General features: G+C 38.5%; 44 protein-coding genes, 1 tRNA gene and 4 pseudogenes. 8 read left to right on the plus strand and 41 right to left on the minus strand.

Annotation, left to right across the window (positions count from 1 at the left end):
- Positions 1-34 precede the first annotated feature (34 nt).
- A complete protein-coding gene (locus tag BHECKSOX2_RS09310; RefSeq protein WP_139683339.1) occupies positions 35-391 on the minus strand; it encodes an NADH-quinone oxidoreductase subunit A in 357 nt (118 codons plus the stop codon).
- A gap of 210 nt (positions 392-601) precedes the next feature.
- Between BHECKSOX2_RS09310 and BHECKSOX2_RS09315 the strand changes: the two genes are divergently transcribed.
- Together BHECKSOX2_RS09315 and BHECKSOX2_RS09320 are read left to right on the plus strand one after the other, a co-directional pair.
- Positions 602-961, plus strand: a complete 360-nt coding sequence (locus tag BHECKSOX2_RS09315) for a hypothetical protein (RefSeq protein ID WP_180323744.1) — start codon at positions 602-604, stop codon at positions 959-961.
- A 142-nt stretch (positions 962-1103) separates the two neighbouring features.
- Positions 1104-2306, plus strand: a complete 1203-nt coding sequence (locus tag BHECKSOX2_RS09320; RefSeq protein ID WP_342589277.1) for a trypsin-like serine protease — start codon at positions 1104-1106, stop codon at positions 2304-2306.
- A 227-nt stretch (positions 2307-2533) separates the two neighbouring features.
- On the opposite strand, the pseudogene BHECKSOX2_RS10655 reads toward BHECKSOX2_RS09320, so the two are convergent.
- Positions 2534-2635, minus strand: a pseudogene (locus BHECKSOX2_RS10655) (IS30 family transposase); the annotation flags it as partial.
- A gap of 477 nt (positions 2636-3112) precedes the next feature.
- On the opposite strand from BHECKSOX2_RS10655, the gene BHECKSOX2_RS09330 reads away from it, so the two are divergent.
- Positions 3113-4024 carry a hypothetical protein gene (locus BHECKSOX2_RS09330; protein ID WP_139683343.1) on the plus strand — a complete coding sequence of 304 codons (912 nt, stop codon included), beginning with the start codon at positions 3113-3115 and terminating at the stop codon, positions 4022-4024.
- Between the two features lie 274 nt (positions 4025-4298).
- On the opposite strand, the gene BHECKSOX2_RS09335 is transcribed toward BHECKSOX2_RS09330, so the two are convergent.
- From BHECKSOX2_RS09335 to BHECKSOX2_RS09350, 4 genes are all read right to left on the minus strand, one after another.
- Positions 4299-5846 (minus strand): RNA-directed DNA polymerase, encoded by a 1548-nt coding sequence (locus BHECKSOX2_RS09335; RefSeq protein ID WP_139683344.1) that lies wholly within the window; start codon positions 5844-5846, stop codon positions 4299-4301.
- A gap of 65 nt (positions 5847-5911) precedes the next feature.
- Positions 5912-7330 carry a metalloprotease TldD gene (gene tldD, locus BHECKSOX2_RS09340; protein ID WP_139683345.1) on the minus strand — a complete coding sequence of 473 codons (1419 nt, stop codon included), beginning with the start codon at positions 7328-7330 and terminating at the stop codon, positions 5912-5914.
- Positions 7327-9840 (minus strand): YhdP family protein, encoded by a 2514-nt coding sequence (locus BHECKSOX2_RS09345; protein ID WP_139683346.1) that lies wholly within the window; start codon positions 9838-9840, stop codon positions 7327-7329. The genes tldD and BHECKSOX2_RS09345 overlap by 4 nt, the downstream gene beginning before the upstream one ends.
- Before the next feature lie 19 nt (positions 9841-9859).
- Positions 9860-10345, minus strand: a complete 486-nt coding sequence (locus BHECKSOX2_RS09350) for an asparaginase domain-containing protein (RefSeq protein ID WP_139683347.1) — start codon at positions 10343-10345, stop codon at positions 9860-9862.
- Positions 10346-10472: 127 nt separating this feature from the next.
- Between BHECKSOX2_RS09350 and BHECKSOX2_RS09355 the strand changes: the two genes are divergently transcribed.
- Together BHECKSOX2_RS09355 and BHECKSOX2_RS09360 are read left to right on the plus strand one after the other, a co-directional pair.
- Complete coding sequence (locus BHECKSOX2_RS09355; protein WP_139683348.1) at positions 10473-10685, plus strand: TA system antitoxin ParD family protein; 213 nt, start codon at positions 10473-10475, stop codon at positions 10683-10685.
- The gene (locus BHECKSOX2_RS09360; protein WP_139683349.1) at positions 10682-10948 is read left to right on the plus strand and encodes a type II toxin-antitoxin system RelE/ParE family toxin; all 267 of its coding nucleotides are present in this window, start codon (positions 10682-10684) and stop codon (positions 10946-10948) included. Before BHECKSOX2_RS09355 ends, BHECKSOX2_RS09360 begins: the two co-directional genes overlap by 4 nt.
- On the opposite strand, the pseudogene BHECKSOX2_RS09365 reads toward BHECKSOX2_RS09360, so the two are convergent.
- From BHECKSOX2_RS09365 to rdgB, 15 genes and pseudogenes are all read right to left on the minus strand, one after another.
- Positions 10945-11061, minus strand: a pseudogene (locus BHECKSOX2_RS09365) (YggS family pyridoxal phosphate-dependent enzyme); the annotation flags it as partial. The gene BHECKSOX2_RS09360 and the pseudogene BHECKSOX2_RS09365 sit on opposite strands and share 4 nt — an antisense overlap.
- A 131-nt stretch (positions 11062-11192) precedes the next feature.
- A complete protein-coding gene (locus BHECKSOX2_RS09370; protein WP_139683351.1) occupies positions 11193-11741 on the minus strand; it encodes a hypothetical protein in 549 nt (182 codons plus the stop codon).
- 37 nt (positions 11742-11778) lie between these two features.
- A complete protein-coding gene (locus BHECKSOX2_RS09375; RefSeq protein WP_245391370.1) occupies positions 11779-12117 on the minus strand; it encodes a hypothetical protein in 339 nt (112 codons plus the stop codon).
- A 38-nt stretch (positions 12118-12155) separates the two neighbouring features.
- On the minus strand, positions 12156-12794 hold the full coding sequence (locus BHECKSOX2_RS09380; protein WP_139683352.1) for a YggS family pyridoxal phosphate-dependent enzyme: 639 nt from the start codon (positions 12792-12794) through the stop codon (positions 12156-12158).
- Entirely contained in the window at positions 12791-13648 is an 858-nt protein-coding gene (locus BHECKSOX2_RS09385) for a dihydroorotate dehydrogenase electron transfer subunit (protein ID WP_139683353.1), read from the minus strand. Before BHECKSOX2_RS09385 ends, BHECKSOX2_RS09380 begins: the two co-directional genes overlap by 4 nt.
- The gene (argB, locus tag BHECKSOX2_RS09390) at positions 13648-14493 is read right to left on the minus strand and encodes an acetylglutamate kinase (protein ID WP_139683354.1); all 846 of its coding nucleotides are present in this window, start codon (positions 14491-14493) and stop codon (positions 13648-13650) included. The genes BHECKSOX2_RS09385 and argB overlap by 1 nt, the downstream gene beginning before the upstream one ends.
- A 62-nt stretch (positions 14494-14555) precedes the next feature.
- Complete coding sequence (locus BHECKSOX2_RS09395; RefSeq protein WP_139683355.1) at positions 14556-17039, minus strand: heavy metal translocating P-type ATPase; 2484 nt, start codon at positions 17037-17039, stop codon at positions 14556-14558.
- Positions 17040-17047: 8 nt separating this feature from the next.
- A complete protein-coding gene (locus tag BHECKSOX2_RS09400) occupies positions 17048-18517 on the minus strand; it encodes a multicopper oxidase family protein (protein ID WP_180323745.1) in 1470 nt (489 codons plus the stop codon).
- A complete protein-coding gene (locus BHECKSOX2_RS09405) occupies positions 18514-18921 on the minus strand; it encodes a c-type cytochrome (RefSeq protein WP_139683357.1) in 408 nt (135 codons plus the stop codon). Before BHECKSOX2_RS09405 ends, BHECKSOX2_RS09400 begins: the two co-directional genes overlap by 4 nt.
- A gap of 24 nt (positions 18922-18945) precedes the next feature.
- A complete protein-coding gene (locus tag BHECKSOX2_RS09410; RefSeq protein WP_090715011.1) occupies positions 18946-19527 on the minus strand; it encodes a c-type cytochrome in 582 nt (193 codons plus the stop codon).
- A gap of 36 nt (positions 19528-19563) precedes the next feature.
- Positions 19564-20268, minus strand: a complete 705-nt coding sequence (locus BHECKSOX2_RS09415) for a copper resistance protein B (protein WP_139683358.1) — start codon at positions 20266-20268, stop codon at positions 19564-19566.
- A gap of 15 nt (positions 20269-20283) precedes the next feature.
- Positions 20284-22110 carry a copper resistance system multicopper oxidase gene (locus BHECKSOX2_RS09420; RefSeq protein ID WP_139683359.1) on the minus strand — a complete coding sequence of 609 codons (1827 nt, stop codon included), beginning with the start codon at positions 22108-22110 and terminating at the stop codon, positions 20284-20286.
- 140 nt (positions 22111-22250) lie between these two features.
- On the minus strand, positions 22251-22547 hold the full coding sequence (locus tag BHECKSOX2_RS09425) for a hypothetical protein (RefSeq protein ID WP_139683360.1): 297 nt from the start codon (positions 22545-22547) through the stop codon (positions 22251-22253).
- A gap of 12 nt (positions 22548-22559) precedes the next feature.
- Complete coding sequence (hemW, locus tag BHECKSOX2_RS09430) at positions 22560-23666, minus strand: radical SAM family heme chaperone HemW (RefSeq protein ID WP_139683361.1); 1107 nt, start codon at positions 23664-23666, stop codon at positions 22560-22562.
- Entirely contained in the window at positions 23660-24250 is a 591-nt protein-coding gene (rdgB, locus tag BHECKSOX2_RS09435; protein WP_139683362.1) for an RdgB/HAM1 family non-canonical purine NTP pyrophosphatase, read from the minus strand. The genes hemW and rdgB overlap by 7 nt, the downstream gene beginning before the upstream one ends.
- Positions 24251-24292: 42 nt before the next feature.
- Here rdgB and rpiA point away from each other — a divergent pair, with 42 nt between their 5' ends.
- The gene (gene rpiA / locus BHECKSOX2_RS09440; protein WP_139683363.1) at positions 24293-24952 is read left to right on the plus strand and encodes a ribose-5-phosphate isomerase RpiA; all 660 of its coding nucleotides are present in this window, start codon (positions 24293-24295) and stop codon (positions 24950-24952) included.
- Positions 24953-25049: 97 nt separating this feature from the next.
- Here the strand turns inward: rpiA and BHECKSOX2_RS10720 are convergent, their stop codons facing one another.
- The 7 genes and pseudogenes from BHECKSOX2_RS10720 to rsmI form a co-directional block, all read right to left on the minus strand.
- Positions 25050-25553 (minus strand): transposase, encoded by a 504-nt coding sequence (locus BHECKSOX2_RS10720; protein ID WP_483444640.1) that lies wholly within the window; start codon positions 25551-25553, stop codon positions 25050-25052.
- A 90-nt stretch (positions 25554-25643) separates the two neighbouring features.
- Positions 25644-26078 carry a hypothetical protein gene (locus BHECKSOX2_RS10660; RefSeq protein WP_425356621.1) on the minus strand — a complete coding sequence of 145 codons (435 nt, stop codon included), beginning with the start codon at positions 26076-26078 and terminating at the stop codon, positions 25644-25646.
- 33 nt (positions 26079-26111) lie between these two features.
- Positions 26112-26459, minus strand: a pseudogene (locus tag BHECKSOX2_RS10665) (integrin alpha); the annotation flags it as partial.
- A gap of 165 nt (positions 26460-26624) precedes the next feature.
- The gene (locus BHECKSOX2_RS09455; protein ID WP_139683364.1) at positions 26625-26972 is read right to left on the minus strand and encodes a transposase; all 348 of its coding nucleotides are present in this window, start codon (positions 26970-26972) and stop codon (positions 26625-26627) included.
- 157 nt (positions 26973-27129) lie between these two features.
- Positions 27130-27993 (minus strand): annotated as a pseudogene (locus BHECKSOX2_RS10670) (integrin alpha); the annotation flags it as partial.
- A 997-nt stretch (positions 27994-28990) separates the two neighbouring features.
- Positions 28991-29302, minus strand: coding sequence for a (2Fe-2S) ferredoxin domain-containing protein (locus BHECKSOX2_RS09465; protein ID WP_139683366.1), 312 nt, complete (start codon positions 29300-29302; stop codon positions 28991-28993).
- Positions 29299-30123, minus strand: coding sequence for a 16S rRNA (cytidine(1402)-2'-O)-methyltransferase (rsmI, locus tag BHECKSOX2_RS09470; protein ID WP_139683367.1), 825 nt, complete (start codon positions 30121-30123; stop codon positions 29299-29301). Before rsmI ends, BHECKSOX2_RS09465 begins: the two co-directional genes overlap by 4 nt.
- A 3-nt stretch (positions 30124-30126) precedes the next feature.
- Between rsmI and BHECKSOX2_RS09475 the strand changes: the two genes are divergently transcribed.
- Positions 30127-30501 (plus strand): YraN family protein, encoded by a 375-nt coding sequence (locus BHECKSOX2_RS09475; protein ID WP_090717986.1) that lies wholly within the window; start codon positions 30127-30129, stop codon positions 30499-30501.
- A gap of 4 nt (positions 30502-30505) precedes the next feature.
- Entirely contained in the window at positions 30506-31270 is a 765-nt protein-coding gene (locus tag BHECKSOX2_RS09480; RefSeq protein ID WP_139683368.1) for a BON domain-containing protein, read from the plus strand.
- Here BHECKSOX2_RS09480 and rnhB read toward each other — a convergent pair.
- The 13 genes from rnhB to BHECKSOX2_RS09545 all read right to left on the minus strand — a co-directional run.
- Entirely contained in the window at positions 31215-31775 is a 561-nt protein-coding gene (rnhB, locus tag BHECKSOX2_RS09485; RefSeq protein ID WP_139683369.1) for a ribonuclease HII, read from the minus strand. The genes BHECKSOX2_RS09480 and rnhB overlap by 56 nt on opposite strands.
- Positions 31772-33091: a Fic family protein gene (locus tag BHECKSOX2_RS09490; RefSeq protein ID WP_139683370.1), complete on the minus strand. Its 1320-nt coding sequence runs from the start codon at positions 33089-33091 to the stop codon at positions 31772-31774. The genes rnhB and BHECKSOX2_RS09490 overlap by 4 nt, the downstream gene beginning before the upstream one ends.
- Before the next feature lie 196 nt (positions 33092-33287).
- Entirely contained in the window at positions 33288-34553 is a 1266-nt protein-coding gene (purD, locus tag BHECKSOX2_RS09495) for a phosphoribosylamine--glycine ligase (RefSeq protein ID WP_139683371.1), read from the minus strand.
- Complete coding sequence (locus BHECKSOX2_RS09500; RefSeq protein ID WP_139683372.1) at positions 34550-35176, minus strand: hypothetical protein; 627 nt, start codon at positions 35174-35176, stop codon at positions 34550-34552. Before BHECKSOX2_RS09500 ends, purD begins: the two co-directional genes overlap by 4 nt.
- Positions 35173-36075, minus strand: a complete 903-nt coding sequence (gene truB, locus BHECKSOX2_RS09505) for a tRNA pseudouridine(55) synthase TruB (protein ID WP_139683373.1) — start codon at positions 36073-36075, stop codon at positions 35173-35175. Before truB ends, BHECKSOX2_RS09500 begins: the two co-directional genes overlap by 4 nt.
- Positions 36062-36850, minus strand: a complete 789-nt coding sequence (locus BHECKSOX2_RS09510; RefSeq protein WP_139683374.1) for a hypothetical protein — start codon at positions 36848-36850, stop codon at positions 36062-36064. Before BHECKSOX2_RS09510 ends, truB begins: the two co-directional genes overlap by 14 nt.
- A 4-nt stretch (positions 36851-36854) precedes the next feature.
- A complete protein-coding gene (locus BHECKSOX2_RS09515) occupies positions 36855-37106 on the minus strand; it encodes a hypothetical protein (protein ID WP_180323746.1) in 252 nt (83 codons plus the stop codon).
- A gap of 57 nt (positions 37107-37163) precedes the next feature.
- Positions 37164-37502 carry a 30S ribosome-binding factor RbfA gene (gene rbfA / locus BHECKSOX2_RS09520; RefSeq protein ID WP_139683376.1) on the minus strand — a complete coding sequence of 113 codons (339 nt, stop codon included), beginning with the start codon at positions 37500-37502 and terminating at the stop codon, positions 37164-37166.
- Between the two features lie 15 nt (positions 37503-37517).
- Entirely contained in the window at positions 37518-39932 is a 2415-nt protein-coding gene (gene infB, locus BHECKSOX2_RS09525; RefSeq protein ID WP_139683377.1) for a translation initiation factor IF-2, read from the minus strand.
- 50 nt (positions 39933-39982) lie between these two features.
- The gene (nusA, locus tag BHECKSOX2_RS09530; RefSeq protein ID WP_090717286.1) at positions 39983-41458 is read right to left on the minus strand and encodes a transcription termination factor NusA; all 1476 of its coding nucleotides are present in this window, start codon (positions 41456-41458) and stop codon (positions 39983-39985) included.
- Between the two features lie 21 nt (positions 41459-41479).
- A complete protein-coding gene (gene rimP / locus BHECKSOX2_RS09535; protein WP_139683378.1) occupies positions 41480-41941 on the minus strand; it encodes a ribosome maturation factor RimP in 462 nt (153 codons plus the stop codon).
- Between the two features lie 54 nt (positions 41942-41995).
- Positions 41996-42072: transfer RNA gene (locus BHECKSOX2_RS09540), tRNA-Met, on the minus strand.
- Between the two features lie 599 nt (positions 42073-42671).
- Positions 42672-44692 (minus strand): inverse autotransporter beta domain-containing protein (locus BHECKSOX2_RS09545; protein WP_180323747.1); only part of this gene is annotated, 2021 nt, incomplete at its 5' end.

The following is a 44692-nucleotide window of genomic DNA, read 5'->3' on the forward strand; positions in this document are numbered from 1 at the left end:
TTAAACTGAGTGCGTGACAAGCTTAACACAAATCTTATTCCCATTCTAGCGCCCCCTTCTTCCATTCGAAAATGAAACCTACGACCAATAAAGATAAAAACATACTCATTCCAATAAAGCCAAACCAGCCCAGTTGAGATTGAACCACTGCCCATGGAAACACGAAAGCAACTTCCAAATCAAATAAAATAAACAAAATTGCAACCAAATAATAACGCACATTGAAATACATACGCGAGTCGTCAAAAGGAGGAAAACCACACTCAAACTGAGAGTTCTTCTCTTCGTCTGGTTTGCTTGGACCTAGTACATAGCCAATTAACATTGGAACAACACCAAAGGCAATTCCTAACAAAATAAAAACTACAATGGGTAGATAGTTTTCTAACACTCAATTATCTCTCGTTATATGACATATCAAGCATTATAGACAATTTATTGTCACCTCGGTGGTCAAATATGACACAAATATATTTCTAACAAAACACACTAGAGATGTACATCATTATGAATTCTAGTGGTTGAATGTTTTATTTTTTAATATTTTTTTTGGACTAGTTTGGTACATCAGGATGATTCATTTCAATTAATGCTTATTTTAATGCAGTTTTGTTTGCGAAGTTGTGGCGACTTCCACACCTCAATTAATCCAGCACCTGACACCGCTTCACTGATTTGTGCGATCAGTGATGGGATTTTAGGGATATTGTGTAGGATGGACAACAGAACAGCAATTTATGGACACATCTACACCGTGCCAATAAGAAACGAACATACCAATGGCTTGCTTAGACAGCACCTGCTCAAGCAAAGGGTGTTTGATAATTTATCACAAAAACAAGTCAACAAGGCTCTCGCCTTGTTGAATAATCGACCAAGAAAAAGTCTAGATTGTCAAACATCGAAAGTGGCGTTTGAATTAGGTACAATACAACCAAAAAAAGTTGCATTTAGAATTTAAGTTTAAAAATTGGAAGAGTAGTTTGATCAAAAAAATACCGTAAAAAAAATTATATAAATTAACATTAATTGGTCTGATTGCTGCCTTAGCAAACCCCGCATTTTCCTTTGACAAAACTCATCATAAATCTAGCGATTCTGGTATTAATTTTCAAGTTCGTATTCAACATGACAAGGGACTGTGTTCAGACTCCCTCCTTTCTAAAAAAATAGTAATAACTTCAAAATATTGTCTGGGCTCTAATACAACGGTTTATTACAACAACACACCCTACAAAGTAAAGGCGACTCACCAGTTTGGAACATTAGTAACAGATCAAAAACTTAGAACAAACAAAGCAGCCTATGAAGATTTAGCTATCTTAGAATTGCAAAATGCAGTTGCTGGAGACAACATTAACTTCGTAAAAATACCAACAATAGCCCAAGAACGAGCGGCATTTGCTAACAAAACTGCTTTAACTCTATTTGGATTTTGGGGAGATCCACATCAGTCTATTTTTGGTTACGCTAACGAATTACATACCAATTGGCACCATGATGATTCCAAAAAGCTTGAGCCAGCCCCAAGTTGCCGCGAGGGGCCCAATGACGGAAGTTATTTTTGCTTACAAGCCCCAAGCGAGCCATACAAACCCCTTGCCAGAGTTGGAGATAGTGGCGGTTCTGTTACCTTTAAAGAGGATAACGAGTATTATATTCTTGGTGTTATTAGTACGCCAAATTACTATCCTCGATTAGGGTTTTTAAATACCAGAAGATGGTTGAATAAATTTTATATTGAGTTACATTCTGAAAAACAGTGGGATAATTATAACTACGACTACAAGGCACACATTGGTGATATGTATGTTTACGACGACCCATATAATAATTCAACTGAATATTTTGGACTTATGCAACTTTATGCTCACGGGGTATACAAAAAGGCATACTGGTATTTCCCTACCGATAAAAAGCATAATTTTTACTGGGTTTATTTAGGCGACACAGATCCACAACAATCCCTTAATGAACTTGATATGCTTTTTAGTATGAATCAATGGGGTCAAAACGATCGTAAAGGTAAAGCTGGTGATATCTATGTCTATGTTAATTACTATACCAATAAGATAGAAATGTTTACCTTAAACGCTGCTTGTACTGGTGATCAAAGATATTGGTATTTCCCCACTGATGCAAGTGATAATGACTGCTGGTCATACGACGGGTTATTTTCTGACTATATTAAAAACAAAAAATCCAAGCCTGAACCCAAGCCTAAGTTTAAGCCTTTGTTTAATTCTAAGATTCCCAACCCTTTTAAAACAAATGTTACTAAATCAATACAGACAAGAGTCCCTTGATAATAAAATTCTTGCATAGATTCTTAAATTCAAATTTTAAGCGCAACTTTTCATTGTTAAATAAGGCCTGATTCAAACACCGATCGGGGTGTTTGCTAATCTAGACTCTTTCTTACTTGTTAGCCTTGTCGTAATTGTTTTTTACACTTTTTATGGGTGCGGCGTAGGTGTATTGCCGTTTTCTTTTTTGTCTTGCAAAATGTATTAGTAGCTACATTCGTTCTTAATTTGTAACGATAACTTCGCTTGCCAGTGTTACGAGCAAGCTCTCTGGATATGTTTGATTTATTAACACCGATATTATCAGCAATGAATGACTGCGTCATTCCTAAAATTTAATAAATAACAGGTCTAGGAAATGCTTGGGGCACAAGACCCCATTTCAGGTCTTTACCAAGTTAACTGGCAAAGACTATTTTTTAAACCGAAGTGTTACACTTGTAGAGTTTGCTAAATTCTTAAATAACAATCCTATTGCTCCACTTCTTAATATATCAGACACCACTTAGTCGTTTATCGGTATACTTCTTGGCGTTGAGTCAAACCTTTTGTTTTCTGTTGGGAAAAAGGCGAAAGCGTTTAATGAGACTAACAAGAGATGATTTCTATAGGGCACCCCAGAAACCCTAGTGCGATTTAGGGAATGCAGAAAATAGTGCCTTTTTTATTCAAAAATGAAGAGGATACCCAACTATTTAACGAGTTTTTGGGTGAAAAATCGTTATTTGATGTATTTCATAAATTGTGCTGGGTTTTTTGAGGGCACTCTAAGATGTTAAGTTTATTTAATTTATAATTAGAAAAAAATGAAAATAATAAAATTGCATGTCTTAAGTTTGCTGTTTGTTGGCAGTTTTAATGTGTTAGGCACTGAATGTAAGATTAAAAATAAAGATTTAATATATGAAGTTACATCATCAATTTATTCATATTCAAATGTCACTAAAACTGGAAATTGTAGATGCAAAACAGGATATGAGTTTATGATTAACCCTGCTCTCTCTATAAGAAGATTATCAGCCTCAGGAAAAGATAATTTATTTACAGAGTCACCTGGTTTAGAAAAAGGAAAGAAGCTACAGTGTGTTATAGCAAAATATGACACAGAACTATCGACAGATGATGATGGCATACAAATATCAACAGCTGCTTGGGTAATACCTATTTCCCTGTTATCTATAGCAGTTGGTACTATATCTTATAATGCTATTAAGTCGTATTATGATATTTCTAGAAATACTCATAATTCTACAGATACAATTGAAATGCTTGATCGTCATCTACTTCCAGAAAATCAACTACAAAGTGTTGAGAGAAACATTTACTCTAAACTTGATACAAGTAGGGTGGCTCCTTCTAATGAAAATACTCCTGCTGACTTTGGTAGAAATACTAATGATAACTTTAATATTAGTGAAAATACTAATGATAACTTTAATATTAGTGAGCATACTTTTGTTGACTCTAATGTTATTGAAGGTACCGATGTTAACTCTAACCTTATTGAAAATACTGGCGCTAGTAATGAAACTATTTACACTAGTATTGATGGTGATGGTGATAGCGTACATACACCACTTAATGGTGGGGCAACTGGTGGACCGGGGGACTTACCAAGTACTACCGCCGATGCTGGAATAAGGGCTGCTCCCCCTGTTCCAGAAAGGGGATATCGTGAAATATCATCTAATGTGCGCGGCAAATGCAATATATTATAAAAAATAAGGTTGTCTTTTGCGCGCACTCACAATTTCCTTTTAACTGCCTCGGACAAGCTTACCCTCAACAATAGCCGGACACTTATTCTAAACTCAGCATATTGCCCTCAATTGCCAATGTCGCTGAATTTGATTTTATTTGCGAAGTTATGGTGACTTCCCTACCTCAATTAATCTAACATCTGATACGGCTTCGCTGATTTGTGCGACCAGTGATAGAATTTTTGGGGTTATTGTGTAGGGTGGTTGATAAGACATTTGTTAAACAATCAATTTAGTAAAAAAAATTATTGACTTCTTTATTTTCAACAACACAAGACAAATTATCTATTTCCCCTGTATCAATAATACTATTATCCTTTATTATTTCATAGAAATCATCATGTAGCCAATCTTTTGAATTCCATATGGGGTGCCCGTCACTGTGTTTCATTCTTACTAATTCAAATAATTTTCCTATATATTCTCTTTCAATATTAGCAACAATAGCTATTCTCTGCAACCATAAAAACAAATACTCAGAATTAGATTTATTTTTAAACTTTTTCAAGATTAGTTCGATTACTTTTGTCTTGTTTTCATCACTTATATCGCAAATAATCTTACTTAGAATTGATACAAAGACTGGGTAGATTCTCGGGTTTTTCAGTGCGATATCAACTAAAATACTTACCAATGTAGAGTAATTTTCTTTAAATTCTTTTTTTATTTTTGACTCCTGTATAATAAAAAATGCATGCTTCGCAAACCGTTTATTTTTTATTTTTTTTCCTAAGTCTTTATCAAGTTTTTTTAGTGCCTTTTCCAAACTCCCTGAGTTGGGATAGTTATCTGACAAATTTTTAATGACCAACAATTGTTTTTTAAGATCTTTCTGCTGCTGGTAGTTGTTAATAATTTGATGTAATTTATCTTCTTTTATTGACGAATTAATAATGTCATTAGAATGATAAGTTTTTTCACCATTCAAACGCATACCCATCTCACTTAAAATCTTAGAAAGCTCTCTAATAATAGTATCGCCATCTTGTTTGCTATTGGTGAAAATACGATAATCATCTCTATATCTAATAATGTGATACTCCATACTTTCATCAAGACAATTGCTTAAATATTTATCAATATAACCCAACACCATTTCAGCAATAAAATCCATTAAAACACTGCCTTGCGGTATGCCATTAGTTTGACCGTAATTCATACCTTTTAAGGCAGTGTCAATAGCATTCCCTATGCACTTATCGTTTCGCTCTTTCTTTGCAACTTCTCTAGTGTGAATTGCCCAAGGAATAGAATGTGTATAAATTGCACCATAACAATCAACAATATCAGTGTGAAAAATATAATCATATTCCAACCCTAGTTCAATTGATTTTTGCTCTACTTGCTTTGACCATTCTAATATTTGTTCTTTTGTACCACTCTCCTTTGGTGGCACAATAGGCATACTTGCACAAACAATATTTGTGTTAAACCTATCAAATGCTGATTTAATATCACTCCAGTTGTCTTTTTCAGTGATCTTGTGTACCAAATCTACATACAAAACTGGGTGAATAAGTTGAAACAAACGCCATGCATATTGACCGTCTTTATTAGTAAATAGTTTGTAATTTACATTTTCATAACTGCTGGGATAAATATTTTTATTTCCCGCGTTTTTTTTATAAATTTGTGAATTATTATTCAATTCAGCAGATATTTTTTCTATTAATGAGTCAAATTTTATATAGGGTGGAAATTTAACACTATTATAACTTTCTTCACGCAAAAGAAACTCTCTTGCTTTTTCGTGTTCTAGATCTAATATAGTTTTAGCCATATTTATTATATAACCCTATAAACTTCTTGTTAATACTGCATTTTTAATTGTTACCCATTGCGTTATCATACTTGCGTACCACCAACAGTAAGCTCGTCAATTTTAAGGCTAGGTTGTCCAACGCCTACTGGCACGCTTTGTCCGTCTTTGCCACAAACACCAACACCACTATCAAGTTTTAAATCGTTTGCTACCATAGATATTTTCTTCAGTGCTTCATCGCCAGAGCCGATGAGGGTTGCGCCTTTGACGGGTGTGGTGATTTTGCCATTCTTAATAAGATAGGCTTCATTTGCTGAGAAAACAAACTTACCTGAGGTGATGTCAACTTGACCGCCATCAAAATTCACAGCGTAGAGTCCATCATCAACGGAGGCAATCATATCCTCTAATGTGTCTTCACCATTGAGCATATAGGTATTGGTCATTCTTGGCATCGGGATATGCGCATAAGATTCGCGTCGCCCATTACCCGTTGGCTCAACGCCCATCAATTTTGCGTTCATCTTATCAAACATATAACCTTTCAAAATGCCATTTTCAATCAAAGTGGTATTTTGCGTCTGTGTGCCTTCATCATCAACGGTTAAAGAACCACGGCGATTGGCCAAAGTGCCGTTATCAACAATGTTGCATTTTTCACTGGCAACTTGTTCGCCAATTTTCCCCGTAAAAACAGAGGTGCCTTTGCGATTAAAATCCCCCTCTAAGCCGTGTCCAATAGCCTCGTGCAACAACACCCCTGGCCAACCTGGCCCTAAGATTACGGGTAGTTTGCCAGCAGGAGCGTCTTGCGCCTCAAGTGCGACTAACGCTTGACGAATGGCTTCTTGGGCATAGACTTCAGCAAAATTATGATCGACAAAATACCGATAATCATAACGACCACCACCACCACTTGAAGCTGACTCAATTCTACCCTCATGCTCAACAATCACGCTAACACTGATACGCACCATAGGGCGATAATCTTTTTGATAAACGCCATCGGTTGAAACAATCAACACCTCGGTATAAGCCCCTGATAGTGAGGCACTGACTTGTTTAACTTTTGGCTCTTTTCTGGCAATGTTATCAATGCGTTTTAGCAAATCAACCTTCTCTGCTGAGTTCAGACTGTCTAATGGGCTCAAGCCGTTGTACTTAGCCACATAAGGGATTGACTGCAAAGTCTGAATTTTTTGTGCTACTTGGTTTTTAGAGATACCTTTGGCAAAATCAACGGCTTTTTGAATGGCATCAATGTTTAAATCATCTGAATAAGCAAACCCTGTTTGCTCTGCCTTAACCGAACGCGCACCAACACCATGACTAATATTATAGGTGCCAGATTTGACGATGCCTTCTTCTAAGAACCAAGATTCAGCAATTGAATGTTGGAAATACAAATCTGCATAGTCAATGCCTTTGACAAATAAGTCCGAAAGCAAGCCTTCAATTTTATCTTGGTTTAGATAATTTTCATTAAGTAATTGTTCAATCATTGTTCTTTAATAATAGGTTTATCCCACGCTCCCGTAATTTTATATTTAAACACTGCGGCTTTATTAATTAAATCACCGCCAAACAATGTTTTGTCTATTGCCCACACACCTAAGCCAATCAACCCACCTCCTGCAAGATAGGTGGCAATAGGTACAGCGTTGCTGATGGCAGGTGTTACTTTTGCTATCAAGTCATATTGCTTATCCGTAATATGACTTTGCCCTGTCAGAACAATATTGCCCGATAAAGCTTTTAAGTTAAAATCCTCAATCTTAGCAACTGCATTTTTTAGACGCACCTGCGTTTTTATATGTTCATAAGTAAAGCCTTTGTTGGTAACATCAGAAAAATTTAAGCTTAGGCGTTTAGCAATTGATTTAATATTGAGCAGTGACAAAATTCGTCCAATATGAGGGTCTTGGTCGGTAAATACGCCTTTTTTAACATTCATATCGAGATAACCAGTGATATTTTGATAGCTCATATTCCATGGAGCACATTCGCAAGCAAGACTCACATCAAAATCAAATTCTCCACCCGTGGCTTTTTCTTTAACTTTCAGCCGCTGCAAAAATTCAGACAAACTCTTGCCTTTTGCCTTAGCGCTAAGTTGTGTGTTTTTACCATCCCAAGAGCCTTGAAAATTAAGCACTTTTTTGCTAACGCCAATCCCTTTAAACTGTAAATTATTAATGGAAAGCACGCCATCCTTAGACACCAATTCAGCACCAAAATCTGGGAAAATATTTTCGTTAATGCGAATGTTTGTAGCGTTTAAATGCATACTAGGAAAATCTTTTGGCGTGATCTTCCATTCACCTTTAATCACACCTAAACTTGTAACTTGCAGCTCTAATAATCTAACATTTGGAATACCCGCTTCATTTGGGAAAACTGCCACCTTGCCCTTAACCGATTTGGATTCAATCCTTCCACGCCAAGATTGATCAAGTTGCTTATCAATATAAGCCTTAAGCCCGTTATTCTGATTGGTCAACATCACACTAAAAGTAGTGTCGCTGTTGTCTGTTTTCTTAGGGTTGATACGAATGTCAAACGGCATACCGCGAATATTGCCTGCACCAATAGCGGTAATTTCATTGTTATGAAATGCCAGCTTTGAATCGTAATTCTTAACCACAACGCCATCATCTAGAACGGACAAACGATTGTTTTTCAGGATCAAATCAATATCTAATATTGACTCTCTTTCATCTAGTGGAATCACCAAGCGCATATTGCCAGTTACCTTGCCAGATAAATTAATACTATTTAGCGTCTCATGCACCGATTTATCAAGTGGCGAGCGCTTTAAAAAATCAACCAAACGCTCGCTCTGAGTATTAATTTTGCCCGTGACTTTGACATCTAAATCCTGTTGGCTTATATCGTCAATTTGAACCTTAAGCGTATTGAGTGTCATATTATTAAGTTCGGTATCATGCACCATCACTGTCATTCTTTTGCCATCCGTTTCAAAACTGGCGTTAAGTTTTTTAAGTGGCTCCCAATCCTCACTAAACTCAAGCTCCACCTCTTTTAATTGGCTACTGAATTGCACTTGTGCATCGCTTAATTTTGATAGATTTTTCTTAATTTTAAGTTTTGAATCTTGCAATATGCCAGCAAGAAACCCCTGTTTTATCCAAGTATAAGTATCATCGCCCACTAATTGTGATGGTAAATAATTGACAAGTTTGTTGACTAACATTTGCTCTAGAAAACTCTCAAACTCAACAACATTATCTCCCGCCTGATTGGTAAATTTAACATTCGTTGTTATCAATAAATCTTCATTACTAATTGTGATTGGTAAATTTAACAGCGCATTTTCAGATTGAGCACCAAGAATGGTAGCAATAATATCTACCTTGCTCGTATTTGGCTCTGATGCCTTAAGGCTTAAGCTCTGTCCAGTAATCTTAAGTGTAAGTTGCTTATTGTTAGAAGTAATTGATAGGGGTGCAATTTCAATATTTTGATCACCTTCTTTGATGAGCATTTTATTAATATCTAACGCCTTTAAAAAATCAAATATCTCTGAGTTCGGTAGGGCTGCCAAATACTGAACTTGCTCAACATCAAATTCAATGTTGCTTTGAACGGCATTTAAATCAAGTGTCAGAACACCAATAGAAATCTTATCTGGATTGTAAATATCATTGAATAATAAGTATAAATATAACTCCCATTTTAAATTATCAGCCACCACAACTAGATTTTTCTGCCCTCTCAGAGGGCTACTGTTTGGTGCTGGCTCAATAGCGAATGCTTCCAATTTATCTATTTTCAAAGATATATTGCCATTCTTAAAATCAAAATAGGGTTTAGAAATTTTAACATCTAAATCACTAAGTTCGGATAATTGCGCTTCAAAGGGCTCTTTAATCAATACAGGAAAGGTTATAACAACTATGACAATCAAAACAATAAGTGTTGCTAAAATACCGCCAATCCAAGTACTTAGCTTAAGTATTTTAACGCTGTGCGATAGTAATTTTTTGCTCATTAGACTGGTATTATAACGCCTAGATGTTTTCGAAAATACCTAGCGAGGTGTTTTTTTGCACCTTATCAAAATCAAACACTTTACCATTCATAGCAACATACACACCAGATGGCTGATTTTGCACACTACTAAGTGCAAAACCTAGGTTAAACAAACCGTCCGATTGATTCACTGAATAAGGTATCATCGCGCCAAACAAAACAATGGTTTTATCTTGAATATTCTCACCTAATAATTGAGCGGTTTCTACCATGGTGTCCGTACCATGCGTGATTAAGATAGCATCTTCTCCAGATTCAAGACATTTAGATAAAATCAAAGCTCTGTTGTCATGCGTTATCTCTAATGAATCTTTCAAAAATAACACTTCGGACAAGGTCTCTGCCATTGAGCGCGAACGGTTGAGCATATCAATAATATGTGTTTCTACAAAGGCTAATTCACCTGTTGAAATGTTATAGACTTTATCAATCGTGCCGCCAGTAATCAAAACCTTAATTTTCATGGTGTGAATGATACCTATTTATTAGGAAAATAAGAATAATATGCACTTTGTTGCAATTTACCACAATTGTAGTAAAATAGCATTAAAAGCTTTTTGCATAATATAGAAATAACACTGGAGAAAAGTAATGAGTATATCTATTAGAATAAATGATGATTTTTACAATCAAGCCAAAATTCAAGCAAAGGCAGAACTTAGAACTGTGCCTAATCAAATTGAATATTGGGCTAGAATTGGTCGTGCAGCAATGCACAACCCAGACCTTCCAGTTGATATGGTTGAAAAATTGTTGATTGCCAAAAATGAAGAAAATGAACCATTTGAATTTACGGATCAATGAAGATTGAACAAAAGCCTTCCTTTAAAAAGGTTTATAAAAAACTACAAAAAAATCAACTAGAAAAAGTTAACGAAGCAATTCATGCCATTGTTGATGACCCTTCATTAGGTAGAGAAAAACAAGGCGACTTATCTGGTGTATTTATTTATAAGTTTGATTGCGTTAATCAGCAATTTTTATTGGCTTACCAATGGCGTGAAGAATATCGACTGTTGCTATTGGTTGGTGTGCATGAGAATTTCTACAAAAAACTCAAGCATTAATTTCTCACGCCAAAAATGCCTGTACCAACCCTAACAAAAGTTGCACCGTTTTGAATAGCTGATTCTAAATCATGACTCATACCCATAGATAGCGTATCCACATCAGAGTATCTTTTCAATATTTCTGCCACTGAATGCGAGCGATTAAGCATATCGATAATATGCGTTTCGACAAAAGTCAATTCACCTGTTGAAGTGTTATAGATTTTATCAATCGTACCACCAGTAATTAAAACCTTAATTTTTATGGTGTGAATAATACCCTGTCAAAATATTTAGAATTCAATAAGTCATACGGTGTAACAAAATAACCACCGTCCTTATCAATATCTAAATCATAACCCAAATCTTGGGCAGTTTTCCAATACAAATACCAAATATACTGAGAGCAATAAAACGCGCTATTATCGGTTTTTTCAACTATCTTATATTGCTTGTACTTTGCCTTAGAAATATTTTTCAAAAAAGCAGTTTTAAATTTTTTATTGAATACCTTATACCTTAAGGCTGTAAATTTTTCTTTCTTACTCAACCACAGTATGACATCTGTTTCATAATAACCAGTACAAAATTGTGGATATTCACCAACTTTGTATTTACTAACCATTATTGCGGAATGTCCAAACCATGATAGTGGTCTTGTCCAATCTTTGCTAGTAACAATAATATCTCCAATTTTTAACTTGTTACTCACTTGATAAAGTTGCTGATGAGATTTCCAAGTATTAAATTCTGGTGCATTAGAAACAGAACAACCGCCAAGAAAGGCGGTTGTTATCAATAAAGCAATCAATAGTTTGATACTATTAATCAGTATTCACTAAGCATATTCATTCTTTACATTTGTTTTTTATTTGTGCTGTTTCTATTGCCTCTACAATGCCTTTGTATTTGGCAACATCTGCTTCACTATCGCCTGATAATTTACTAACTGGAACGAGAATTAAGAACACACCCCATGCATCTTCGGTTGCTTTTGAGTTTTGCATTTCTGAGAATTTAGCCAATTCAGCCCTAGCATCTGACATTTTTGTGTTCAAAACTGCACAACTATTATCAATATATCGTTCATGCGATATATAAGATGCCGAAATACTTTCTGGTCTATTAGCGCAGCCTGTCGTAAGAATAGTTGCAGCCAATATCATTAATAAAATATTCTTGTTCAATGCAAACCATAAGATTGTGGGACTAAACACCTAAAGGGTCAATCTCTTTTTCCGAAAATATCAGCACCAATTCTAACAAAAGTCGCACCGTTTTGAATGGCTGATTCTAAATCATGACTCATACCCATAGATAGCGTAGCTAAGTCAGGATATCTTTTTCCTATTTCTGCCATTCTAGCAAAACTTTGCTGTGAATGATCAGGGTTGGGAATACACATAAAACCCTTTAGTGATAGCTTGTCTAAAGATTTAATTTGTGTAACAACTTCATCAATCTCTTCAAGAGAAACTCCTGATTTAGTTGGTTCATTATCAATATTAACTTGCAATAAAACATTGAGTTTTCCCATGTTATCTGGTCGTTGCTCATTAAGTCGTTTGGCAATTTTAAGTCTATCAACACTATGCACCCAATCAAAGTTCTGCGCGATTTGTTTGGTTTTATTGGATTGAATAGGGCCAATAAAATGCCAACACACCTTTGAATTTTTTAATGCTTGAATTTTATCTAAGGCTTCTTGTAGGTAATTTTCACCAAAGTGGCGTTGTCCAGCATCAATCGCTTGTTGTACATCAGATGCGGGCTTTGTTTTGCTAACCGCAATCAAAGTTACAGCTTGAGTGTGATTAACCTTATCAATCCGCGCTTGAACTTTTGCTAAGTTGTCTTTAATCAAAATACTTGGTAAGCATCAAACACAGGTCCATCAACGCAAACGCGTTTCATTGCTGCACCGTTATCAGTTTGCACTTCAACCACACAACCCGCACAACCGCCAACCCCACACGCCATATATTCTTCTAAAGATACTTGACAAGCTAGATTGTACTCCTTAGCAAGTTTTGCCACTGCTTTTAACATTGGATGCGGTCCACAAGAATAGACTTCAACTTGTGCTAACTCTTCAACAGAAAGTGTGTCTAAAAATGCTCGTGCTAGGTCAGTGACAAAACCTTTAAACGCGCCTTTAAACCCATGCAAACTTGCCAAACGACACTCAATACCCCAATCTTCTAACAACGGCATTGTGTGCGTTGCGCCTGCATAATTTTTGGCATTATCTGCTGGCTTTTCATCGAATGGAAATGGTACTTCTGAACCAAGAATAGTAAATGGCTGATAATCCCTATCTTTAATTTGTTGCGCAATGGCAATCATCGGTGGCATACCCACACCGCCGCCAATGAGTAATGGGCGTTTTTTATCAGTGAGTTTAAAACCATTACCGATGGGTCCAATAATAGATAACACATCGCCTATTTTACGCTCAGACAATTGGCGCGTACCCTCGCCCACTATTTTATAGAGTAAGTCAAAAGTACCATTTTCAACATCCACTGACATAATTGAAATCGGTCGCCTCATAGCGAGAGAATCAGAAACCGTGATATGCACAAATTGCCCTGGTTTGGTCGCTTTAGCAATGGTATCTGATGCCAAAGTTAAAATATACTGCCCACCATCAAATTGATAATGTGCCAAAATTGGACAATCAACGACTTGAATACTATTTCTATGAGGTTTGTTCATTATGAGTTTTCTGTAATCAAAGTACCAACACCACCATCAGTAAAGACTTCTAAAAGCACGGCGTGAGAGACACGCCCGTCAATAATATGCGTGGATTTAACGCCATTTCTAACTGCTGACAGAGCACAACCAATCTTTGGCAACATACCACCGTGAATTGTACCATCGGCAATTAATTCATCAACTTTTTTAGCGCTCAAACCCGTTAATAGTTCGCCCTCGCCGTCTAGTAAACCAATAGTGTTGGTTAACAAAATCAGTTTTTCAGCATCAAGCGTTTCAGCGATTGAACCTGCGACTAAATCGGCATTAATATTGTAAAAGCACTCATCTGCACCTATACCAATAGGTGCAATAACAGGAATAGCATTAAGCGATGCATCAATCACCGAAGTGTCAATGTTATCCACTTCGCCCACAAAACCCAAATCAACGCCTTCTGGTGTTGGTAATTTCTTAGCAGAAACCAAACACTTGCCCTTGCCTGTTAAACCAATAGCGTGTCCGCCATGTTGATGAATTAAATCTACAATTTCTTTATTCACTACATCGCCTAACACTTTTTTCACCACAGCCATAGTTTCACTATCCGTCACACGCATACCGCCAATGAATTCACTTTTCTTGCCGATTTTCTCCAGTGTTTTGCCGATTTGTGGTCCGCCACCATGCACCACAATTGGGTTCATGCCGACTGATTTCATCAACACAACATCACGCGCAAAACTAGATTTTAGTTTTTCGTCTATCATTGCATTGCCGCCATATTTAATAACAATGGTTTTGTCTTTAAATTTTTGAATATACGGCAGTGCTTCAATTAAGACGCGTGTGATTTCAGACATGTTGGTGTTTGGGAAAATATTAAAAAAAATTCTATTTTACCTACACAAGCATTCTTTGAGCCTCATAAAGAAATTTTTCTAAGTCTAAGCGCGTTTACAATGACCGACACCGAACTAAAACTCATCGCTGTTGCGGCAATCATTGGGGAGAGCAACACGCCAAATACAGGGAACAATACCCCAGCAGCTATCGGTACCCCTAAAACATTGTAAATAAATGCAAAAAATAAATTTTGCTTGATATTTTTCATCACGGCATAACTTAATTTTTTAGCTTTAACAATTCCATATAAATCCCCTCGCACTAAAGTAATTTCCGCACTTTGAATGGCTACATCAGTGCCTGTACCCATTGCTATTCCCACATCTGCTTGCGCCAAAGCAGGTGAGTCATTCACCCCATCACCTGCCATGGCGACAATTTTCCCCTGTGCTTGAAGTTGTTTGATTTTATTAAGTTTGTCTTCTGGTAGACACTGTGCTTGGAATTCACTTAAATTAAGCTCATCGGCAACTGCTTTGGCAGTATTTTTATTATCGCCTGTCATCATAATGACATCCACCCCTTTTGCCATTAACTCAGTGATGGCTTTTTTGCTGCTTGATTTAATGCTATCGCTAATAGATACATAGCCCAATACCTTGTCATCAATACCGATATAAGAAACAGTTTTACCTTGTTCTTGTGCAAAGATTATTTTTTGCATTAATGTATCATTACCAATGTTAATCTTATTTGTTGTCATTAACGCCAGATTGCCCAATGTTATTTTTTGTTGATCAATTATGCCAACTACACCTTTACCCGTAATCGCTTCAAAATCTGCCACTTCAACAAGACTGATATTTTTTTCTTTAGCAGACGCAACCACAGCCTGCGCCAAAGGGTGTTCACTATATTGATTAAGTGACGCTATTTTTTGCAATAAATCATCAGCGTTGCCTGTTTGGGAAAACACTTCTTCTACTGAGGGCTTGCCTTGGGTGAGCGTGCCAGTTTTATCAGTAATTAACACATCAACCTTATCCATTATTTCTAAAACTTGGGCGTTTTTAATCAGTATGCCTGATTGCGCCCCTTTGCCCACCCCAACCATGACTGACATCGGTGTTGCTAAGCCTAGAGCACAAGGACAAGCAATAATCAAAACTGCTACTGCATTCACAAAGCCATAAACCAGTGCGGGCTCTGGTCCAAGCCAAGTCCAAATCATAAAAGTTAACATTGCGATTAAAACCACGATTGGTACAAAATATTTAGCAATAGTGTCGGCTAATTTTTGGATCGGTGCGCGCGAACGAGATGCGATTTTAACCATTTCAATAATTTGAGAAAGCAAGGTTTCTGCACCTACTTTTTGTGCTCGCATGACAAAAGACTGATTGCCATTAATGCTACCAGCAGTCACTTTATCACCTTCAACTTTATCAACAGGAATAGGCTCACCAGAAATCATTGATTCATCAAGACTACTTTTGCCTTGAGTGATAACACCATCTACGGCAATTTTATCTCCAGGTTTAACCCTTAACAAGTCGTCTTTTTTAATCTTATCAATGGCAATCACGACTTCTACCTTATCCTTAAGTAATATTGCTGTTGCAGGTGCTAATTGTAATAATGCTTTCAATGCACCACTGGTCTGACTGTGTGCCTTTGCTTCTAACAATTGCCCCAATAAAACCAAAGTTAAAATGACCGCTGTGGCTTCAAAATAGAGCAAAACCACGCCACTTTCAGTTTTAAACTCATTGGGAAAAACCTCAGGAAAAAACAACCCTACCACGCTAAAAATAAATGCAACGCCTGTGCCAATGCCCACCAGAGTAAACATATTAAGATTCCAAGTGATAATGGATGTATAAGCCCGCTCAAAAAACATCCAACAAGTCCAAAAAACAATAGGCAAAGTTAAAACAAATTGCACAAAGCCCAAATTTTGTCCGCTCATTAAAACATTGAGTGGGTTATCAGGAATTAAATCAGACATCGAAATAATAAAAACTGGCAAAGCAAACAAAACCGATATTTTCATTTTTTTAAGCAAATTTTGATAGGTTTTTTGCTCGCCATCTTCGACCCCTAGTGTGACCAAATCTATGCCGCAAATAGAGCAACTTCCTGGCATATTTTGAACAATCTCAGCATGCATTGGACAAGTAAATTGGGGAGTTTGCGTCGTACTAGGCTGCTCCACCAAATCCATACCGCAGACTGGGCAACCGCTTTGTGTTAGGTAAGTTTTTTCACCCTCACAAAACATCGGACAATAAAACACACTGTTCCCGTTTTTAATACTTGTTTGTTGTTTTGGATGGTGTGCAAACCCATGCTCTGGCGTAGTAATCGTATAATGCAACCCAGCTGTCAATAAAGCCTGTTGTAAGGTATCAAGCGATATATGACTCTGCATTTCAACCACCACGGCTTTAGTGGCTAAATCAATCTTGACCTTATGAATGTCAGGTAGCGCCAACAATGCCTTTTCTACATTGGTTTTACACCCTCCGCAAGACATGTCTAAAACTTGATAAGTATGTTTCATATTCAAACCTAAACCACGACAAATTGTCCCATCATCCCTCTGTCTTCATGTTCTAAAATATGACAGTGATACATATAAGGTATTTTTGCATCACGAAACTCAGGAAACTTCATAATCACACTTACTCGTTCTCTAGGGTGTACTAACACCACATCTTTAAAGCCCAACTCATGCCCTTTAACCCCGCCTCTACGAGCAATTACTTTAAATTGTACATTGTGGATATGCAAAGGATGCGGCATCATTGAGGTATTTTCTAAATGCCAAATCTCTGTACTGCCAGCCTTAACCACTTCATCAATTCGATTAACATCCATGGTCTTGCCATTAATACTAAAAGCATTGCCACCAAGCATCATTCTTGGCCCCATTTGCATTTGCAAAACTAACCTTCTTTGCTTGCTTACTGCGGATTGCTGTGGGTTGTTGTGCTTGACTAAATTCTTAGGGATGCTGCCCGTGCTTTTAAGTGTATCAGAGGCATCAATCTGAAAAATATCCATATCCTGACGCTCATTATTCATCATGCCACCCATCATCCCCATGCCACCCATGCTTGATGACTCTTGCGCAGCAGCATGTTGTAGAATCGGACGCCCGCCATCGCTCACATCCACCAAAATTTCTACTCGTTCAGCAGGTGCCAAACGCAGCGTATTGGCTTTAATCGAATGCTCTAATAGACCGCCATCACTACCAATAATGGTAAACACACGATTATCATTAAAACTTAAATGATAAGTTCTGGCATTTGAACCATTTAGTAGTCGCAATCGTAATAAAGATTTTTTGGCTTTTAAAACTGGACTAACCACACCATTAACCAGCACTGTATTGCCCTTCATGCCACGCATACTGTCCATCATTGAGCCTAAATAAGAAAAAGAGCCGTTGCGGTTAAAATCCTTATCCTGAATAATCACTGGTAAATCATCCACCCCATATTCAGAAGGCAGGTTCAGTTTTTTAGATGCATCATCGCCAATAATAAATAGCCCCGCTAAGCCTTGGTAAACCTGTTCAGCCGTTTTGTGTAATTGATGCGAATGATACCAAAGTGTCGCAGCATCCTGAATAATGTCAAACTGAGTTTGCCAAATTTGGTTCGGCGCAATTGGCTGATGAGGCCCACCATCGGCTTTGGCGGGTAGCTTCATACCGTGCCAGTGTAGTGTGGTGGTTTTATCAATGGTGTTTTTAACGCTAATATGTACTCTATCGCCTTTATTAGCGCGTAGCGTTACCCCTAGAAAATCTTGATTTATACCTAAGGTTGGTGTGGCCTTGTTGGGGAAAATAGCGCTTCTGCCAGACTGAATGCTTAAATCGAAATAAACATCTTTACCCACTCTTCTACCTAGTTCTAGCTTTGGCACTCTAAAAGTATTGCGAAAAACCTTACCGCTTGCCCATACAATCTGCTTTGGCAACGCCGCCAAAACCAAGCCTGCTTGTATAAAACTTCTTCTACTAATCATTTGAACCTCGCATCGTATTTTTGTTGAATGTCTTTTGGCCATAAGCTATGTAGATAATCTAGGGTTGCCTGCTTTTCTTTATCCGTTAGTTTGTCTTTAAATGCTGGCATCCATCCACCTAACTTTACACCACCATTATTAATAGTGTTTAGTAGCAATTTCGGTGAATGATGCCAAGCATGCGCTGTTCCGTTTAATGGTGGCGCTGGATATTTGCCATTTGGTAAAAGTCTCTTCCAATCTGTCGATGTACCCCTTGCATCTTTACCATGACAAGATACACAATTTTTATCAAAAGTTGCTTTACCTAGTTTTGTCCTATTCTCTTCTTTTGCTTGCGCATCACCACTGTCAAAACAAGCAGTTAAAAATAATGCACTTAATAAAATTATTACTGTTTTCATGTTTTCTCCTTTTTTTATATTAAATTAATGCAGGTGCCCGTTCTCTTGATGGGCGTTGTTACTCTTAGGGACAACTGCTTCTTCTATATGCTCAATATTTTTATGCGTATGCCCGCCATCGCCAACTAATTGTGTATATTTAGCAGCTGACATGTCATTAAGTTTTTCTAAAAAAGCCACCATTTCCCATATTTGTTGATCAGTATGAGAATCCCCCCATGCTGGCATTCCAGTCATCTTAAGTCCATTTTTAATGGTCCAGAATGTATTTCCTGCACCATGACCTGTGTGGTTTTGCTGATAAAACACAGGTGCCTTAGGATAAAGCCCAAGACTTAATTCTGTCGATTCTTTGATAGGGGATAAATGACATTGAGCACACATTGCATCAAAGTTCTTAGCGCCACTCTTAATCATATCGGGTTTTGATAAATCAGGCACCTTAATATCATGTGCACGCACCGTAATAGAGCGTTCTTTTACAAATGCCAATAACTTTGTTGTAATATCCCAATGTTTCTCTGTGGCAGAAATGTTAAACACCCCAAACCAAATCAATAGAAATAATAAACCAATCACAAACCATATTTTTAATAAAATTTTCATTCTTTATACTCCAAAATAAAACCACATATTATCAGATTAAAACCAAAAACGCATACCAACTACAATTTGTGCATCTTCAATATCCTCACCTTCAGCAATAGAAAAATTAGCCGTATTGCCGTATTTTTTTTCCCAGTTAATGCCAATATAAGGTGCAAATTCACGCGTCACTTCATAACGCAGCCTTAGCCCTGCCTCAACACTAGACAAGCCTTTCCCTGTGCCTGTTAATTCATCGTCTTTACTAAATGCATTAATCTCTACTTCTGGTGATAAGATCAATTTTTGACTAAACATATACTCATACTCAGCGTCTAAGCGTACACCTAATCTGCCAGATTCACCCACAAATAACGAAGCATCAACTTCAAGTAAATAAGGCGCTAAGCCCTTGGCAGCAATCACTCCCCAATTGCGTTTTGGTTTGGGTTGTAAGTCTTCTTTCACTCCGAATTGCAAATCCCAAAAAGGCGTTATTGCTTTTGAGTAAAGCAATTGTAATTCAGATTTTTCGGTCTTCCCTGCAACTTTTTCACCCCTAGTTTTAACCCAAAATTTATTTAAATCTTGACCCATCCAAGCCTCAATATCCCAAGCTCTAGGATTAGCACCATCTGTACTTCGCAACTCTATTTCACCCATCACCTTAGTTAAAATAGGGTCGTCTTCTATGCCCATTGCAAATGACGGTGATGTCAGCACAAATAGGCAACTGATTGTTACTGCTTTTAAATATTTCATTATTTTCTCCTTTAATTAAACCACATCCACACGACGAAACATACCCAACATGTGATACAACAAATGACAATGATATGCCCACGAGCCTTTAGCATCAACTTTAACTCGATAACTAATCTTTGCCCCTGGTTGAACAATCACCGTATGCTTGCGTGGGATATACATATTATCTCCTGTCTCTAAATCACTCCACATTCCATGTAGATGCATAGGGTGATTCATCATTGTGTCATTAACAAAAGTGATACGAACAACTTCGCCAAATTTAAACTGCAAAGGCTCAGCATCGGCAAACTTCACACCATTAATAGACCACATATAACGACTCATATTGCCCGTTAAATGCAATTGAATCTCACGATCTGGGTCTGGATAGTTATGCGTCATATGCAAACTACGAAGATCTGCATAAGTTAAGACTTTTCTACCGTTATCACGCAACCCAACACCTGGGTCATCTAAACGATATTGTGGATCAACAGAACGCATATCGATATGTGGTCCAAATTCAGTATCCGCATGAGTTAACATTGAACCCATGGTTGACATTTCTTTGTTGTCACCCATATTCATCTTTGAGTGGTCCATATCTGCCATTGACTTTTGCTTACCCATTGAACTGTGACCCATTTTTGAATGATCCATGCCAGACATTGTCGTTTGCTTCATGTTCATCGAGCCGTGATTCATTTTTGAATGATCCATACCTGCCATATTTGACATATTCATCCCCATATCACTGTGTGTTAGACTAGACGCCTTGTCTAATTCAGGCACCTCGCCTAACACTGAGGTATCGGGAGTTAATGTGCCTCGTGCATAGCCAGAGCGAGAAATATCTTGGGCAAAAATAGTGTAGGCTCTGTCATCTTTTGGTTCAACAATCACATCATAGGTTTCTGCCACGCCAATGCGGAACTCATCAACAGACACAGGTTCAATATTTTGTCCATCAGCAGCCACTACCGTCATTTTTAACCCTGGAATGCGCACATCAAAAAAAGTCATTGCTGAACCGTTAATAAAGCGAACCCTCACTTTATCACCTTTTTCAAACAAGCCAACCCAGCCTTTGTCAGGTGTTACGCCATTGATTAAGTAAGTATAAGTGTATCCTGTTACATCGGACAAATCACGCTGGCTCATGCGCATTTGGTTCCACATTTTTCTATCGCTCCAAGTATTTTCTAGTCCATTTTTCTCGATGTCATCCATTAAATCAGTATGGGTGCGTTCATTAAAATTGTAATAATGTGAGAGTTTTTTAAGTTTGTGGTACACATCAATTGGATTCTCATCGGTCCAATCAGAGAGCATAACAATATAATCTTTATCATAAGTGATTGGGTCTTTTCCAGCTGGGTCTATCACAATCGGGCCATACAAGCCTGTTTGTTCTTGAAAACCAGAATGTGAGTGATACCAATAGGTGCCACTTTGTTTGGCTTTAAAACGATAAGTAAAGGTTTCGCCTGGTTCAATGCCATGAAAATCATTACTAATATCAGGCACTCCATCCATTTCACTTGGCAAAATCAAACCATGCCAGTGAATAGAAGTGTTTTCTTTTAGATGATTAGTAACATTTAGCGTAATCATCTCCCCCTCTTTAAACCTTAATAAAGGTGCTGGCAGTGAGTTATTTACGGTAGTGGCGCTGCGCATGGTACCGGTAAAGTTGACGCTTTGCTCTCCAATACTTAGGTTAAAAGTATTGCCTGTTAGTGTTGTTATGTTATTGCGCATACCCGCAAATAAAGTACTTGGGTTAATCGCTAATGCTACAGCGCCTATTGTTACACCCGTAACAAATTGCCTGCGTGATAATGTTTTGTTATTCATTTTTATTCTCCTTAATCAATAACTATTTGAATTGATAAACAATTCTTAAGTGCTACTAAAAAAACTTAGATTGATTGACGATTGACAATAATAAAATCGCTTTATAAAAACAAATTTACAGAGTCAATACGCTAGAAAATTTAAACGATTGGAGGGGGGAGAATCATCTTCGAGGAAAAAGATGTATAAAAAGTATTAGCAATAGAGGTCACTGAAAGTGATTGAAGAATAACTCTCTCAGAAATTATGGCCTTCTTATCAATAGAAAAATGTTGCGCACAAACTGTATCGCAACATCCTGATAAATGTTCTTCAACGGACATATTCATCGATTTGTTACCTAATGAGCAATGCTCAATACCACTAGATGCAACAATATCATTAGCATTAGCTAACGACATAAATACAAGAAAAAACAATGATAACAAAACTTTCATCTTCTAATTATATCACAAAAAAATAACCTGCAAATCATTCAGAAAATTAAATCCTTTTTCACTAGGCTGAATGCGCTTATCATTTAGCTCAAGTAGTCCTAATGTCTGGGCTTTATTTAATTGTTGCTGAATTGTTGGTATTGATTGCCCTGTTCTTTGCGTAAATAAATCAGACTCAAATCCCGCCTTAAGTCGTAATGCATTCAACATAAATTCAAAACTAAGTTGCTTTACTGCGGTAATTTTGTTTTGGTTGTTCTGAGTAAAATCTTTGGGTGATTTTGATTGTAATGTGCGAAGTATTTTACCTTCTGTGGTTATTTTTCCATGTGCGCCGGCACCAATGCCTAAGTAATCGCCAAATTGCCAATAATTCAGATTGTGTTTTGCAGGTCGCTGTGAAAATGCTGAAACCTCATATTGGATAAATCCTGCTTGTTCTAATAACAGTTGTCCTTGCTCTTGCATTTCCCATGCATTTTCTTGCGAAAGTTTTGGCGGGTGTTTGGCAAAAAAAGTGTTGGGTTCAATGGTGAGCTGATAAAAAGAAATATGCGCTGGACTCAGTGCGATGGCTTGTTTAACATCGTACAAACACTCGTCAATGCTTTGCCCCTCAAAACCAAACATTAAATCAATATTAATATTATCAAATCCAACCACCTGTGCTTGTTTTAGCGTTTCAATCGCTTGCTGGCTGGAATGTATTCTGCCCAAGTTTTGCAGATATCCATCGTTAAAAGACTGCACGCCAATTGACAAACGATTCACCCCTAACTTTTTTAAGGCACTGAATTTTTCTCTATCACTTGCCCCAGGATTGGCCTCTAATGTGATTTCAATATCATCGGCAAAATCCAGTGTTTTTCTAAGTCCTGCAAACAAAACTTCCATGGCTTCAATCGAGCATAGACTTGGCGTGCCGCCACCAATAAAAATTGTTTGTATCTCTCGCCCTTGCACCCAATGCAGTTGATTTTTCAAATCTGCCAATACCGCTTGTATGTAGGCCGTATCATTCTCAGTACGCTGTTCATGCGAATTAAAATCGCAATACGGACATTTTTTTACACACCAAGGGTAATGGATATACAGTGAAAGTGGCGGAAGCACTAACAAACTTTTAATTCTTCTAATAGTGCTGTGAGTGCCTTAGCTCTATGTGAAATCGTATTTTTGACCTCAGAGGACAATTCAGCAGAAGTACAGCTCTGAGTTGGTAGATAAAAAATAGGGTCATAGCCAAAACCATTTTTGCCAACTTTCTCACGCAAAATTTCACCTTCCCAAGCACGCTGAATAATAATAGGTGTTGGGTCGTTTGCGTGTTCAACAAATACAACTGCACACCAAAACTTGGCACTGCGCTCACCATCAGCAACATCCTTCATTTCATCTAATAGTTTTTGCATGTTGGCTTCATCATTACCATGACGACCCCCATAGCGCGCTGAATAAATACCTGGCGCACCATCAAGTGCATCTACCACAATGCCTGAGTCATCTGCTAAAGCAGGAAGAGCTGATTGTTCGGATGCATTGCGCGCTTTAATCAAAGCATTTTCAACAAAAGTGAGTCCTATTTCAGGCACTTCTTCAACACCACCATCACTCATTGATACCACTTCACAGACACCTTTAAGCATGGCATTAAATTCTCTAATTTTCCCCTTATTATTGCTTGCTAAGATGATTTTTCGCATAGGTGTATAATAACTCACTTTAAATTACATTCAAAAACGATTATGACACAAGATGAAATGAAACAAGCAGTGGCACAAGAAGCATTGAATTATGTTGTTGAAGGCACTATTATAGGCGTTGGCACTGGTTCAACGGCTAATTTTTTTATTGATGCATTGGCAACAATAAAAGACAAAATCAAAGGCACAGTGGCAAGTTCTGAAGCAACAACACAGCGATTAAAATCACACGGTATTGAAGTATTTGATTTGAATGATGTTCAAAAAATGTCAGTTTATATTGATGGCGCTGATGAATCAGATGATGGTTTAAACCTTATTAAAGGTGGTGGTGGTGCACTTACTCGTGAAAAAATTGTCGCAGCAGTAGCGGATAAATTTATCTGTATTGCCGATGAGTCTAAACTGGTAGATGTAATGGGTGCGTTCCCCTTACCTGTAGAAGTTATCCCAATGAGTGCGAATTATGTCACTCGTGAAATTACCAAAAGAATAGGTGGCACCGTGAAACTCAGAGATTTCACTACTGATAATGGCAACTTGATTTTAGATGTAAGTGATTTAAAAATTACCAATCCAAAAGCTATAGAAACTGAATTAAACAGCATTACCGGTGTTGTGACTAACGGTTTATTTGCCAACAGTCCTGCAGATGTATTGCTACTTGGAACACCAAATGGTGTTCGCATGGTAACGGCTTAAACTTCATTTGAGACCTTTGCATAAATAGCCCAACCTAAATAGTCGCCCCTTAAAAACCCACTCCAACCAAAACCACCCATTTTTCCAACCATCTAAATCAACAAAACTGCTTTTTATCCAGCACCACAAAAAACCTTAGGTATTTTACAAAAAATAAGCCCAGTTTTTGCCAAAACAAAAAAATAGTGGCTATCACCAGCCATTCTCTCAAATTCCAAGCACAGGCAGCCATTAAAACATTAATCTCATCACCAACTTGCCCTTTGAGTAGGTTTCTAGAGAGTCTAAAATCTGATTTAAGATGTCCGATAATCGGCTCAATCGCTGCGCGTCTTTTACACAGTTTGCGCTTTTTGTCTTGTTGATAACGATTGTCTCGCTTAAGGGCTTTTTTAGGCAAAAGCAAACCTACCATCAGCCTGATGGATTTTGAGGGTCTGCCATTGTTTTGAGAGTAATGTTGCTCAAAGGCATCATCGAAGACTGTCCAATTGATAGTGTTGGCTAGTTGTATTAAAGGGTCTTTGACATCTAATTGAGAAAAGAGCTCTGAATGAAAAAGATTTGATTGGGTGGATATTGGGCTGGATTTAGTTAACATTTTTTTAAGCAAAACGACCAAGAAATAAGAGGTATTTTAGCAAAAGTTGGTTGATTTGTCTAGGGTTATTGTTGGTTTTATTGTTATAAATCAATTTGTTGTGTGGTTTTNAAGAATATTGGTACTGGTAGAGGTATGTAATAAATCATCTAAATTGAGTTTTAGAGTGTTATCGCCTGAGCCTGTAATGTCAATAACTTCAATGTCTTGGATGCGTCTGTCACTGATCTTGGTTAGATCTAGAGTTAAGTCTGAACCTTCTAATACAAGGGTGTCAATACCGCCGCCGCCATCAACACGGGCACGGTTGCCTGCGCCGGTTTGTTCTAGTGCGCTGATGTTGCTGGCGTTAATGAGAATGCTATCTTTACCTAAGCCTGCGTTAAACACATCCATGCCACCATTGCCTGTTAGGGTATCGTCGCCTGCGCCGGCAACGAAGATTTCATCTTTACTGGTGCCTGTGAGTGTGTTGGCATTCTTGTCGCCTAAGTAGTCAATAGCGTATTTGGAATCACCGCCCAAATTTGCTAAGTCTATGGCGCCAGTGCCGGTTTTGCCGAAGATGACATAAGATTTACCTGCAGATGATTTACCACTTGGATCAGCCTGATAGCCACTAACAATCAAATCATCCAAGCCATCGCCGTTGACATCGCCTGCGCTGGAGACTGAGAAGCCACTTTCGTCACCCACTGCCTTGCCATTAATCACAAAGCCCCCTGTGGGGTTGTTTGCATCAGCAATAGCACTTAGATTAATAGCACTACTGTTAGCTTTACCAAACACAACATAAGATTTACCTGCATTTGATTTGCCACTTGGATCAGCGTTAAAAGCACCCACAATCAAATCATCCAAGCCATCACCGTTGACATCGCCTGCGCTGGAGACTGAGAAGCCACTNTTTTTTTGGACTTTATGAAAAAATACAGGTAGTTTTGAAAATATTTTTGAAAAAATCTAAAAATTGAAATTAGGGTGGAGAATTATGAGTTATGCAAAAGTCTCGTTTAGTTTAACTCGTTCGAAATAAGAAAGTTTAAATTGTTGTCTGAAATTGTTGGGGTTTTATATTCTAAAGTGCACCAACTCGGTGGCATTGCAAGGCATGCCTGGTATATAGTTTGAGTGACCACAGAAGTATTGATAATAAGGGTTGCGCTTAAACTGCAAAACAACACGCTCATCAGAGAGATTTTCTAGTTGTTTAAGCAAAAGCAAACCTACCATCAGCCTGATGGGTTTTGAGGGTCTGCCATTGTCTTGAGAGTAATGTTGCTCAAAGGCATCATCAAAGACCGTCCAATTAATAGTGTTGGCTAGTTGTATTAAAGGGTCTTTGACATCTAATTGAGAAAAGAGCTCTGAATGAAAACGATTTGATTGGGTGGATATTAGGCTAGATTTAGTTAACATTTTTTTAAGCAAAACGACCAAGAAATAAGAGGTATTTTAGCAAAAGTTGGTTGATTTGTCTAGGGTTATTTTTGGTTTTATTGTTATAAATCAATTTGTTGTGTGGTTTTTAAGGGTTGACTAATTACAAAGCCCCTGTGGGGTTGCTTGCATCAGCAATGGCACTTAGATTAATGGCACTGCTGTTGGCTTTACCAAACACAACATAAGATTTACCTGCAGCTGGTTTACCAGTTAGATTGGCATAATAAGCACCCACAATCAAATCATCCAAGCCATCGCCGTTGACATCGCCTGCGTTGGAGACTGAGGAGCCACTATAATCATGCCTTGCCTCACCATTAATCACAAAGCCCCCTGTAGGGTTGCTTGCATCAGCAATGGCACTTAGATTAATGGCACTGCTGTTGGCTTTACCAAACACAACATAAGATTTACCTGCAGATAATTTGCCATTTGGATCGGCAAAAAAAGCACCCACAATCAAATCATCCAAGCCATCGCCGTTGACATCGCCTGCGCTGGAGACTGAGAAGCCACTACGATCATACTTTGCCTCACCATTAATCACAAAGCCCCCTGTAGGGTTGCTTGCATCAGCAATGGTGCTCAGATTAATGGCGCTGCTGTTGGTTTTACCAAACACAACATAAGATTTACCTACTTTTGATTTACCAGTTAGATCGGCAGCATAAGCACCCACAATCAAATCATCCAAGCCATCGCCGTTGACATCACCTGCGCTGGAGACTGAGTAGCCACTCCAATCACCCGCTGCCTCACCATTAATCACAAAGCCCCCTAAAGGGTTGCTTGCATCAGCAATGGTGCTTAGATTAATGGCATTGCTGTTGGCTTTGCCAAATACAATATAAGATTTACCTGCAGATAATTTGCCATTTGGATCGGCAAAAGGAGCACCCACAATCAAATCATCCAAGCCATCGCCGTTGACATCGCCTGCGCTGGAGACTGAGAAGCCACTCCAATCATCCGCCACCTCGCCATTAATTACAAAGCCACGATACAAAGCAACACTCAGCGAAGCCGTTGCTGGCTCCGATTCATTGCCATCAGTATCTGTATAAGTAATGGTAGCCACTCTGGTGCCGAGTTGTGAGGCTGCATCGGTGTTTTTAAGTTGAATGGCTTCTACTACTTTTGCCACATCAGCAGGGTTAAAAGCACCTGAGGTTTTGCTGATGATTAGGGTTTTAGAGGCGTGTGTATAGCTATATTCTAAACCACTCACTGTGCCAATGGTTTTACCCGTTACTTTGGCAATATCGGCATTTAACGCAAGCTCAGCATCTAATACTAATTTATCGTTTGCTTCATTCAAGCCAGCACCGCCTAACACCACTTTAATGGTTTTAATATCCGTATCGGTGGTGTCTGCAATGTCTGCATCAAAAGCAACGCCTGTGGCGATTTGTATTGTGCCTGTGGTTACTGAATTACTAGATTGGATGCCTGCCATAGGATCTAAATCGATAATAGGAGATGAATCGCTCACTGCAACATTGTGTTTAATCGAAGGTGTTGTTTCTTGCTTAGGTTGATTAACGGCTTTTTGTGTTTTAGTTTGACTATTTTTTGTTTGCATGGTTGGTTTCCTCAATATTGATTTAAATTAGATTAACTATCATGATACCATGATACTTTCAACTGCGTTTTTAAAATAAAAAATTCAAATCTCGATAAATCTAAATCTTTAAAAACACCATGAGACCTTTGCATAAAATAGAGATAGAGAAGATTGGCAAAATTCAATGTTTGCCCAATTGGGGATTTATTTAAACTTTGTCCTAGCGGGACTAAGACTGGGTTTTCTCTTTTAGGGATTGCCGGGTGTTACTGGAAAAATCGCCAAGTGGGTAGAAAGCAGACTTCTGATAATGATTCCTATTTATGCAAAGGTCTCACCTAAGTGGTTTTACTAAGAGATTTAGAAACATAATTGCCAACAACAAAAACAATAATGGGGAAAGCACTTTAATGGTTGAACCTACTATCTTTTAATCAATCTTTAATCTATTAACTGGCTTACCTGCCATTAGGTGCTTGTTGATGATTTCATCAATATCTTCTTCATCAATATACTGGTACCAAATATTATCGGGATAGACCACAGCGACCGGTCCGTGCTCACAACGCCCTAGACAACGAGACTCACTTACGCCAATTTTTCCTTTACCAAGTTTCCCTTCGTCACGACATTTATCTTTGGCATAACGATACATTTGTTTAGCACCGAACTGTGAACAGCAACCCTTCCCACCTTTTCGCTGGTTATTGCAAAAGAAAATATGTCGTGTGTAATGGCTCATATTTTTATGGCTCGTTGATAGCAGTGTTTTTTATCAATACCTGTTATTTTAGCAGCGAGTTTTGCGGCTTTAGATGCGCCCATTTCTGTAAGTAAAATTGGCAAAATTTTGCCCAATTGCGCTTCGCCATCAACTTTATTATTTTTATCAACACCTGAGATTAATATGACAAACTCACCTTTTTGATGATTCTCATCTTCGGTTAAATATTCAATTAAATTTGGCAAAATATCCGTCTTGATAGTTTCAAAAGACTTACTAATTTCTTTAGCAAAGCATACGATTCGCTCATCACCTAATACTTGTAATAAGTCATTAGCACAGCTAAGAATACGCTTGGGAGATTCATACAAGATAAGTGTTTCATCGAGATGTGCATTGAGCTGTATAGTTTTTAAGCGCTGTGTCTGTTTGGCAGGTAGAAATCCAACAAAACTAAAATGGTCACTGGCAATACCAGAGGCCGACAAAGCGCTAATCATTGCCGATGCACCTGGAATGGGCGAAACCTCTATATCAGCTTTTTTCGCTTCACTAACCAGTACATAACCTGGATCGCTAATCAATGGTGTACCTGCATCGCTAATCAGTGCAATATTTTTTCCTGCCAATAATTGTGCCACTATATCGGTCGTTTTGGCAGATTCATTGTGCTCGTGAAAAGCCTGCATGGGTGTGTCAATATCATAATGATTGAGTAGCTTTTTACTATGGCGTGTGTCTTCTGCTAGAATGACATCCACATTTTTGAGCGTTGCTATCGCCCTAAAAGTGATATCATCTAGATTTCCAATGGGTGTAGCAACAATATATAAAGGCATAATATGTTTAGTTTAAAACGACAAACAGGCAATAAAGCAGAAAATCTAGCACTTCAATATTTAAAAGAGAACGGACTAGAACTTATCCAACAAAACTATTTAACTAAGCTTGGTGAAATAGATGTCATTATGCTTGATAAATTGGAGCAAACATTAGTTTTTGTTGAAGTTCGTTATCGTGCAAATACGCATTTTGGCTCGGCAAGCAACACAGTTGATAACGCTAAACAAGCAAAACTCATCCGCACTGCCGAAGTTTTTTTGCAAAAACATCCAGAATATGACGATTTTATCTGTCGGTTTGATGTTGTTGGACTTGAATTTGATTTAAAATATCCTAAAATTGACTGGATAAAAGACGCCTTTGAAACACCCTAAACTTATGAAAAAAATTATTCTACCTGCCATAATAATAACCAGCACACTATTTTTAAACGGTTGTCTTCTTTCATCAGCAGTTAGTACGGCCTTTGTGGCTTCTAACGACAGACGCACTGCTGGTGAAATCCTTGATGACAACAGTATATTACTTAGTCTGCATGCTGGGAACACCAAAGAAGAAAATGAAAAGACAAAAGATGCGCATTTAAATTATATGGTTTATGACACAGAAGTGTTAGTAACAGGCGAGGTACCTAATGAGGGCATACGCAACTATGTTGAGACGCGGATACCACTCAAAGATTTTAAGATTAGCAGGGTTATTAATGAGCTACGCGTTGCGCCAAATAGTGGGATATTAAGCAGAGCTAAAGACTCAACAATTACTGCGCAAGTTGAGCTACTTTTCCTTAATCAAGATGTTTTTAACCCAATACATGTCAAAGTTATGACTGAAAATCGCAGTGTTTATTTAATGGGAAAAGTAACCTTGCGTGAGGCCAATAAAGCTACCAAAGTCGCATCTAAAGCAAATGGCGTACAACGCGTTGTTAAATTATTCCGCTACTTAAAAACTCGCCCAGCTGCTGAAATTCAACGCGAAAAAGAGAAAGAACTACAGGCAGAGAAAGACGCTAGGGCTGCAAAAGAGCTTGAAATTCTTAAAGCTAAAAGAGCAGAACTGCGTCGTCAAATAAGGGCATTAGACCCTAAAAGTGGGACAGATTTTTCACTGGAGCAAATGAATAACGATGTTGATTTTTAATCGCACCAAACTTCTCTAAAGCACTCAAATGTTGTTTTGTGCCGTACCCTTTGTGTTTGGCAAAACCATATTCAGGATAACATTCGTCCAACGCTACCATCTGCCTATCACGACTTACCTTTGCAATAATCGAGGCCGCTGAAATCACAGGCTCAATCAAATCACCTTTAACAATCGCGGTGCAATTATTCAGATTTGGACAACAATTACCATCGACCAATACTTGGTCAAATTGCATATTGAGAGCCTCGACTGCTCGTTTCATTGCCAGCATCGTGGCTTGCAAAATGTTAATTTTATCAATTTCACTTACGCTTGACTCGCCTAACGCCCATTGGCATTCTTTAGTAATTTGCGCATATAGGATTTCGCGCTTTTTCTCGCTGAGTTTCTTAGAATCGGTTAGTCCAGGCAAATAAAAATCATCTGGCAGTATCACCGCACCAGCCACCACATTACCCACTAAGCAGCCTCGGCCTACCTCATCAACACCAACAATAATCATTGGTACTCTTTAATGCGTTGCTCTAGATCGTTTGGCGCAATAAAAATAAAGACACGCCCACGCTTAGATTGTTGCAAAAGTCCTAATTTTGCCAACCTTTCTAAATCCAGTTTAGCGGTTACATAAGCAATATTTTGAGATATCTTATGCCCTTCAATGGTATAAACCGCACCTGGATGTTTGATAGCATGTTGAATAATCATCGCTTGGCGTGAGTTGAGTTTGCCGTCTGCTAAATAAGCACTTAGTAAATCTAGTGCATTACTTTGTTCATTTTGTTTTTTATCCACATAGTCAAACAGTCCATGAATAGCCTGATGGATGAATTTTAGTTGGTTATTAATAAAATAAGTCAAGTCAAACTCATCACTTTCAACCATTAAAAATGACTCACCGTACTGGCTTTGTGCTTTTTTAATATAGGTTGATAGTGTAATATATTGAAATAGCCAATAATTGTTTTTTAGTGCCACCCAGTAAAACAAAGCGCGTGCGGTGCGTCCATTGCCATCGACAAAAGGGTGGTCATACGCCAAAGCAAAATGCACAATAATCGCTCTGATAATGGGATGAACAAAAGAATTCAGCATATTGCCATTGGCGAAATCACACAGAACCTTCATTCTATCGGGCAATGATTGGTGTTCTGGGGGGCTGTGCAAGACATTACCTGTGAGATTGTCAACCACATTAATATCATCATCTCGCCTAAACCTACCTTCATCATCAGGATTGTCTATGGTGTTATCAGTAACAATTTTATGCAATTCTAGTATTAACTCGGGTGTTAAATCATCGTGCTTGTATTTATCAATAAAATTAATCGCTTGATAGTTGTTATAAATCATGCGTTGCGAATAATCCTCAGGCTCTTTATTGTGCCTTAACATATCACGCGCAACTTTTCTAGTGGTTGCTGCCCCCTCAAGTTGAGACGAGCTAATTGCCTCATCCATCAATGAACGAATGATATATTTCTTCTTATCTTTTCCAATGTTTTCGGCTTCGATAGAACCGCGCATCTGGGTGTCTATTTCGTGGATATTCTTTTGAATATCATCTGTCAAAATATAAGAAAACTCTTCAGTAAAAGGCAATAACTTTTGTTGCCCTCTGCGAGAAAATTTCAAAAAATGCCAATACTGTTCAATACTATCAAATTTATCAGGGGTTTTTAAGTGTCTAATTTTATCCCAGTGCAAATAACGCCTTTTTTCATCGACTGTAGCTGGCATCATGCCGGATTGGACCTTCTCAACGACTAATTTAAGCAACTCTTCTGTAGCTGGCAATCTAGGTGGTGCTACAATTTTCATAATAAGCAATTATTTGAAATAAAAGCATATTATAACACTAACTATCAACTTTTAAAAAACCGATAGTTAATTATTTGTAATGACACTTATTATTGATTAAACAGGGATTATTGAACTTTTTATACTGATAGTTAGTGTAAATATAAGCATATATTATTTCGAACTATCGGTTTTTAACTCAACTTAAAAAAATCTGTCAAATTGCTTTGAAACCAATATCTGTGCGGTAATAGGCGCTTGGCCAATTAATTTCTTTTAGTAATGCATAAGCATTTGCCTGCGCATCTTTGGTGTCTGTACCAAGTGCGGTGGCACACAACACGCGCCCACCGCTTGAAACAACATTATCACCATCGCTCTTAGTGCCCGCATGAAATACTTTTGCTGATTCATTGTCTACTGGTAAGCCAATTATCTCATTTGAAGGGTGGGCATCTGGGTAACCATTTGCTGCCAAAACCACGCCCATTGCTGAACGAGCGTCCCATTCAATATTCGCTTGGTCTAATTTTTGTTGTGTGGCTAATAAACATAATTGCGCCAAATTGGATTTAAGGCGCATCATAATTGGTTGCGTTTCTGGGTCACCAAAACGACAATTATATTCCAATACTTTGGATTTGCCATTGCTGTTAATCATCAAGCCTGCGTATAGAAATCCAGTGTAAGTATTACCTTCAGCTGCCATACCCTCTACTGTTGGGCGAATGACGCTGTCCATTACATCTTGAAAAATTTCATCCGTCACAATCGGTGCTGGCGAATAAGCACCCATACCGCCTGTATTTGGACCTTTGTCGCCATTGTCTCTGGCTTTGTGATCTTGTGAAGTTGCCATTGGCAAAATATTTTTACCGTCAACCATCACAATAAAGCTGGCTTCCTCTCCACTCAAAAACTCTTCAACCACCACACGCGATCCTGCTTTACCAAAACGATTGTCTTCAAGCATATCATGAATAGCATCGGTTGCTTCTTGTTGAGTATTAGCGATAATCACACCCTTGCCTGCGGCCAAACCATCGGCTTTAATCACAATCGGTACACCTTTTTCCTTGACATATTCTACTGCCAGGTCTACTTCGGTAAAAACACCATAAAAGGCGGTTGGAATATTATTTCTGTCAAGAAAGTCCTTACAAAATGCCTTTGAACCTTCCAATTGTGACGCTGCCTGAGTTGGGCCAAACACGCTCAAGCCCTGCGCTTGAAATGCATCCACTACACCCATCACGAGTGGCGCTTCAGGGCCTACGATGGTAATATCAATATTGTTACTCTTGGCAAAATCAATCAGCGCACTGATGTCTTGGACGCCAATATCAACATTTGTAAGCTTGTCTTCTAATTCTGTACCCGCATTACCCGGTGCAACAAACACTTCTTCAACGCTGTCAAATTTAGCACACTGCCAAGCCAATGCATGCTCACGACCGCCACTACCAATTACCAATACTTTCATATATATTCCTCAATAAATTCTTTAAACTTCTTGTGTGACATAATCTGAGTGCCATCACAATTAAACGACATTGACACCGTTGAATTAAACAAATTAATAGTCACTGAACGCAAATAATAACCCTCAAGATGTCGCAACTTGATAAGATTTTTTAAAATAAAACGCAGATCATTAATATTGGTTAATTTTTGCATGCTTTGATTACGCTCATGCAAAGATTGCTGCCACTGCAAAGAAAGCATACCAAACACTTCATCATTTTCAAGCATCTTATAAATGCGTTTAATCAATTGACTTTTTTTCTTTAAAGGGATTTTGTTGAAATGAAAATCCACATAATCAGAATTAAGCAAATCATCTGCCAAATGCACTTCGGTATTAAATGGGTCAAACACACTTGACACACGCACCTCAGCATTATTAAGCCCAATGACCAAGCGATAAACACCTGTATCAAGTAATAAATCTAACCAAACTTGTGAGAGTTGCTCCAGATTTTCATCCACACTGTTAAACGCTCGCTCACGATTATAAACACTCTCACGCAGGCTTTTATCACCTTTGATAGAATGCATCAAATTGTTATTAAAATAATAACCAACAAGTGCGTCTTTCTTCTTCATATGAATAATCGTTTAGGTTGTAAATAGCCGCATTCTATCTGTCCGATACCTAGAAAAACGGCATTTTCATCAAACATTTTAACCAAACTATCGACTTGATTTTCAATTTTAATCTTTCTGCCATAACGAATATCAATACCTTGCTGTTGGTTAACACTAACGCTGTGAATATTTGGCAATAAATCTTCACTTTTAAAAATTTTAGCATCCAATGCTGTAAAGTCATCACTTGCCAAGGCCTCCAATTCAGCAAACTTAAGGGTTTGTGCAATATCCACATGTGCAAAACCTATGCGTCTGAGCTCGATAACATGTGCACCACAACCTAATTTATCACCGATATCAGCAATCAATGAGCGAATATAAGTGCCTTTTGAGCACGACACTTCTAAACTGATGATGCCGTTTTCATAGCCCAAAAAATCAAGTTTATAAATAGTGACTAAGCGTGCTTTGCGTTCAATTTCAATACCTTGTCTAGCAAGTTTGTATAAAGGCTGCCCATCTTTTTTAAGCGCTGAATACATCGGTGGCACTTGCTCAATATCACCTTGGAAACTTAGTGCAACTGCTTTCACTTGCACCTCATCAAGTTGCTTAAAATCTTTTGTCTCAGTGATTTCACCTTCACAATCCAGTGTATCTGTTATTTGCCCTAACTGCCCACGCACAAAATAACGCTTATTATCATTAAGCAAAAATCCTGCGACCTTAGTGGCTTGTCCTAAGCAAATCGGTAATATGCCACTAGCAAGTGGATCTAATGCGCCTGTATGTCCTGCTTTTTTAGCAAAGAATAAGCGTTTGACTTTTTGTAATGCAGCATTGGAACTCAGCCCTGTGTCTTTATCAAGCAAGACAATGCCGTTAATTTCTCTGCCTTTTTTATTTTTTGCCAAGGGATGGAAGGTTAGAAGCTTTATCTAAATTAAGCGAATACTCAACTTTTGTTGTAGGATCACGAAAATAATCAGTTAACGACCCTTGAAATAATAACCCAACAGGCGTTAATATCGTAAGCACTATTGCAAACCAATAACTATTTTTTGTTATTTTGGCACTCTGTTCTTGTATATGCTTTTCTACATCGTTCTCTAATTTATTATTATGATTTCTTAATTGTTCATTTTCATCTATAACTTTTTGTAATTCTTGTTCTTGTGTATCAGAGGAAATTGACGCTGCCAATGATAACTCCTCTAACAGATTTAAACTCTCAATTAACTGCGACTGAATGCTATCATAGTATTCAACTCTAGTCTGAACCTTAAAACGCTCAGTCTGGATTTTGATCAATATTTTTTTTAATTTTTCAGCAATATTTGTGCGCTTTTCTGAATTCTCAACATAGACTAAGGATGTTACAAATCTATCATTAAGTGTTAGAATAAATAAATCAAGTGTGTCATAATAAGCGCGCTTACAATGCTTATATGCTTCTATAACATCCTCTTGTTTGTCGCTTTTTAGAATATGGTGTGCAGCATAACGCAATTGGTTAATAGCCTGTTGGGATGTAACTTCCAAAGAAAGATTTGCGGTTGTCCGAATGAGTTTTTCTGTTTCAAAAAACCACACTTTAACATCTTCAATTGTTATATTAGAATCAGAATCTTGGTTAAAGTCTTGAATGCTTGCTTTCATTTCTCGCTCAAGCAAACTAATAATATCCACTATGTTATTGAGATATTAACAAGGCTTTGGCGTGTAGCTCATCACTACTAAGTCTGTGATAGGAATTTTTGTTGTTATTGTCCACCTGAACACAACCCTTGCTTTTGCAATCAACAAGGCTACTAGAAAACGGTTTTCCGACTCTAGCATCTGCATTGTTATGTATTTTTGTTATTTCTGGATTACAATAAAATTTGGAGTAGCCCATCTTCTCTTTTAAATAAGCCTTTATCGACATATTTTCATCTCTTTGCACCGAAAATATTATTAATTATACTTAATAAACATGTGGTGTCTGCATCAATATTCCTCTCTAAAGCTTAGCAAGTAAATCATCAATTCTCGCACCCGTGTTTGGTGCTGAATCATAAATAAACTTGAGTTCTGGCGTGTGTCGTAGGTCTAGTGTCTTTGAAAGACGAGAACGGAAAAAACCACTGGCTTTTTTTAACAAAGGCACAACAGCCTCTTTTTGTTCTTCAGGTACGGTGTAAAAAACCCTGGCACTGCTCAAATCACGGCTGGCGAGAACATCGGTAATGCCCACTGCTTGCAATCTTGCATCTTTGGTTTCTTGTCTTAGCAACATGACTAATTCCCGACGAATCAACTCGTTAATCCTTTCAACTCTATAGGAGGGCTGCTCTGCCATTAATTAAAAATGAGTCTATAAAGTACGAGCACTTTCAACACGCTCAAAAACTTCAATTTGGTCGCCTGCTTCAACATCATAACCCACAACACCAATACCACATTCAGTGCCTGATTTAACTTCTTTAACGCTGTCTTTAAAGCGTCTTAGAGATTCTAATTCACCTTCAAAGACAACCACATTATCACGCAATACACGGATTGGCGAGTCTTTTTTAACCACACCTTCTTCAACCATACAACCCGCAATATCACCCAATTTTTGCGACCTAAATACTTCTTTCACATTGGCAATACCGATAATATTTTCACTAAGCTCAGGGCTAAGCAGTCCGCTCATAATGGCTTTAACATCATCAATTAGATTATAGATAATTGAATAATATTCAATGCGTACACCTTCTTCGTCTGCTGTTTTACGCGCCATAGCATCGGCACGCACATTAAAGCCAAGCACCAAAGCATCAGAAGTAGCTGCTAAGTTAATATCGGTGTTGTTAATACCACCCACACCACTAGAGACCACCTTGACTCTCACTTCATCTGTTGATAGCTCTTCTAAGGCCTCAACCAACGCTTGCGCCGAGCCACGAACATCAGATTTTAAAAGTACATTAACCGTTGATATGTCGCCTTCTTCCATCTTCTGTAAGAAGTTATCCATCTTCGAAGCTTGTTGTTTTTGCAACTCGGCTTCGCGATCACGCGCCTTTCTAAAGTCAGCTACTTCACGCGCTTTACGCTCAGATTCTACCACTAAAACTTCATCACCTGAGTCCGGCACACCTGACAAACCAAGCACTTCAACTGGCGTTGAGGGCGTTGCTTCTTTTAAAATTTCCCCTTGATCGTTAACAATTTGCTTAACCTTGCCATATTCCAAACCGGCAATCATAATATCGCCTTTCTTTAAGGTGCCTGATTGTACAAGAATAGTCGTTACCTTGCCACGGCCTTTTTCAAGGCGTGCTTCTAATACTCTGCCTTGTGCTGGACCTTTGGTAACTGCTGAAAATTCTGAGATCTCAGCAGTAAGCGTAATAGCATCTAATAGCGCATCAATGCCTTCACCCGTATGTGCGGATACACCTACCATCATCACATCTCCACCCCATTCTTCTGAGATAACATCATGTGATGAAAGCTCTTGCTTAACCTTGTCAAGATTAGCGCCTTCTTTATCAATTTTATTGATTGCTACAATAATGGGTGCTTTGGCGTTTTTTGCGTGTTTGATTGACTCAATCGTTTGTGGCATAACGCCATCATCTGCTGCCACCACTAAGATAACAATGTCAGTGGTGCTAGCACCACGAGAGCGCATTTTCGAAAACGCTGCGTGCCCTGGTGTGTCAACAAAAGTAATCTTACCGTCTTTTGCATGTACTTGATAAGCACCAATGTGCTGAGTAATACCACCCGCTTCACCATCGGCAACTTTTGCCTTGCGAATATAATCTAATAGGGATGTCTTGCCATGGTCAACATGACCCATAATTGTGACTACTGGCGGTCTGGCACTTTCATTGCCACTTGCTTTTGATTTTTCGATTAATTTGTCTTCAATGGTTTCTTCTTTACTAACAACGCCTGTGTGCCCCATTTCTTCTACTACTAAAAGCGCGGTATCTTGGTCAATAACATCGTTGAGTGTGGCCATCACGCCCATGCCCATCAATACTTTTAGCACCTCTCCCGCTTTGGTGGCCATCTTTTGTGCCAAATCACTAACCTTGATATTATCAGGTATAGAGACTTCGTGAACCACTTTTTCAATTGGCTTTTGAAAGCCATGCTGTGCTTGCTCTTCTTGGATTTTTTGGCTAAGGCGCGTTCTGTCTTTCTTTTTCAGTTTTCTACTTGGGTTCTTCTTAGCAACATGTAACTGCTTACGCCCATCTGTACCTGATGTATTACGCAAACGCTTTGGTTTTTTCGACTTATCATCACTATTTGCATCACCCGTTTTTTTAGTATTTTCTGTTTGTTGTTTTGCTTGCTCTTGCTGTTTCTTTAAGTCCTCTGCTTCCTCTTTTTGCAAACGCGTCATTTCTTGACGCTTAGCATCTTGTGCTAATAACTTCTCATCTGCTTCACGACCGGCCTCTAATGCCTCTAGCGCCTCTTTTGCTTTTAATACTGCCACATCATCTTGCACGGATGTTATAGGTGCTTTTACAGAACGCTTTTTCTTAACCTGAATCTTGACACCACCTGCACTATCGCTAGACTGAGTACTGGGTTTGCGCGACACTGAAATACTAGATTTAGCCGGCCCACGCTTAGATAAGCCCGCCATCAAAATTTTGCGCTCATCACCTGAAATCTCAGAATTAGCAGTCTTGCCTTCAATGCCAGCATTTACCAGAATCTCAATAACTTCATCCGGAGTTTTTTTCAGTGCTGTAGATAATGATTGAACTGTAGCCATATGTTTTACCTATTTATATAATTTTTTAACAAAAGTCTTTTTTTTTTTGCTTATTTAAACCAACCTTCGTTTTCTCTCGCTGTCATGATAATTGCTGATGCCACTTCCTTATCTAGCCTTTGAATATCTAATAATTCATCAATTGATAATTCCGCTAAGTCATCCACTGTAGCAATTTCCGCCTCAATCAGTGCTTGTGCTAAGTCTTCATCAACACCTTCAACACTGGTTAATACTTCAGAAGATTCTGCATCACCTAAAGCCTGTACAAGTTGTGCATCAGAAGCGCGTTCTTGTAATTCTTCAACCATTGTTGCATCAAACTCTTCAACTGCCTCTAAACTAGCGGCATCTGCATCTGCAATATCATCAATACTGGCAAAGCCTTCGTCAATTAAAACACCTGCCACTTCAGAATCAACGCCTAATTGCTCAGCTAATTTTTCGCTAATCTTTTGATTTTCTTCGGTTTGTTTATTGTCAGATTCACTCACTGACATTACATTTAACTTCCAATTAGTCAAGCGTGATGCCAATTTAATATTTTGACCGCCACGACCAATAGCCAATGCTAACTGGTCTTCTTCAACGGCAATATCCATTGAGTTTTTGTCTTCATCAACCACAATTGAGCTGACTTCTGCTGGCGCCATTGCGTTAATCACATATTGTGCAGGGTCTTCATCCCACAAAATAACATCCACACGCTCACCGTTTAATTCATTTGACACCGCCTGCACGCGTGAACCACGCATACCGATACAAGAGCCAATTGGATCTAGGCGCTTGTCTTTTGCTTTAACCGCTAACTTTGCACGCAAACCAGGGTCGCGACTAACGCCCATAATCTCAATCACGCCCTCAGAAATCTCTGGCACTTCCATCTCAAACAACTCAATCATCATCTCAGGTGCAGTTCGACTCAAGAAAATTTGCGCCCCACGAGGGCTTGATTTTACTTCTTTAATATAGGCCCTTAGGCGGTCGTTCTTACGAATTGATTCATTTGGGATTAAATCAAACTTAGGGATCATGCCATCAACACCACCCATATCAACATGGGCATTGCCTCTGTCAATGCGCTTAACAGTGACCATAACAACCTCACCCATACGCTGAGTGTAATCCTCAACAATCACTTCTCTTTCTGCTTCACGAACTTTTTGGATAATGACTTGTTTGACAATTTGTGCAGCAATACGGCCAAAGGCTTCGGTTTCTATTGCCTCACGCACAAAATCTTCAACTGCCACGCCATTTGCATCTTTTGCATGAATGTGTAATTCTGAGTCAAACGCAGTGCCGTCATCGTCAACAAAATTTTCACCATCTTCAATAACCATCCACTGTCTGAAAGTAGAAAATTCACCGGTTTTTCTATCAATCTCAACATGAGCATCAATATTATTGTTCTTTTTGGTTGCCGCTGCTAACGCTTCCTCTAAGGCTTCAAACACGCACTCTTTGGTAATGTTTTTCTCGTTAGAGATCGCTTCAACCATTAAAAATAAATCTTTACTTTCCATCTTTTCTCCTAAAATAGGCGACTAAAAATGCGCCACCAAATTTGCCTTCTCAATCAACTCAATATCCAGCTTATAGCTGCCTGTGTCTGTCATCAACTCAATGCTATTGTTAGCCTCGCTCACACTGCCAATAGCGCCATTAAACTTCCTTTGTCCATTAACCGACCTTAATAATCTTAACTTAACATCGTGTCCTAAAAAACGCTGATAATGTTCAATATTAAATAACGGTCTTTCAACACCTGGCGATGACACTTCCAGATTGTATTGTGTCATAATCGGGTCCTCCACATCAAAAATACTACTTAATTGATGCGATACTGTTTCACAATCGTTAAGCCCAATGCCTTGGTCTGAGTCAATATAGACTCTCAAGATACTGTGCTTACCGCTGGCAATATATTCAATACCCACCAGCTCATAACCCATATTTTCAATCACTGGCTGAATCAATGCTTCAATTTTATCTGTAATTTTTGCCATATTTAAAATAAACCCTTAACAAAAACCCCCCTAAAAAGGGGGGTCGTAATCATTTGGTAGCGGGGACAGGATTTGAACCTATGACCTTCGGGTTATGAGCCCGACGAGCTACCGAACTGCTCCACCCCGCACTAAAAGAGACAATTTTACGCACTTATGTTGTAAATGTCCACTAAAAATACAAATTAATTCAATAAACCAGCAAAAATTGCCGTATCTTCACCACTAAAGACCCTTTGTAATCAGACAGAGTTGATACAAAAAACAGCATGATATTCTGTTCAATACCCCCCCTATTCTCATTCTTAATACAACGAAAACTAAAGCCGTTAGCACGATTTTGGACGAGTCTTGTATCGTTATGCTTAAAGATACAAAACCTTTATCACTCAATAATTGCAAATCTTTACTCATTCGCAGAAACAATCTTAGGGTTTCCACGCGCTTTGTTCGGCGTTTTCAATATGGGCAATTCTAGCTGATTTTTTACTTTTGTTGGGTTTGTACACACCAATCAGCAAATCTAAACTACTTTGCTTCATTTTCTCACCTAAGCTAAATTGATATTTTCTTGCTTTTAAGCATTACGCTTGTGTTTGCGCATCGTAATACGCCAAATGCTGTTATTGGCGTGTCATGCTACAACGATATTGACTTAACGCAAAACGCATACAATCAAGGTTTAAACCATGTAGCGTTCAGTGCATTTTTCCATCAGCCACCAATTATTCTATATTCTGTCCCTAACGCAACGAACGCTCAGACCAAGAGTACGTTGAGCGTCTCCGATGGTCAAACCAGCTGTAACACCTTGCTTTTTTATGATGCTAAACTTACGACTACGCCCCTGCTGCCCCGTCGTAGTATTGCGAACCCACAAGGCGACATCAGCGTCTTTATTTTTAAAGGCACTACTCGCCGATGAATCGCGGAAACCAGCAGCTGGGATTCTTAAGAAGCTGGATGCGGCGTCGCTGACACTATATACAGCACTATTCGCTTTCTTTAGCTCTTTCTTTAGCTCTGCCTCAGTTGGAACGCTAAAGCCTGCAGGGCAAATGTCATTTTTACCGCCATCTGCCCAAGCGGCTATTCTAAGTGCACCACTACTATCAGCTGTAGTCCAATCCGCCCAGCCGTAAATAAAATGACCTTGTCCTGAAACAATACCACTTGATTGAGTTTGTGTGCCCGATGATGTAGATGATGAATGTCCATCTTTTGCTCGTCCCCATTGATAATAATCACCATAAGCTGCACTGTCAGTACCTGAATCGGCAACTTTTGTTGCACCGAGATTTCTATCAAGCCATACTCTGCCTGTCTTGGGTGAGGTGACCATTTCATAAGTTAGTCCATTAAATACTATTGGGGTGCGTGTTTTAATACAACGAACGCTAAATTTGAAACCAGAAGTGATGCTGTTGCTGGTAGAGAATTCCCTATTGCTGGAGGCGATGGTCAAATAACGACCCTCTCCGCTAACAGTAGTCTTAGTCCACAAGAAGACGACATCGCCAGCCAAGTTGTCAGATGTCTTGCCACCGCCCGCAGCTGGCAACTTAAGGAAGCTAGAAAGGGCTGTTGTAGGAGTACTAATCGGAGTAGGGACGATGGTCTCTGCCGCCAACTCTCCCTCAGTTGGTACGCCAAAGCCTGCTGGGCAGATGTCGTTATTGCCACTAATGTCACTAAATGGGTAATGATCTCCATAAGCAGCGCTGTCATCCTTTTTAGTAGCTACTTGTATTGCGCCGAGATTTCTATCAAGCCATACTCTGCCTGTGTCAGGTGAGGCGACCAGTTTGTAAGTTAGTCCTTTAAACGATATTCCTCCTTCTCCCCTTTCAATCATTATTTTATTACTACGCTCTACCCAAGCAAGTGCGCCTAAGTCCATTTTGCGACTGTCTTTAAAGGCTTTGCTGGCAATGGCAAAATTGGTGAATTTTTGTTTGTTGCCCAGTGGTAGTTTGACAGTGAGTTTGCCGTAGCTTTTGGCATCCATAGTGTTGTTGTTTTCTTGACCTAGCTCAAAACTTACCGAAGGTGTGATCTCAATATCCACACCCAGAATATTACCCTTAATGTCTGGACCTGTTTTAGTGTCCCAGTAATAATAAGTGCCTTTGATTTTTGCCCAAGGTAAGTAAGGGGCTTGACCGCTAAGCTTGACATCATAACCTGACCTACCCCTCTCTTTTATACTGTTGACTAATTTTTCGTCTGAAAATACATGGTATTTATTGATATTGGCACTAAAGTTAGCACGCTGGTATTCCAAACCAAGGCTTAAGCGTTTGTGCTTGGACTTGGACTCATAGTCGGTAAACACATTAATACCTGCGATGGCCATGTCGTTTTCTACCAATAGACGATGACCAACGCCTAAGTTAACTGTAGTGCGGCGACTATCAATACTTTTGCCAGAAGCGATGCTAGCTTGAATGAAAGTTAATGCTTTGCTATTGGCATCAAGCTCAGATATCGGCTGAATGGTTCTGAGGCTGTAATTTAGTTTTTTTGAGCTCAGTCCACCAATACTTACCTCGCTACGACCTGCACCAAATGCGTTTAAAAATGTATTGGCTTTGTTGTTCACAAAACCTTCGGTTTTGTTAATGGCTTGGTTTTTAATGTCTGTGGCAACCTTCTTGCCCAGTTGGTTGGTATTGCCTGAGTTGGTAGAACCTAGGGCGGCGCGAGTTGTGCCTGCGACTTCTTTGAGTAAAGTGGTGGCTTGGTTGTCAT

The sequence above is a fragment of the thiotrophic endosymbiont of Bathymodiolus puteoserpentis (Logatchev) genome (genome assembly GCF_900127505.1).
Taxonomy (GTDB): Bacteria; Pseudomonadota; Gammaproteobacteria; order PS1; family Pseudothioglobaceae; genus Thiodubiliella.

Bases quoted from the DNA above. Each gene is read 5' to 3' on its own strand.
- BHECKSOX2_RS09315 (WP_180323744.1), top strand. From the start codon at position 602: ATGCAGTTTTGTTTGCGAAGTTGTGGCGACTTCCACACCTCAATTAAT.
- nusA (WP_090717286.1), bottom strand. From the start codon at position 41,458: ATGGAAAGTAAAGATTTATTTTTAATGGTTGAAGCGATCTCTAACGAG.
- BHECKSOX2_RS09480 (WP_139683368.1), top strand. From the start codon at position 30,506: ATGAAAAAAATTATTCTACCTGCCATAATAATAACCAGCACACTATTT.
- BHECKSOX2_RS09500 (WP_139683372.1), bottom strand. From the start codon at position 35,176: ATGAAGAAGAAAGACGCACTTGTTGGTTATTATTTTAATAACAATTTG.
- infB (WP_139683377.1), bottom strand. From the start codon at position 39,932: ATGGCTACAGTTCAATCATTATCTACAGCACTGAAAAAAACTCCGGAT.
- BHECKSOX2_RS10720 (WP_483444640.1), bottom strand. From the start codon at position 25,553: ATGTTAACTAAATCCAGCCCAATATCCACCCAATCAAATCTTTTTCAT.
- BHECKSOX2_RS09415 (WP_139683358.1), bottom strand. From the start codon at position 20,268: ATGAAATATTTAAAAGCAGTAACAATCAGTTGCCTATTTGTGCTGACA.
- BHECKSOX2_RS09395 (WP_139683355.1), bottom strand. From the start codon at position 17,039: ATGAAACATACTTATCAAGTTTTAGACATGTCTTGCGGAGGGTGTAAA.
- rpiA (WP_139683363.1), top strand. From the start codon at position 24,293: ATGACACAAGATGAAATGAAACAAGCAGTGGCACAAGAAGCATTGAAT.
- BHECKSOX2_RS09330 (WP_139683343.1), top strand. From the start codon at position 3,113: ATGAAAATAATAAAATTGCATGTCTTAAGTTTGCTGTTTGTTGGCAGT.
- BHECKSOX2_RS09475 (WP_090717986.1), top strand. From the start codon at position 30,127: ATGTTTAGTTTAAAACGACAAACAGGCAATAAAGCAGAAAATCTAGCA.
- BHECKSOX2_RS09420 (WP_139683359.1), bottom strand. From the start codon at position 22,110: ATGAATAACAAAACATTATCACGCAGGCAATTTGTTACGGGTGTAACA.
- BHECKSOX2_RS09410 (WP_090715011.1), bottom strand. From the start codon at position 19,527: ATGAAAATTTTATTAAAAATATGGTTTGTGATTGGTTTATTATTTCTA.
- BHECKSOX2_RS09335 (WP_139683344.1), bottom strand. From the start codon at position 5,846: ATGGCTAAAACTATATTAGATCTAGAACACGAAAAAGCAAGAGAGTTT.
- BHECKSOX2_RS09385 (WP_139683353.1), bottom strand. From the start codon at position 13,648: ATGAACAAACCTCATAGAAATAGTATTCAAGTCGTTGATTGTCCAATT.
- BHECKSOX2_RS09490 (WP_139683370.1), bottom strand. From the start codon at position 33,091: ATGAAAATTGTAGCACCACCTAGATTGCCAGCTACAGAAGAGTTGCTT.
- BHECKSOX2_RS09455 (WP_139683364.1), bottom strand. From the start codon at position 26,972: ATGTTAACTAAATCTAGCCTAATATCCACCCAATCAAATCGTTTTCAT.
- rdgB (WP_139683362.1), bottom strand. From the start codon at position 24,250: ATGCGAAAAATCATCTTAGCAAGCAATAATAAGGGGAAAATTAGAGAA.
- BHECKSOX2_RS09350 (WP_139683347.1), bottom strand. From the start codon at position 10,345: ATGAAAATTAAGGTTTTGATTACTGGCGGCACGATTGATAAAGTCTAT.
- rimP (WP_139683378.1), bottom strand. From the start codon at position 41,941: ATGGCAAAAATTACAGATAAAATTGAAGCATTGATTCAGCCAGTGATT.
- BHECKSOX2_RS09400 (WP_180323745.1), bottom strand. From the start codon at position 18,517: ATGATTAGTAGAAGAAGTTTTATACAAGCAGGCTTGGTTTTGGCGGCG.
- BHECKSOX2_RS09355 (WP_139683348.1), top strand. From the start codon at position 10,473: ATGAGTATATCTATTAGAATAAATGATGATTTTTACAATCAAGCCAAA.
- BHECKSOX2_RS09345 (WP_139683346.1), bottom strand. From the start codon at position 9,840: ATGAGCAAAAAATTACTATCGCACAGCGTTAAAATACTTAAGCTAAGT.
- rsmI (WP_139683367.1), bottom strand. From the start codon at position 30,123: ATGCCTTTATATATTGTTGCTACACCCATTGGAAATCTAGATGATATC.
- BHECKSOX2_RS09405 (WP_139683357.1), bottom strand. From the start codon at position 18,921: ATGAAAACAGTAATAATTTTATTAAGTGCATTATTTTTAACTGCTTGT.
- BHECKSOX2_RS09425 (WP_139683360.1), bottom strand. From the start codon at position 22,547: ATGAAAGTTTTGTTATCATTGTTTTTTCTTGTATTTATGTCGTTAGCT.
- rbfA (WP_139683376.1), bottom strand. From the start codon at position 37,502: ATGGCAGAGCAGCCCTCCTATAGAGTTGAAAGGATTAACGAGTTGATT.
- BHECKSOX2_RS09465 (WP_139683366.1), bottom strand. From the start codon at position 29,302: ATGAGCCATTACACACGACATATTTTCTTTTGCAATAACCAGCGAAAA.
- rnhB (WP_139683369.1), bottom strand. From the start codon at position 31,775: ATGATTATTGTTGGTGTTGATGAGGTAGGCCGAGGCTGCTTAGTGGGT.
- argB (WP_139683354.1), bottom strand. From the start codon at position 14,493: ATGTCTGAAATCACACGCGTCTTAATTGAAGCACTGCCGTATATTCAA.
- purD (WP_139683371.1), bottom strand. From the start codon at position 34,553: ATGAAAGTATTGGTAATTGGTAGTGGCGGTCGTGAGCATGCATTGGCT.
- BHECKSOX2_RS09360 (WP_139683349.1), top strand. From the start codon at position 10,682: ATGAAGATTGAACAAAAGCCTTCCTTTAAAAAGGTTTATAAAAAACTA.
- tldD (WP_139683345.1), bottom strand. From the start codon at position 7,330: ATGATTGAACAATTACTTAATGAAAATTATCTAAACCAAGATAAAATT.